General features: G+C 39.9%; 56 protein-coding genes (1 of these 56 running past the window's edge). 31 read left to right on the top strand and 25 right to left on the bottom strand.

All coding sequences use genetic code 11. From position 1 onward, the window contains the following. Nucleotides 1-146, top strand: partial view of a GAF domain-containing protein gene (locus AC00Y6_RS08890; protein ID WP_474490263.1) — the end only. 2,182 nt of this gene lie to the left of the window's left edge; only the last 146 of its 2,328 coding nucleotides appear in the window; its start codon lies off the left edge, out of view; its stop codon occupies nt 144-146. A 20-nt stretch (nt 147-166) separates the two neighbouring features. Here AC00Y6_RS08890 and AC00Y6_RS08885 read toward each other — a convergent pair whose 3' ends face one another. The 3 genes from AC00Y6_RS08885 to AC00Y6_RS08875 all read right to left on the bottom strand — a co-directional run bounded on the left by AC00Y6_RS08885 (nt 167) and on the right by AC00Y6_RS08875 (nt 3,154). Then, a complete protein-coding gene (locus tag AC00Y6_RS08885) occupies nt 167-982 on the bottom strand; it encodes a 5'-nucleotidase, lipoprotein e(P4) family (protein ID WP_474490262.1) in 816 nt (271 codons plus the stop codon). 32 nt (nt 983-1,014) lie between these two features. After that, nucleotides 1,015-2,217, bottom strand: a complete 1,203-nt coding sequence (locus AC00Y6_RS08880; protein WP_474490261.1) for a Pycsar system effector family protein — start codon at nt 2,215-2,217, stop codon at nt 1,015-1,017. A 70-nt stretch (nt 2,218-2,287) separates the two neighbouring features. After that, nucleotides 2,288-3,154, bottom strand: coding sequence for an aldose 1-epimerase family protein (locus AC00Y6_RS08875; RefSeq protein ID WP_474490260.1), 867 nt, complete (start codon nt 3,152-3,154; stop codon nt 2,288-2,290). Nucleotides 3,155-3,277: 123 nt separating this feature from the next. On the opposite strand from AC00Y6_RS08875, the gene AC00Y6_RS08870 reads away from it, so the two are divergent. Genes AC00Y6_RS08870 through AC00Y6_RS08860 form a run of 3 tightly spaced genes read left to right on the top strand, consistent with a single transcriptional unit; the run spans nt 3,278 to nt 6,774 of the window. Continuing rightward, nucleotides 3,278-4,444, top strand: a complete 1,167-nt coding sequence (locus AC00Y6_RS08870) for a sensor histidine kinase (protein WP_474490259.1) — start codon at nt 3,278-3,280, stop codon at nt 4,442-4,444. 31 nt (nt 4,445-4,475) lie between these two features. Beyond that, nucleotides 4,476-5,828, top strand: coding sequence for a DEAD/DEAH box helicase (locus AC00Y6_RS08865; RefSeq protein ID WP_474490258.1), 1,353 nt, complete (start codon nt 4,476-4,478; stop codon nt 5,826-5,828). A gap of 10 nt (nt 5,829-5,838) precedes the next feature. Then, nucleotides 5,839-6,774 carry an MBL fold metallo-hydrolase gene (locus AC00Y6_RS08860; protein ID WP_474490257.1) on the top strand — a complete coding sequence of 312 codons (936 nt, stop codon included), beginning with the start codon at nt 5,839-5,841 and terminating at the stop codon, nt 6,772-6,774. Here AC00Y6_RS08860 and AC00Y6_RS08855 read toward each other — a convergent pair. Then, complete coding sequence (locus tag AC00Y6_RS08855; RefSeq protein ID WP_474490256.1) at nt 6,764-8,074, bottom strand: ABC transporter permease; 1,311 nt, start codon at nt 8,072-8,074, stop codon at nt 6,764-6,766. The genes AC00Y6_RS08860 and AC00Y6_RS08855 overlap by 11 nt on opposite strands. Before the next feature lie 63 nt (nt 8,075-8,137). Beyond that, nucleotides 8,138-9,043, bottom strand: coding sequence for an ABC transporter ATP-binding protein (locus AC00Y6_RS08850; RefSeq protein WP_474490255.1), 906 nt, complete (start codon nt 9,041-9,043; stop codon nt 8,138-8,140). A gap of 390 nt (nt 9,044-9,433) precedes the next feature. Here AC00Y6_RS08850 and AC00Y6_RS08845 point away from each other — a divergent pair, with 390 nt between their 5' ends. Next, nucleotides 9,434-10,513 carry a diphosphomevalonate decarboxylase gene (locus AC00Y6_RS08845; RefSeq protein ID WP_474490254.1) on the top strand — a complete coding sequence of 360 codons (1,080 nt, stop codon included), beginning with the start codon at nt 9,434-9,436 and terminating at the stop codon, nt 10,511-10,513. A 143-nt stretch (nt 10,514-10,656) separates the two neighbouring features. Beyond that, nucleotides 10,657-11,034, top strand: a complete 378-nt coding sequence (gloA2, locus tag AC00Y6_RS08840; RefSeq protein WP_474490253.1) for an SMU1112c/YaeR family gloxylase I-like metalloprotein — start codon at nt 10,657-10,659, stop codon at nt 11,032-11,034. 69 nt (nt 11,035-11,103) lie between these two features. On the opposite strand, the gene AC00Y6_RS08835 is transcribed toward gloA2, so the two are convergent. Further along, nucleotides 11,104-11,490: a DUF1634 domain-containing protein gene (locus tag AC00Y6_RS08835; RefSeq protein ID WP_474490252.1), complete on the bottom strand. Its 387-nt coding sequence runs from the start codon at nt 11,488-11,490 to the stop codon at nt 11,104-11,106. After that, on the bottom strand, nt 11,490-12,320 hold the full coding sequence (locus AC00Y6_RS08830; RefSeq protein ID WP_474490251.1) for a sulfite exporter TauE/SafE family protein: 831 nt from the start codon (nt 12,318-12,320) through the stop codon (nt 11,490-11,492). The genes AC00Y6_RS08835 and AC00Y6_RS08830 overlap by 1 nt, the downstream gene beginning before the upstream one ends. 262 nt (nt 12,321-12,582) lie before the next feature. Between AC00Y6_RS08830 and AC00Y6_RS08825 the strand changes: the two genes are divergently transcribed. Then, nucleotides 12,583-13,119: a DUF1543 domain-containing protein gene (locus tag AC00Y6_RS08825; protein ID WP_474490250.1), complete on the top strand. Its 537-nt coding sequence runs from the start codon at nt 12,583-12,585 to the stop codon at nt 13,117-13,119. A gap of 39 nt (nt 13,120-13,158) precedes the next feature. Further along, entirely contained in the window at nt 13,159-14,271 is a 1,113-nt protein-coding gene (locus AC00Y6_RS08820) for a 5-(carboxyamino)imidazole ribonucleotide synthase (protein WP_474490249.1), read from the top strand. Between the two features lie 38 nt (nt 14,272-14,309). On the opposite strand, the gene AC00Y6_RS08815 is transcribed toward AC00Y6_RS08820, so the two are convergent. Beyond that, nucleotides 14,310-14,810, bottom strand: a complete 501-nt coding sequence (locus tag AC00Y6_RS08815; RefSeq protein WP_474490248.1) for a hypothetical protein — start codon at nt 14,808-14,810, stop codon at nt 14,310-14,312. A gap of 219 nt (nt 14,811-15,029) precedes the next feature. On the opposite strand from AC00Y6_RS08815, the gene purE reads away from it, so the two are divergent. Next, a complete protein-coding gene (gene purE, locus AC00Y6_RS08810) occupies nt 15,030-15,533 on the top strand; it encodes a 5-(carboxyamino)imidazole ribonucleotide mutase (protein ID WP_474490247.1) in 504 nt (167 codons plus the stop codon). A 182-nt stretch (nt 15,534-15,715) separates the two neighbouring features. Here purE and AC00Y6_RS08805 read toward each other — a convergent pair whose 3' ends face one another. The 6 genes from AC00Y6_RS08805 to dnaG form a co-directional block, all read right to left on the bottom strand. Next, entirely contained in the window at nt 15,716-16,561 is an 846-nt protein-coding gene (locus tag AC00Y6_RS08805; protein WP_474490246.1) for a prephenate dehydrogenase, read from the bottom strand. Between the two features lie 186 nt (nt 16,562-16,747). Beyond that, a complete protein-coding gene (locus tag AC00Y6_RS08800; protein WP_474490318.1) occupies nt 16,748-17,116 on the bottom strand; it encodes a hypothetical protein in 369 nt (122 codons plus the stop codon). A gap of 12 nt (nt 17,117-17,128) precedes the next feature. Continuing rightward, a complete protein-coding gene (locus AC00Y6_RS08795) occupies nt 17,129-18,325 on the bottom strand; it encodes an alanine dehydrogenase (protein ID WP_474490245.1) in 1,197 nt (398 codons plus the stop codon). Nucleotides 18,326-18,382: 57 nt separating this feature from the next. After that, nucleotides 18,383-18,790: a tRNA (adenosine(37)-N6)-threonylcarbamoyltransferase complex ATPase subunit type 1 TsaE gene (gene tsaE / locus AC00Y6_RS08790; RefSeq protein WP_474490244.1), complete on the bottom strand. Its 408-nt coding sequence runs from the start codon at nt 18,788-18,790 to the stop codon at nt 18,383-18,385. 111 nt (nt 18,791-18,901) lie between these two features. Further along, on the bottom strand, nt 18,902-19,582 hold the full coding sequence (clpP, locus tag AC00Y6_RS08785; RefSeq protein WP_474490243.1) for an ATP-dependent Clp endopeptidase proteolytic subunit ClpP: 681 nt from the start codon (nt 19,580-19,582) through the stop codon (nt 18,902-18,904). Between the two features lie 79 nt (nt 19,583-19,661). Further along, the gene (dnaG, locus tag AC00Y6_RS08780) at nt 19,662-21,584 is read right to left on the bottom strand and encodes a DNA primase (RefSeq protein ID WP_474490242.1); all 1,923 of its coding nucleotides are present in this window, start codon (nt 21,582-21,584) and stop codon (nt 19,662-19,664) included. Between the two features lie 126 nt (nt 21,585-21,710). On the opposite strand from dnaG, the gene AC00Y6_RS08775 reads away from it, so the two are divergent. The 6 genes from AC00Y6_RS08775 (at nt 21,711) to AC00Y6_RS08750 (ending at nt 26,502) form a co-directional block, all read left to right on the top strand. Beyond that, nucleotides 21,711-22,403 (top strand): hypothetical protein, encoded by a 693-nt coding sequence (locus AC00Y6_RS08775; RefSeq protein WP_474490241.1) that lies wholly within the window; start codon nt 21,711-21,713, stop codon nt 22,401-22,403. Nucleotides 22,404-22,406: 3 nt separating this feature from the next. After that, entirely contained in the window at nt 22,407-23,084 is a 678-nt protein-coding gene (locus AC00Y6_RS08770; RefSeq protein WP_474490240.1) for a hypothetical protein, read from the top strand. Nucleotides 23,085-23,086: 2 nt separating this feature from the next. Further along, complete coding sequence (locus AC00Y6_RS08765; protein ID WP_474490239.1) at nt 23,087-23,728, top strand: hypothetical protein; 642 nt, start codon at nt 23,087-23,089, stop codon at nt 23,726-23,728. An 87-nt stretch (nt 23,729-23,815) separates the two neighbouring features. Then, the gene (locus AC00Y6_RS08760) at nt 23,816-24,070 is read left to right on the top strand and encodes a hypothetical protein (RefSeq protein WP_474490238.1); all 255 of its coding nucleotides are present in this window, start codon (nt 23,816-23,818) and stop codon (nt 24,068-24,070) included. A gap of 136 nt (nt 24,071-24,206) precedes the next feature. After that, on the top strand, nt 24,207-25,592 hold the full coding sequence (locus tag AC00Y6_RS08755) for a dipeptidase (RefSeq protein WP_474490237.1): 1,386 nt from the start codon (nt 24,207-24,209) through the stop codon (nt 25,590-25,592). Nucleotides 25,593-26,073: 481 nt separating this feature from the next. After that, nucleotides 26,074-26,502 carry a cold-shock protein gene (locus AC00Y6_RS08750; protein ID WP_474490236.1) on the top strand — a complete coding sequence of 143 codons (429 nt, stop codon included), beginning with the start codon at nt 26,074-26,076 and terminating at the stop codon, nt 26,500-26,502. A 110-nt stretch (nt 26,503-26,612) separates the two neighbouring features. Here the strand turns inward: AC00Y6_RS08750 and AC00Y6_RS08745 are convergent, their stop codons facing one another. Further along, nucleotides 26,613-27,860 (bottom strand): arsenic transporter, encoded by a 1,248-nt coding sequence (locus AC00Y6_RS08745; protein WP_474490235.1) that lies wholly within the window; start codon nt 27,858-27,860, stop codon nt 26,613-26,615. Between the two features lie 204 nt (nt 27,861-28,064). On the opposite strand from AC00Y6_RS08745, the gene AC00Y6_RS08740 reads away from it, so the two are divergent. The 4 genes from AC00Y6_RS08740 to AC00Y6_RS08725 all read left to right on the top strand — a co-directional run bounded on the left by AC00Y6_RS08740 (nt 28,065) and on the right by AC00Y6_RS08725 (nt 32,939). Next, nucleotides 28,065-28,964 (top strand): helix-turn-helix domain-containing protein, encoded by a 900-nt coding sequence (locus tag AC00Y6_RS08740; RefSeq protein ID WP_474490234.1) that lies wholly within the window; start codon nt 28,065-28,067, stop codon nt 28,962-28,964. Between the two features lie 117 nt (nt 28,965-29,081). Further along, on the top strand, nt 29,082-30,083 hold the full coding sequence (locus tag AC00Y6_RS08735; protein WP_474490233.1) for an aldo/keto reductase: 1,002 nt from the start codon (nt 29,082-29,084) through the stop codon (nt 30,081-30,083). 199 nt (nt 30,084-30,282) lie between these two features. Then, nucleotides 30,283-31,479, top strand: a complete 1,197-nt coding sequence (locus AC00Y6_RS08730) for an MFS transporter (RefSeq protein ID WP_474490232.1) — start codon at nt 30,283-30,285, stop codon at nt 31,477-31,479. A 179-nt stretch (nt 31,480-31,658) separates the two neighbouring features. Next, the gene (locus tag AC00Y6_RS08725) at nt 31,659-32,939 is read left to right on the top strand and encodes an MFS transporter (RefSeq protein WP_474490231.1); all 1,281 of its coding nucleotides are present in this window, start codon (nt 31,659-31,661) and stop codon (nt 32,937-32,939) included. Between the two features lie 63 nt (nt 32,940-33,002). Here AC00Y6_RS08725 and AC00Y6_RS08720 read toward each other — a convergent pair whose 3' ends face one another. Both AC00Y6_RS08720 and AC00Y6_RS08715 read right to left on the bottom strand, forming a co-directional pair. Further along, nucleotides 33,003-33,632 (bottom strand): response regulator, encoded by a 630-nt coding sequence (locus AC00Y6_RS08720; RefSeq protein ID WP_474490230.1) that lies wholly within the window; start codon nt 33,630-33,632, stop codon nt 33,003-33,005. A 6-nt stretch (nt 33,633-33,638) separates the two neighbouring features. After that, nucleotides 33,639-35,549: a sensor histidine kinase gene (locus AC00Y6_RS08715; protein WP_474490229.1), complete on the bottom strand. Its 1,911-nt coding sequence runs from the start codon at nt 35,547-35,549 to the stop codon at nt 33,639-33,641. A 180-nt stretch (nt 35,550-35,729) separates the two neighbouring features. Here AC00Y6_RS08715 and AC00Y6_RS08710 point away from each other — a divergent pair, with 180 nt between their 5' ends. From AC00Y6_RS08710 to AC00Y6_RS08670, 9 genes are all read left to right on the top strand, one after another. Further along, the gene (locus tag AC00Y6_RS08710; protein ID WP_474490228.1) at nt 35,730-36,155 is read left to right on the top strand and encodes a lipocalin family protein; all 426 of its coding nucleotides are present in this window, start codon (nt 35,730-35,732) and stop codon (nt 36,153-36,155) included. 39 nt (nt 36,156-36,194) lie between these two features. Next, nucleotides 36,195-36,794 carry a porin family protein gene (locus AC00Y6_RS08705; RefSeq protein ID WP_476589238.1) on the top strand — a complete coding sequence of 200 codons (600 nt, stop codon included), beginning with the start codon at nt 36,195-36,197 and terminating at the stop codon, nt 36,792-36,794. A gap of 60 nt (nt 36,795-36,854) precedes the next feature. Further along, nucleotides 36,855-37,319 carry a hypothetical protein gene (locus AC00Y6_RS08700; RefSeq protein ID WP_474490226.1) on the top strand — a complete coding sequence of 155 codons (465 nt, stop codon included), beginning with the start codon at nt 36,855-36,857 and terminating at the stop codon, nt 37,317-37,319. A gap of 228 nt (nt 37,320-37,547) precedes the next feature. Next, on the top strand, nt 37,548-38,687 hold the full coding sequence (locus AC00Y6_RS08695; RefSeq protein WP_474490225.1) for an efflux RND transporter periplasmic adaptor subunit: 1,140 nt from the start codon (nt 37,548-37,550) through the stop codon (nt 38,685-38,687). Nucleotides 38,688-38,699: 12 nt separating this feature from the next. Then, a complete protein-coding gene (locus AC00Y6_RS08690) occupies nt 38,700-41,828 on the top strand; it encodes an efflux RND transporter permease subunit (RefSeq protein ID WP_474490224.1) in 3,129 nt (1,042 codons plus the stop codon). Further along, a complete protein-coding gene (locus AC00Y6_RS08685; protein ID WP_474490223.1) occupies nt 41,828-43,231 on the top strand; it encodes an efflux transporter outer membrane subunit in 1,404 nt (467 codons plus the stop codon). The genes AC00Y6_RS08690 and AC00Y6_RS08685 overlap by 1 nt, the downstream gene beginning before the upstream one ends. Before the next feature lies 1 nt (nt 43,232). Beyond that, entirely contained in the window at nt 43,233-44,336 is a 1,104-nt protein-coding gene (locus tag AC00Y6_RS08680) for a sensor histidine kinase (protein ID WP_474490222.1), read from the top strand. Nucleotides 44,337-44,345: 9 nt separating this feature from the next. Further along, nucleotides 44,346-45,101: a LytR/AlgR family response regulator transcription factor gene (locus AC00Y6_RS08675; RefSeq protein WP_474490221.1), complete on the top strand. Its 756-nt coding sequence runs from the start codon at nt 44,346-44,348 to the stop codon at nt 45,099-45,101. A gap of 29 nt (nt 45,102-45,130) precedes the next feature. Then, nucleotides 45,131-45,670: a GNAT family N-acetyltransferase gene (locus AC00Y6_RS08670; RefSeq protein WP_474490220.1), complete on the top strand. Its 540-nt coding sequence runs from the start codon at nt 45,131-45,133 to the stop codon at nt 45,668-45,670. A gap of 94 nt (nt 45,671-45,764) precedes the next feature. Here the strand turns inward: AC00Y6_RS08670 and AC00Y6_RS08665 are convergent, their stop codons facing one another. Further along, nucleotides 45,765-46,712 (bottom strand): YeiH family protein, encoded by a 948-nt coding sequence (locus AC00Y6_RS08665; protein WP_474490219.1) that lies wholly within the window; start codon nt 46,710-46,712, stop codon nt 45,765-45,767. A gap of 80 nt (nt 46,713-46,792) precedes the next feature. Beyond that, nucleotides 46,793-47,677 (bottom strand): LysR substrate-binding domain-containing protein, encoded by an 885-nt coding sequence (locus AC00Y6_RS08660; protein WP_474490218.1) that lies wholly within the window; start codon nt 47,675-47,677, stop codon nt 46,793-46,795. Between the two features lie 306 nt (nt 47,678-47,983). On the opposite strand from AC00Y6_RS08660, the gene AC00Y6_RS08655 reads away from it, so the two are divergent. Genes AC00Y6_RS08655 through AC00Y6_RS08645 form a run of 3 tightly spaced genes read left to right on the top strand, consistent with a single transcriptional unit; the run spans nt 47,984 to nt 53,062 of the window. Continuing rightward, nucleotides 47,984-50,740 (top strand): TonB-dependent receptor domain-containing protein, encoded by a 2,757-nt coding sequence (locus tag AC00Y6_RS08655; RefSeq protein ID WP_474490217.1) that lies wholly within the window; start codon nt 47,984-47,986, stop codon nt 50,738-50,740. 3 nt (nt 50,741-50,743) lie between these two features. After that, nucleotides 50,744-52,009 carry a right-handed parallel beta-helix repeat-containing protein gene (locus AC00Y6_RS08650; RefSeq protein ID WP_474490216.1) on the top strand — a complete coding sequence of 422 codons (1,266 nt, stop codon included), beginning with the start codon at nt 50,744-50,746 and terminating at the stop codon, nt 52,007-52,009. 9 nt (nt 52,010-52,018) lie between these two features. Further along, nucleotides 52,019-53,062 carry a phytase gene (locus tag AC00Y6_RS08645; protein ID WP_474490215.1) on the top strand — a complete coding sequence of 348 codons (1,044 nt, stop codon included), beginning with the start codon at nt 52,019-52,021 and terminating at the stop codon, nt 53,060-53,062. Between the two features lie 466 nt (nt 53,063-53,528). On the opposite strand, the gene AC00Y6_RS08640 is transcribed toward AC00Y6_RS08645, so the two are convergent. The 6 genes from AC00Y6_RS08640 to AC00Y6_RS08615 form a co-directional block, all read right to left on the bottom strand. Then, nucleotides 53,529-54,125 (bottom strand): hypothetical protein, encoded by a 597-nt coding sequence (locus AC00Y6_RS08640; RefSeq protein WP_474490214.1) that lies wholly within the window; start codon nt 54,123-54,125, stop codon nt 53,529-53,531. Next, nucleotides 54,122-54,265, bottom strand: a complete 144-nt coding sequence (locus tag AC00Y6_RS08635) for a hypothetical protein (protein ID WP_474490213.1) — start codon at nt 54,263-54,265, stop codon at nt 54,122-54,124. Before AC00Y6_RS08635 ends, AC00Y6_RS08640 begins: the two co-directional genes overlap by 4 nt. After that, entirely contained in the window at nt 54,262-55,263 is a 1,002-nt protein-coding gene (locus AC00Y6_RS08630; protein ID WP_474490212.1) for an IS30 family transposase, read from the bottom strand. The genes AC00Y6_RS08635 and AC00Y6_RS08630 overlap by 4 nt, the downstream gene beginning before the upstream one ends. Nucleotides 55,264-55,515: 252 nt before the next feature. Further along, a complete protein-coding gene (locus AC00Y6_RS08625) occupies nt 55,516-56,355 on the bottom strand; it encodes a class I SAM-dependent methyltransferase (RefSeq protein ID WP_474490211.1) in 840 nt (279 codons plus the stop codon). 238 nt (nt 56,356-56,593) lie between these two features. Then, on the bottom strand, nt 56,594-56,827 hold the full coding sequence (locus AC00Y6_RS08620) for a hypothetical protein (RefSeq protein WP_474490210.1): 234 nt from the start codon (nt 56,825-56,827) through the stop codon (nt 56,594-56,596). Nucleotides 56,828-56,925: 98 nt separating this feature from the next. Continuing rightward, complete coding sequence (locus AC00Y6_RS08615) at nt 56,926-57,393, bottom strand: hypothetical protein (RefSeq protein ID WP_474490209.1); 468 nt, start codon at nt 57,391-57,393, stop codon at nt 56,926-56,928. Nucleotides 57,394-57,671: the final 278 nt, after the last annotated feature.

The following is a 57,671-nucleotide window of genomic DNA, read 5'->3' as shown; positions in this document are numbered from 1 at the left end:
AAATCCTTCAGGATCAGAATATCCTCTCCGATTTAGAAGAACTGGAAGTAGAAGATTTACAGGGAATCAACGGTCTTCGGGCGCTGCGTGTTGCGGTTAATTATGATGCCGGCGAGGTTAATTATGATTTTCAAGAAACACTTTGATAAGCCTCTTTTGGGAAGAATCAATAATTTTTAAGTGCCTTTTTGATAGCCGCTTCTTTTTCTTTTGGCGATAATTTGTAATTGTATTGGTAAAATGCACCTTCCCAATCACCGTAATTGGCGTTTGGCAGAACAATGAATTTTTTTCCAAATTCATTCGCCGATTTTTGCGTGTTGGCTGTTCTTTCAGATTCGGTTTTATGGTCAAATAAACTGCTAAAATCTGCCAGATTATCGCCAATCAGCATTACAACATCATGTGAAGCTTCTAATTTTTGCCTTCTTTCCTCTTTGCTGGATGCAGAGGTTCTCAGGATGAGATGTGCATCATCGGCATAAGGTAAACCAAATTTTTGAAGATTCTTGAGGGTGCCTTTTCTTTCGCTTTCGGCGCGGTTGGATACATAGAAAACTTCAACTTTGTGGGCTGCCGCATACTTAAAAAAACTGGGCGCGCCGGCAATGGTGTCGGCTTCGGCGCGGCTGGTCCATTCCCGCCAGGATTCGGATTCGTAATCTTTGCCCAATAATGCCTGATGAACGGCGTAAGGCGAATTGTCAAGAACGGTTTCATCAATATCTGTGATGATAGCTTTGGGCCGCTGGTTGTCAGTTTTACTGAGATTTTCGCTCAATTGTCTGGTGGCAATGTTATAAGCCTGAAAACACAACGCTTTATATTCCGCAGCTTTTTGCTGAAAAAATGAAGTGAACAGTTTACCGTCTACGATAAGTGCGCTGTTCTGGTCGGCTTTATTCTGTGAATTATTTTGGGCAGTACAAGAGCATAACGATACAACTGCGATTAACGAAATATTTTTAACAGATAATGTCATTGTTTTGGATTTAATTAAAATGAAATGGGAAACTAAACGGTTACATTCCGGAAAGCAATCACAAATGCAATCACCGAAATCAGAATCCCAATGGTGAAAACCGTATAGGTAACTCTTAAAATTTTATACTTTCGGTTGAGGACAACGCCCAGATAATAGAGGTCTTTTATCATAGCATCGTATAGGTATTTCCGGTCGTTCATCATTTCCTTCATCGCCCAGACATATTCGTCAACGGGCATTTTGTAAAAGTTTCCAAAGAAAAGGAGATTGACCTTTCTTTCATCAATTTCTTTCCTTGTGAATGTTCCGCCGGACACTTTTGGGCGTGTTGACATGATCGACAGGATGATGCAAACCACACTGAACATAATCATAATAAATGTGGGAATGATGAGGTGCGAATTGCTTGGCGCATCAAGTTTGGGAACCAGCGTTGACAACGCCACCGAGATGATGATGGAATTAACCGATAGCAGGATGTTGGCCTTGCTGTCCGCAATCTGGCTCAGCTTGGTGTGGTTGCTCAACGTTACACGGAACATGGTTTCTATGCCGCGCTCGGGCGTTTCCATTTTTTCCAGCTTTTTCTTGTTGAGCAGGGCTTTATCTTTCTCTAGGTTGTCTTTTTCCTTTTTCTCCTGTTTTAGTTTTTTGATTTTATCCAGGATTTTTTCTAGGTTTTGCTCTTTTTTAGGTTGCCAGTTTTGTTTGGCAAAAGTGGTATAAAACTGGTGTTTTGCAAAGAAAGCCACGTTCAGCTCTGCCCATTGCAATTTCCCGAATTTCTGATGATGCACATCTTTGATTTCCTGTCTCAGGTTTTCGCAGGTAGCCGCATAATCGTCTGAAGCTAGATGGTAAAGGTCTGCATCTTTTATAATCTCTTCCAAATGATTTTTCGGTCTATAAAACTTGTCGGTGGCAAGAATCAGCGTTCCGATTTTTTGAATCCGTGTTTCGTCTAGCTGATGCTCGCGGAGAAACTGTTCCGCTATTTTTTTGCTTTCTTCTTCGTGGTTTTCTGCATCTGCGGTATAACCAACATCATGAAACCAACCGGCTAGAAGCAGGTTTTCTGTATCTTCGGGCGACGTGTGTTCTTCTTTTGTAAGGATTTTTATTTTTTCTACCACCTGAATGGTATGTTCTGGGCAATGGTAAGCAAACTCAGCAGAAAGCCTGTCTTTCAGCAGGTTTTTCACATATTCTTCTGTGATTTTTAAAATATCCATACAAGTTATTTAAAACAAATTTAAGAAAGTAATGCCAGCAAATGCATTATTATTTCTGTAAAAGATTGGTTTATTCAATTTCAACAGACCAATTAGCATTCCATGATGTATTGGGTTCTAATGTAATGATACCAAATTTCTCCTTCAGTTCCTGATTGTGATTTTCCAGGTCGGCAATGCCCTGCCAAGGTTCCAGGCAAACAAAATCAGCATTTTTGGCCGCCCAAATCCCAAAATAAGGGAAGTTGGAAAACGAAAAAATCACTTTTTCATTATTTTTACCATTCCTCAAAATCAATCTTTTACTTTTCATATTTGTCATGACCAATGCATCTTTGGAAAACAACTCATAAGTCAACGGCAATGATTTATTTTCAAGCCAAATCGTTTTGGTTTCATTGCTGATGAGGTTGTTGATCAGAGGATGGATTTCCAGTTGGTCATCGTCAGAAAAGTTAATTTCGTAATCGTTATATTGCATTCCTTCCTTGGTGTCGATGGCAAATCCGGGATGCGCGCCAAGGGAAAAATATAGGTTTTTATCAGCCGGGTTTTCCACAGTATAGGAGACCGTCATTTGATTGCCAATCAAAGTATATTTAATTTGCAGGCGGAAGGTGAAAGGATAGATTTTCAGAGATTCTTCGTCAGCATTGAGTTCAAAAATAACTTCATTTTCAGACGATTTCTTCACGTCAAAAGTTCGCCTTCTTGCAAAACCATGGCGCGGTAATTCGTAAGTTTTCTTTTCATAAGTATAGTGTTCATCCTTCAGCGCACCGATGATAGGGAAGAGAACAGGACTTATGCCACCCCAAAAATCCGGGTTTCCGCTCCACATGATTTCTTTGCCGCTCTCCACGTTAATAAGTGAAACCAATTCTGCGCCCAGTTCCTGGAAGTTTGCTTTTAGTTTATTGTTCTGAATGCTAATCATTATTTTAATTTTAACAGAGCACAAATATCAACATTAATCTTTGATTTTGCAGTCTATTATCTAAATGTCTATTATCTGTCATCTCTTTTTACAATAAATTCATAAATTGCCGTTTTTATAGTAATGAAAGGATTTAATTTTCTGAAACGGATTAACAATTGGGTGGTTTATATGATCCTTACCGCCATTGTTTTTGGGATTTCGGTTTCGTCTTTTCTGATGATCAATCAGTTGAGGAAGCAAGAAATTCAGAAAGTTAACCTGATTGCAACAGCGCTCAAAGCCTATACGGATGACGATATCTCGGCAGATCCCAAGATTCAGGAGTTGTATCTGGCTGTAATGCAGGATAATACCAACCTGCCAATTGTGGTGACGGATAAAAATAAAAACCCTGTTTTCCTAGCCAATATCCCACCTCACATAGAGCAAAATTCTTTAAAACTGAAAGAATTAATCCGTAAAATGGAAAGTTCTTATGAACCTTTTGTTGTAGAATTGCCGTCCGGGCAAAATCAATATATCTATTATGATAATTCGGATTTGCTCAATTATTTCCGCTATTATCCTTACATCTTGGGTTTGTTCATTGGTGCTTATTTACTGTTTTCGTTTTGGTTTCTCAGGACGCTCAAGAAAACCGACGAAGGCTTTGTATGGGCAGGCTTAGCTAAGGAAACGGCGCATCAGATCGGGACGCCGTTGTCATCAATGATTGGCTGGGTCGAGATTATGAAACTGGAAGATGAGAACAGTTTAGGCGTCAAAGAACTCGAAATGGACGTCAACCGATTGAAAACAATTTCCGAAAGATTCTCAAAAATTGGATCGGTGCCGGAACTTAATGATCTTAATATCAATGAAACCGTTCAGCAGAATTATGATTACCTGAAGAAGAGAATCTCTACGAAAGTGGATTTTACATTAAGGAAAACTTACGAACCTTTGCTTGTCCCACACAGCCGAATCCTGATGAGTTGGGTGATAGAAAACCTGGTGAAAAATGCGGTGGATGCCATGAAAGGCGAGGGAAAACTGGAACTGGCACTCTACAAAAAGAACAAAAATATCTATATAGACGTGACCGACAGCGGCAGCGGGATGACCAAACAACAAATCAGGAATGCCTTTAAACCGGGATTTTCCACAAAAAAACGGGGCTGGGGATTAGGTTTGTCGTTAACTAAAAGAGTCGTTTCCGAATATCACAAAGGCGACGTGAAAATTGCCAGTTCCGAAGTGGGAAAAGGCACGACGTTCCGTATTGTTTTGAAAGAAGATCAGCAGTAATTCAACAAAAAAATAAGTCTATCTTTGCAAAATGAATAAGACCACTTTTGCAGATTTCGATTTACCGGAGAAGATCCTGGACGTTTTAGCTGATCTCGACTTGTTTGAGCCGACACCAATTCAGGAAAAAAGCATAAAACCAATTCTTTCCGGCCGCGATGTCATGGGCATTGCACAGACCGGAACCGGTAAAACATTGGCTTATTTGCTTCCGGTTCTTAAAAACTGGAAATACAACAAATCCGGCAACCCAACGGTTTTGGTGCTTGTCCCAACCAGAGAATTGGTGGTGCAAGTGGCCGAAGTGATCGAAAAACTGACAGAAAACATTACGGCGAGAGTGATTGGCATATACGGTGGAAAAAATATCAATACGCAAAAATTATTGTTTAATGATGGATGCGATATTTTGGTGGGAACGCCGGGACGCGTGATGGATTTGGCGATTGACAATGCCATCTCCCTAAAAGAAGTTCAAAAATTAATCATCGATGAGTTTGATGAAATGCTGAATCTCGGTTTCCGTCCTCAGCTGACCCATATTTTCGAAATGATTAAGGAGAAAAGACAGAATATTCTTTTTTCTGCGACCATGACCGACGCTGTAGACGATATGCTAAACGAGTATTTTGCAGGTCCTGTGGAGATTTCGTTAGCAAGATCGGGTACGCCTTTGGAGAAAATTGCGCAGTCAGCGATCCCAGTTGAGAATTTTAACACCAAACTTAATCTGCTAATCCATCTTCTGAAAACCGAAGATAATCTGGAGAAAATCCTTATTTTTGCGAATAATAAAAAACACGCCGACCTTATTTTTGAAAAATTGGATCACGAATTCCCTGGGGAATTTGGGGTCATCCATTCCAACAAATCTCAAAATTTCCGTCTGCGGGTGATGGAAGAATTCTCAAAAGAGAAATTGCGCGGCGTGATTACGACCGATATTATGGCGAGAGGTCTTGATATTCCGGATATTTCGCACGTTTTCAATTTTGAAGTTCCGGAAGTTCCGGAGCAGTACATCCACAGGATTGGTAGAACCGGCCGTGCAGATAAAGACGGGATTGCTGTCACTTTTTATACCAAAAAAGAAGAGGGCCAATTACTCGACATCGAATTGCTGATGGATAAAGAAATCCACAAAGCAGATTTCCCGGGAGAAGTGACTCTTTCTAAAGTTAAAATTGCTTCGGAACAGGATGAGGTTAAGATGAAACACCTTACCAACGCCAAACTAAACGAAGGCGAATCGGCTTTTCACGAGAAAAAAGACAAGAACAAAAAAATCAACCTTGGTGGGCCTAGCAAGCGTAAAGCTCCTAAAAAATTCGGGGCAAACAGAGCGCAGCAAAAAGCAAAGTCAAAAGCCAAGCGAAAAAAATAACAGAAAAATTGTGAAAAAACTCCTTTTTGCTTCGTCCGTTTTGTTGAGCCTTGCAGCGGCTGCACAAACTTTTGATATAGTGCCATTGGGTGTCTACGGCGGCGAGCAGGAAGATAACCTGTCGTCTTACCTGATCTCTGAGCATAACAAAAATGAATTTTTGGCTTTGGATGCGGGCACTATTAATGCCGGCATCAGGAAAGCGATTAGCTTAAAAACTTTTGATGTTAATGAGGAGAAAGTTCTTCGGGATTATATCAAAGGTTACTTTATTTCGCATGGCCATTTGGATCATTTGTCGGGTTTGGTGATTAATTCTCCGGCTGATTCCAAAAAAACGATTTATACGATCCCTTTTGTTCAGGAAATTTTGGTCAATTATTATTTTTCAAAAGATACCTGGGTTAATTTTACCGACAAAGGTGAGAAACCGATTGGCAAATATCAGATGGTATCGCTTGATCTTGGCAAAATAACTTCTGTGGCAGGAACGGGATTGTCTGTGTTGCCTTTTGAACTGAGCCACACAAAGGATTACAAAAGTTCTGCGGTACTTGTAGGGTCGCAAAATCAATATCTTCTTTATCTTGGTGATACAGGCGCAGACCGCATAGAAAAAAGTCAAAACCTGAACACGCTGTGGCAAAGCATTGCTCCACTGGTTAAAAATAAACAGCTGAAAGCGATTATGATTGAAGTATCTTTTCCTAACGCTCAACCGGAAAATCTACTTTTTGGACATTTGACTCCCAAACTTTTGACCGAAGAACTTACTAAACTAAGTACACTAGTCGGGAAAAAATCAATGGCCGGTTTGCAAATTGTGATAACGCATCTTAAACCAAGCGGTGAAAATATCGACATTATAAAAAAAGAATTGCAACAGAATAATCCCCTGCAATTGCAATATGTATTTCCTGCACAAGGCAGTAAAATTAGTTTCTAATCCACTTCCATATTTCCTTCAAAGTGGCTTTGTTGCCATACATCAAAATCCCAACCCTGTAGATTTTTGCGGCGATATATACCATTAATAGGGTAGAGGCAATCAAAAGGAAAATCGATAACAAAATCTCCCAAAGCGGAACGCCAAATGGGATCCTTGCTATCATCGCGACTGGCGAAGTGAACGGAATAATCGATAGCCAAAACGCCATTGGCCCGTCGGGGTTATTCATAATGGTGAAACTCCCGTAAAGCCCCAGCATCAATGGAACCATTGCAAACATCGTGAATTGCTGGGTTTCGGTTTCATTATCCACGGCACTACCAATTGCAGCGTACATCGAGCTGTAAAAGATGTATCCGAATAGGAAGAAAAATACAAAAACAACGATGATACTGCCATAATTCATATCCAAAAGGATATGCGAAACTTCGGTGGCCATTTGCTGAACATCCAAGTTTTTCATCATACCTTCGCTGCCGGCAGGGATGTTTTTTTGCATCGCCGCAAATCCTGTGTTGAGGAAGATTGCCGCAGTTACGGACATTGCGATCCAAATGATAAACTGCGTCAAAGCCACCAAAGTAACGCCTAGGATTTTTCCCATCATCAGTTCAAAAGGTTTCACAGATGAGATGATGATCTCTACCACACGGTTGTTTTTCTCTTCTAGCACGCTGCGCATCACACGCACGCCATAGATGATGATGAACATAAAAACTACATACATCAGTCCCATGCTTAGTGCGGTTTTGATCCCAAACGCCAGGTCACTTTCCGGCCTGTCACTTTCCGCCACATTCTGAGAAATAATCTTGAAGTTTTTATCCAAGTTTATAATGCGGTCCTCGGGGATGCCCAATTGTTTGATTTTCTCTTTTTTCAGGATATTGCTGAGGTCAGATGAGACAGACGATTTGGTATCTACGCCAATTTTCTTGTTCGTCAGTAGTTTGGTTCCCGTTTCCAACGCATCAAAGTTCTTGTCTTTCAGTTCCGGGATAATCAAGAGCCCGTCTGTGCCTTTTAGTTCTTTCAGGTTTTTAGACAGAGCAGTTTCGGTATTCGCTGGAACAAAAGTGTAGGTGATATCTTTTGTAGATTTTAGCTGACCATTGAAAACACCGCTTTTATCGATGACATCAAAATGGTATTCGGCTTCGTTGGCTTTGAACATGACGCCAATCAATACACCAAACCCGATGATAAGCAGTGGCGCCAAAAGCGTGAGAATGATAAAAGATTTTTTCTTAACCTGCGTCAGAAACTCTCTTTTGGTAATCAGGAATATATTTTTCATTTATTGTAAAAAGTAAAATGTATTAAGTAAAAAGTCAATCATTTATTGATTATCACGTTTCAATTATGATTTGACGGCATTGATGAAAACCTCATTCATACTCGGTATTTTCTCGTTGAATGTCCGTATGGTTCCGGTTTTCAAAAGATCTTGGATTAGGATGTTCTGCGCCTCTTTATTTTTCAGTTCAAAACTGAACAAGCCATTCGCCGTTCCAACGGTTTCAATCTGGTATCTTTTGGTGAGTTCTTCCAGGTTTTCAGAATTGACATCGGATAAAACCACTTCAAAAACATTTTGTTTAAAATCTTCCCTTACATCAAACACTTTCCCGTCTAGCACCTTCTTAGAATTGTTGATCAAAGCTACAAAATCACACATTTCTTCCACACTTTCCATGCGGTGCGTAGATAGGATAATGGTAGTCCCATCGTTTTTCAGCCGGATAATTTGGTCTTTGATCAGGTTGGCATTCACAGGGTCAAAACCCGAAAAAGGCTCATCTAAAATCAAAAGTTTTGGGCGATGCAACACCGTTACCACAAACTGGATTTTTTGAGCCATCCCTTTGGATAGTTCACTCAGTTTCTTTTTCCACCATTGGTCGATATTCAGTTGTTCAAACCAAAATTTTGCTTGCGAAAGTGCTTCCTGGCGGGACATACCTTTCAATTCCCCAAAATACAAAAGCTGGTCGCCCACCGTCATATTTTTATAAAGACCGCGCTCTTCCGGCATGTAACCGATATTTTTGATATGCTCGGGATTAAGTTTTTCGCCATCAATCCAAACATCGCCTTCATCGGCCTGTGTAATTTGATTGATGATGCGTATAAACGACGTTTTTCCGGCACCATTGGGTCCCAGCAAGCCGTAGATACTCGCCGTAGGAACGTCTATCGAGAAGTCCTGAAGCGCCACTTTCTTCCCTGCGTTATATGTTTTTGTGATATGTTCTGCTTTAAGCATTGATCATTAATAATTAAAAATGAATAATTAATATTTGGGAGCAAGACGATTTTTGCCTTGTTTCACTTGCCCAACCCGCTGTCCGCTATATCTTTTTTTCACAGCTTGTGCCATTGCAAAAAAGGATGCCGCTACCATCGGGGCTAGGTTGAGGTTTTTTCTTTTCTCTCAGCCCTATTTTGAAACTTCACAAAATTAGTTTAAAAAAGACAAAAATGATAATTAATATCATATTCAAAATATGATATTAATTTCTTTGTTAGGTTTTGATGCTCTGGCCAAACTAAAAATTTGTTTTTGATAATTTCAAAACTCTTTGCTTACTTTATGTTCAAATTTCCCATTAACAACTATTTTATTTTAAATTTGCCGAAGCCAAAAGCATTCATTATGACTCAAGAATTTTTGGGAAATCCCCAATTTCAGATATCCAATCAACTCGTTTCCGCAAGCTGTCCGTCCAATATCGCATTGATAAAATATTGGGGGAAGTATGATAATCAAATCCCTGCTAATCCCAGTATTAGCTATACTTTGAACCATTGTAGAACCAATACCACAATGGAGTTTTTTGCCGGAGAAGAGTTTGCTGTTCAGACCTTTTTGGCAGGCAACGAAGAAAAAAAATTCGCGGAAAAAATTGAAAAATATTTCAAAAATATCGAACCTTATCTGCCTTGGATCTTGAAAGGGAAATACATCATTAGAACCGAAAATACATTTCCACATAGTTCCGGCATTGCAAGCTCAGCGTCCGGTTTTGGAGCAATTGCAAAATGCCTGATGAATCTGGATTTGAAATTTGAAATTGAATCCGATAATCGTGATACTTCAAATTATAAACTTCAAAATTCAAATCAAAACGCAAGCTTTTTGGCAAGATTGGGAAGTGGAAGTGCGTGCAGAAGCCTTTACGAAGGTTTGGTAGTTTGGGGAAAAACCGAAGAAGTGGAAGGAAGTTCGGATTTATTTGCTGTACCTTATGATAATGATGAGATTCATCCGATTTTTAAAAACTTTAATGATTGGGTGTTGTTGATTCACGAAGGTCAAAAATCAGTTTCTTCAACGGTTGGTCACGGCTTGATGAAGAATAATCCTTACGCGGAAAGACGTTTCCAAGAAGCGCACGAGAATTTCGCCAAACTGAAAAATATTCTTTCATCAGGCGATATGGAAGGTTTTATTAAGTTGGTAGAACACGAGGCTTTGACACTTCATGCGATGATGATGATGAGCGAGCCTGCTTTTATCCTGATGCAAACCGGAACTTTACAGGTCATCAACAAAATATGGGAATTCAGGAAAATTACAGGGTTGCCGTTATTTTTTACTTTAGATGCAGGCGCCAACGTTCATCTTCTTTTCCCGAATGATATCAATAATAAGAGAATCACGGATTTCATCAATACAGAGCTGATTCCTTTTACGCAACAAGGTGGAGTGGTAAAAGATGTGATGCGGTTTTAGAAAGATGGTTGCTGTAAATTTTGAATGAAATTTTTTTTTACAATTAACCCATAATATTTGTCATTGCGGAAGAATCTGAACCGTTTAAATTTCTCCGTTATGACAAATATTGTTTAATTATTAATAATAAGTCATTTAGTACAATGAAAATCCACCACATCGCTATCATCTGCTCCAATTACGAAGTTTCCAAAAAATTCTATACAGACGTTTTAGGTCTTAATATTGTTAGGGAAGTTTATCGTGAAGAGCGGCAATCTTATAAGTTGGATTTAGCCATTGGAAACCATTATGTGATCGAATTGTTTTCTTTCCCCAATCCACATGCCCGGCCTTCTAGACCGGAGAGTTGTGGACTTCGTCATCTCGCTTTTTCTGTTGATAATGTAGAAGAGAAAAGGGATGAGTTACTTTCAAAAGGATTGGATTGTGAAGAGATCAGAATTGATGAATGGACTAATAAAAAATTCTTTTTTACTTCAGATCCAGATGATTTGCCTCTGGAATTTTATGAAAATTGAGACTAATAGATAATAGACGGATAGATGATAGAATGGCTAATTACAATCAATTATCGATTATCATTTATACTAATGCGCATAGCCTGTCAAAAAACTCACAATCATAATGGTGAGTACGATGACAGAAACGGTCACATAGGTGTAATCTTTTTCTTTTAAATAACCAATTAAGGCAAATACAATCCTTACCAAAGGTGTCAAAATCAGCAACAAAATCCCAAGCTGGATAATGGCCATTCCTTCGCCTTTGCACAGTGTATCCCAGAAACTGCTCCATACTTTTTCCGAAGAGTTGCCGATTTCTAGCAAATTGTACTTTTTTGGCATTTTAAAGCCTTCTGTAAAAAGCTTTATAAAACCTACCAAGGATGTAATGACGGAAAGTATGACGCCTAATCTCAATAGATTGCCGACGGACCGGTTCAAGTCAATGTCTGTAAAAGGTTTTGTTCTCATTATTGGAAATTTTTTGAGATGCCGTTGTACATCATATAAATAGAAAGCAGTGTAATAACAATAGCGAAGAAAGCTTTCAACTTTTTAGTTTTGGAGACCATCAGTGTTTTGGAACCAATAAAGCTCCCCACAACAACACCAATCAATACAGGCGCAGCAATAACCGGGATAATCTGTCCTCTCTGGAAGTAAATTAGGGCACCGGCAACTGCAGTTACACCAATCATAAAATTACTGGTGGTGGTAGAAACTTTAAAAGGCAATTTCATCATATTATCCATCGCCAAAACTTTTAAAGCTCCCGAACCTATTCCCAATAATCCCGACATGGCACCAGCAAATACCATCATAAAAAAACCGGGGATACAGTTTCTTGCAGCATAGCTTTTTAGGCCATCTTTGTCTGGAAATGTGCCATAAAGTTTTAGTTTTTCTTCCAGGCTTCCTTTTATAATAGATTCCTGATGATCTGGTTTTCCCCTCAAATTGAGAATAACTGTAACAATAAGAATGCTGGCAAAGATGATCCCTATGGTATTAGGATTTAGAAAGCCAGATACCAATGCCCCAATAACAGCGCCCATTGTTGTGGCAATTTCAAGAAACATCCCAATTCTCATATTCGTAAAACCTTCTTTCACAAAGGCTACTGCCGCTCCAGATGATGTACCGATTACAGAAACCAGCGAAGCTCCAATAGCATAATGCATCGGCACGCCAAAACCTAATGTAAGCAGCGGGATAATAATGACGCCGCCGCCCAATCCTGTAAGAGATCCCATCAATCCGGCAGCGATGGCACCAAAAAATAAAATAATGATTTCTGACATGCAGCAAATATAAAAGTTTTGGGTAAGATTATACTTTGGAAAGTCCGTTTTTTTTGAAATAATCAATTCATACATAGTCTATTAACAAGGTATGAATTAGCGGTTTATGTATTGAAAATATAAAAATTGACGACCAATTTCAAGATATTTTTCGATGGCAATTTTCTTTCAGGTAACAGCTTTTTATACGGGGAAACTATTTAGTTCGTCACTGGTAAAACAATTAATTATTCATTATTTTTGCATCTCTATAATAGTGAGGATGAAGTTATTTTATGTTATTTTGGGTGCAACACCAGAAGGTCGCAATATTGAGCAACACGACGTTTTTTTCGGTATTGCCGAAGCGGTAGAAGATTTAATTCCCGAGATGAAGGCTTTCTGGAGTCATACCAAACTTCATATGGACTGTTATCAAGAGGTAATGTTTGCAGATGGTTATGAAGTCAAAATTGTTGATAAAACAGCTCATCTATCAGAGAATCAATTGTTTTTTATCAATCTGGGTGGTTATAAACCGGGATATTTTGAGGAATTTCATGAGCAGCATCTCATGGTGGGAAAATCGATGAGTAATGTCATTAAAAGAGTTAAAGAAACCGACTTTTATAAAACAATGGGTTTCGAGAACGCTGTAAGTCATATCGATGACAAACACGGTGTTGATATTGATGATATTTATAACATTAATGATCTGCTATCAAAAGAGACCAAACAAAAATATTCTATTGTTCTTGAAAAATCATTATCTGAGCATCAGGAAAACGTAATGAAAATTGGATATATGAAACTTAAATAAATTTCTTCTTCTTCTAATCTAAAAAGTAAATATCTACAAATGAAAATAGGAATTTTAGGCGGCGGACAGCTCGGCAGGATGTTCATACAGGATGCATTGAAGTATGACGATGAATATTTTGTTTTGGATCCCAATCCAGAATGTTCGTGCGCACATATTTCTCATTATACAAAGGGGGATTTTAACAACTACGATGATGTTTTGGAGTTTGGGAAAGACAAAGATGTGGTCACCATTGAAATAGAACACGTGAACGCCGATGCGCTGGAAGAACTTGAAAATAGAGGCGTAAGGGTGGTTCCCAATTCTAAAATCATCAAAATCATTCAGCAAAAAATCCTTCAGAAAAAATTCTATGAAGATAACGGAATGCCTTCTCCCGATTTTGAAATAATGGATGGCACCGATGATGAAATCAAAATCCAGTTGCCCTTTGTACAGAAATTGAACACAGGAGGTTATGATGGCAAAGGTGTGCAGGTGATTCGCTCTAATGAGGATTGGAAAAATCTTTGGACAGAGGAATCTGTATTGGAAGATCTGGTGGATATTGATAAAGAATTGTCCGTGATTGTCGCCAGGAATGGCAGCGGGGAAACCAAAACTTTTCCTGTGACAGAAATGGTGGCTGACCCTAAGCTCAATCTTCTCGATTTTAATATTTGCCCCGCCGATATTTCGGAAGAAACGCATCATCAAATTGAGAGAATTGCGAGACAGTTCATCAAAAGTGCCGATTCTGCAGGACTTTTTGCCATAGAGCTATTTCTTGATAAGGCTGGAAAAGTATGGGTTAACGAAACTGCACCAAGGCTTCATAACTCTGGGCACCAATCTCAGGAGGGCAATGCCAACTCCCAGTTTGAGCAGTTTTACAGAGTGGTTAAAAATTTACCGTTGGCAGATACGGATAATTTTGGTTTTTCGGGCATGCTGAATCTCGTTGGTGAAGAAAATTTTTCTGGAAAGGTAAAATATGAAGGTCTAGAAAAAGTTTTGAAATTGCCCAAAACGTATGTACACCTTTATGGCAAAACCGAAACAAAGCCAGGCAGAAAAATGGGGCATATCAATGTTCTGGCTGATTCCCGCGAAGAATTAATGGAAAAGTTAATCCATATCAAATCATTGGTTAAAGTAGTTTCCGAATAAAAAAAACGGTTGAATTATCAACCGTTTTTTTTAGAAAGTTATTTAGCTTTGGCCTTATCCAAAGCATTGTTGTAAGCTTTTTTAGCATCTTCAGTTGCTTTTTTTGTAGCATCTTTGGTATCCTGAGCAGCTTTGTCAACAGCTTCTTTTGTGTCTTTAGCAGCATTGCTCATATCTTGTTTTGCTTTTTCCGCAGTAGCATTTGCTTTCTCTGCAGCATGGTCAACATCTTGTTTTACATCTGTTGCCGTTTTATCAACTGCAGATTTTGTAGAAGCCCAAGCTGTCTTAGCATCTTCCAAGGCTTTTTTGGCAGTAGCTTCTGCGTCTTTATCGCCTTTTTTGATTGCCGCATCTAGGTCAGCTTGTGCTTTGTCTACTTTAGCTTTCGCTTCAACTTCTGTAAGAGGTGTAGTTTCTGTCGTTACCACTGCCACTGTATCATTGTTTTGGTCTGTAACAACGGTTTTTTCTTCTTTTTTACAAGATGTTGCGAATAATAATGTCGCTGCGGAAGCGAATACAATAAGTTTTTTCATTGTTAATGGTTTTAATGTTAGAAAAATTAATAACGTAAATATATTAAAATTTTAAATTTAATGACGCTTATCGGTTTTGCAAAAATGATTCCAATAATTAAAGATAAAGTCTAGTTTAGATTAGGATTGATATTTTAGAAACAATTAAGGTTATGGAGTCTGAAAAATTTTACATCTGACAACAAATTTTTATCTTTGGGAATCTAATTAAAAATAAAAATGATCGGAATAATCATGGGAAGCCAAAGCGATTTGCCAATTATGGAGCAGGCGGCAGATTTTTTAAAATCTTTGGAAATCCCTTATGAACTGACTGTTATCTCTGCACACAGAACGCCCGAACGTATGTTTGAATATGCCAAATCAGCGAAACAAAGAGGCTTAAAAGTAATTATTGCAGGAGCTGGTGGTGCAGCACATCTTCCAGGGATGGTGGCGAGTTGTACCACTTTGCCGGTAATTGGCGTGCCAATTTTGTCCAGCAATTCCATAGATGGCTGGGATTCCATTTTGTCTATTTTGCAGATGCCATCGGGAATTCCCGTTGCTACGGTGGCTCTTAATGGCGCAACAAATGCAGGGATTCTTGCCGCGAAAATCATTGGGACTTTTGACGAATCCGTATCTCAGAAATTAGAAATTTATCAAAACTCATTGAAGGATAAAGTTCTTGGTACAATTGGTGATATCAAAAAAAATCATCCTAATCAGTTTGATTTATAATTTTTGGGTAGCGGGTCTGCATTTTAATTCGCTTTGTAGCTCGCAGATTTTTTAAGAGTCTGTTCAATCAATTTTGAGCTCCCGTACTAATTAACTCTTTTGTAAAAAAAATGATTTTGTCATTGGTTTCAAAACATTTAAATCAAATTATAATGAAATGACAAAATCATTTTAAATATTAATTACTTATCCAAAATTCCCCTGATTTTATTGGCATTCCGGATTAGTTCTTCCAAATAATCAAAGTTTTCTTTTTCCAAAGCAGATTTAAATTTTCTTAATTGCGAAATATGTTCATTCAAAACATCCAGCACATTCTCTTTGTTTTGGCGGAAAATAGGAACCCACATTTCCGGATGAGATTTAGCCAAGCGAACCGTGCTGGAGAAACCCGAACTGGCCAACTGGAAAATACGATCCTCCTCGCGCTCTTTTTCCAGAACCGTGTTGGCAAGTGCGTAGGATGTGATGTGTGAAATATGCGAGATGTAAGCGGTGTGCACGTCATGGTCATCTGCATCCATATAAATAGGGTGCATCTCAAGGCTCTGGATCAGTTGTTCAACAGTTTCCAAAGCATCTTTGTCTGATTCTTCGCTATTGCAAATTACCGCGGCTTTTCCTGTAAAACTTTCATTGGTTGCTGCTGCAGGACCCGAGTTTTCGGTTCCCCACATAGGGTGGAAAGCTACAAAACGTTTCCTTTTTGGATGATTTTTTATTGCTTCCGTAATACCAGATTTGGTTGAGCCAACATCCATTACCACTTGGTTTTCATTAACCAGGTCCAGGACTTTGGGTAATATTTTCCTTGCCGCATCCACAGGAATTGCAATGATAATCAAATCAGATTTAGGAATCGCTATTGCTAGATCTGCCTTTTCATCAATAATCTGCCTTTCTAGTGCTTTTTGCAGGTTATTCTCGTTTTGATCAATTCCATAGACAAAATTTGTAAACTGATGTTGTTTCAATTTCAGAGCGATGGATCCGCCAATCAAGCCAGTTCCTATAATACTAATTTTCATAATTTATATAATCAAAAATATATCAAAGTTTTAAAAACAAAAAACCCCGCCGCAAGGACGAGGTTGTTCTATATATGCATACGAATCCTAATCCTTACAAAGGTTTTGAATTGCGTAATAATAATATGTTCTGTTTACTATTTTCACAAGACGAATTTAGAAATTAAAATTGGTAAATCAAAGACTTTAGTTAAGTTTCTTTAGATTAAAAAATTGAGCATTATCTTTACATTTGGAGTAAAAAATTTCAAATTTTGGATGGTCTTTCGGATAGAGTAGGAGATACTCCGGGCACGGCTGTTTCTGTGCGTTGCTTCGGTCAAAATCGATTTTTCCGTTGGTAACAATGTCGTCCTTCAGTGATTTTTCAGAGATTTTATTCACTTCCAATTCCTTTTTGAAATTATCAGTAAAAATAAAATCCTTGGTCAATGTTTCTGCAATTACCCTGTCATTTGGGAAGTAAGAGCAGCTTGTCCCTTTTTGGTTTAGTATAAAAAATACGATCAACAATCCCGGAACCAGCCCGATAAAATAGAATTTAAGTTTTTTCAGCATGATTTGATTTTAAAAAATCAGAAGGTTGATATCGTGGTAAGGTAGATCGAACTTGTTGCAAATCAACTGCTTGGTATGTCTTCCTTTGTACATATAAAGTGATTGTTTGATCTCGCTCTTATGGATTAGCATGTTTTCAAAACCGCCTTCTTCATCATAGCCTAAAAGGTAGCTTAGGAAAAAGTTGCTGATGGCTTTGGTAGTTGTCCTTGGCATTCTAGACGTTAGGTTAGGTAATCCGCAATGCAGCACACCATGTTTCAGGATATAAGGTTTTTCTGTACAGGTAAGTTCCGAGGTTTCAATCACTTTGCCATTATCAATGGTAATATCGATGATCACACTTCCTTTTTTCATTTTCATCACCATATCTTCGGTCACAATAGGCGGCAGGTTAAGTCTTGGTAAGGCACCTATTACCACATCGGCGCGGCGAAGGGCTTTGGTTAGTTCTTTTGGGTCTATGATAGACGTTGGCACGCGGCTGTCTACCAAGGTATGAAGCCTTCTCAGTTTGGATAAAGAGTTGTCAAAAATCTTTACGCTTGCCCCTAGTCCAATAGCGGCTTTGGTCGCAAATTCGCCCACAATTCCCGCACCTAAGATTACTACTTCTGTTGGACGAACACCTGTAATACCACCCAAAAGAAGGCCGTTGGACATAGCCAGGAGTTCTGAAGCATACATTACGGAAACGCAGCCAGCAATCTCACCAATTAATCTTACCAAAGAAAGTTGTTTGTACTCATCCAAGATGAATTCAAACGCAATAGCATTGACTTTTTTGGCAGCCAGCTGGGTGAAATATTCTTTGTCGCGCAGGTTAATTTGCAAGGCAGAAATGAGATAAGTGAGCGGTCTCAGATATTCGATTTCTTCTAATGTTGGCGGATTGATTTTCAAAACCAAGTCCTGAGAAAAAGCAACTTTGGGATCGTTGGTGATCTCGGCTCCCGCTTCGGAGTATAAAAGATCGGAATAATGAGAACCTTCTCCGGCACCACTTTCTACAATCACACGGTGCCCGTTGTTGACAAGGATTTGCACAGCATCCGGGATCAGGCATGTTCTTTTCTCGCTAAGACATGTCTCTTTTGGCACGCCAATGCTGAAGGTTTTACCTTTTTTTACAACTTCTAGTTTTTCTTCCTTGGGAATCAGTTCTTCTTCAGAAAAAGGTGTAAATATGGTCGATGTGCTGCTCATATAATGATGATGTTAAAAACAATTAAGGAACAAAGATAAAATTTTTTACAGTACCAGTTATTCAAAAGTGATTTCCCTTCCGGATTCTGTTGTATTAATGGACATCTGATGAAAACCATCAGTTTCCAGCTCATCCATATAAATTTCCGGCCATTCTATAATAGAAAGATAAGCATTGTCAAGATATTCTTCGATTCCAAAATCAAAAGCTTCGTCTTTATTTTTCAGGCGGTAAAGGTCAAAATGGTACACTTTACCTTTGGGCGTATCATATTCGTTAACAATAGAGTAGGTGGGCGATGAGATCTCATCATTGCTGCCCAGTTCTTTGAGAAGGAATTGCGTAAAAGTCGTTTTCCCTGCACCCAGGTTACCTTTAAGAAGCAGGATGTTATGCTGTAATTGCGGGACAATTTCTTTGACAACATCGTTCCATTGTGCAAGGTTTGTGATATTAAATTCCATCTCAATTTTTTTGCAAAAATAGGATAGTTTTTAACAAGATATAAAATAATCTGTACTTTCTGTAAAAACAAAAATCCGTTTTTGAATGACCAAAAACGGATTTTAATTGATTTATTTTGATTTTCTTTCCAGAACTTCATCTACCATGCCAAAATCTTTGGCTTCGGACGATGTCATCCAGTAATCTCTGTCAGAGGCTTTTTCTACCCACTCATAGGTTTGCCCGGAGTGGTGGGAAATAATGTCGTATAGTTCTTTTTTCAATTTCAGCATTTCTCTCAGGTTGATCTCCATATCAGAAGCTACACCTTGTGCGCCGCCGCTTGGCTGGTGGATCATCACTCTGGAATGCTTCAATGCAGAACGTTTTCCTTTTTCGCCTGCTACCAACAGCACAGCACCCATAGATGCGGCCATACCAGTACAAATGGTGGCAACATCAGGCTTGATAATCTGCATGGTGTCATAGATGCCCAATCCCGCATAAACGCTTCCGCCAGGCGAGTTGATGTAAATTTGAATATCTTTGGACGGATCAGAGCTTTCCAAAAACAAAAGCTGCGCTGTCACAATGTTGGCCACCTGGTCATCGATGCCAGTTCCTAGGAATATAATCCGGTCCATCATAAGTCGGGAGAAAACGTCCATCTGTGCTACGTTCATCCTTCTTTCCTCCATAATGTATGGCGTAAGATTGGTCGGGTTAAACATTCCCATATATTGATCTGTCGCCAGACCGCTATTTCCCATGTGTTTTACCGAGAAATCTCTAAATTCTTTGTTGATGTCCATATTAAGGTTTATTGTTTAAAAAATTAATTTCGGAATAGTCTTGGCAAAAAATATTCCTTTGCTAAAATAAGTCATTCTGTCATAATATGCGGAATAACTCATGGTCTAATTTGTTTTTAAGTTGTGTCAAAAGGATAATTTTCTGATAAATCTCGCTGTTATCATTGTCATTGTCCAGATTGCTCTTGAGGTCATTGATAAGTTTAAGGATATATTCACGCTTGTGGCGCAGTACAATATCGGATACTAATTTTGGAACTACCTCTTCCTCTTTGCTGAAGTAGATGTTGTACTTGCTCCAGTTGCTGGTCTGGTAATTGTCAATCAGTGCGTTGGCGAGCTTTCCTGTTACTTCCTCATCCATAAAGTTAAAGAAAAATCCGCCAGACCGCAGCTCGTTATGAAGAATGCCGTCTTTTATCTCCGAAATAATTTTTTTATTGATGTCCAGTTGGATTTCGCAATCGTCCTCTGCCAGATGATTCAGGATTTCTTCTATTACCGTAATTTTATACTCCTGTCCGTCAGCATCTTTTCTGTCCAGGACAAAGTCGCCGTACTTCAGCATCAGCTCTACCAGTTTTTCTTCCTGCACCCAGAGCGGATTTACCGAAAAAACAGCTTCGCGGACCACTTCCAGTTTGGGTTGGCTGGTTTTTTCTGTAGCCAGAGGTTTGGCATCTTTTGCGGTGATATTGGTCTGGATTTGCAGCTCATTAAACAAACTCTGCTCGCTTAAACCAAATTTGTTGGAGACTTCTTTAAGGTACACTTCGCGTTTCAGTGCGTTTTGCACAAATGCTACAGATTTTACAATATCCCGGATGGCATCTGCCTTTTTGATAGGATCTGTATCAGCTTCTTTCAGAAGGATTTCTGCCTTGAAATCAATAAAATCCTTAGCTTCTTTATCTATAAAGTTTTCAACAAATTCCTGCGGATGTTTCCTTGCGAAAGAATCTGGGTCGTCACCGTCCGGGAAAAGGAGAACACGGATATTCATCCCTTCGGACAGCAGCATGTCTATGCTTCGGAAACTGGCTTTGATACCGGCATTATCGCCATCGAAAAGGATGGTAACATTTTCTGTCAAACGTTTGATAAGTTTGATCTGCTCGGTGGTGAGTGATGTGCCGGAGCTTGCCACCACATTCTCTATCCCCGACTGATGCAGGGAAACCACATCCATATAACCTTCTACCAGCAGGCAAAGGTTTTTTCTGGAAATTGCCTGTTTGCCTTGGTTGAGGCCATACAGGACATTGGATTTGTGATAGATTTCCGTTTCAGGGGAATTGAGATATTTGGCTGTTTTGACATTATTTTTAAGGATCCTGGCGCCAAATCCCAAAACCCGCCCGGAGAAACTGTGAATCGGGAAAATTACCCTGTCACGGAAACGATCTATGCCGGAAGGTGTATTTTCTGGAAAGATTGATAAACCTGATTTTTCTAGGATCTCTTTACTGTAAGCCTTTTCCAGTGCAAACTCGGTGAAGGCATTTTTCTTTTCAGGAGAATATCCAAGCTGGAATTTTTTGATGATGTCATCCCGCAGTTCGCGCTCCTTAAAATATGAAAAACCGATCATTTTTCCTTCTTCGGATTCCCAAAGTTGTTCCTGGAAGTAGTCATTGGCCACTTCGTGGATTTTATAGAGGAGATCGCGTTCGGTTTGTGATTGTTTTTCTTCTTCAGAATATTCGCGGATATTTTCCTCGATTTCGATGCCGTACTTTTTTGCAGCATGGCGAAGGGCTTCGGGATAGGTAAAGTTTTCAATCTCCATCAAAAAAGAAATCGCCGTTCCGCCTTTTCCGGTGGAGAAATCTTTCCAAATCTGCTTGCTTGGGGAAACTACGAAACTCGGTGTTTTTTCCTCGTGGAAAGGGCTGAGTCCTTTGAAATTGGATCCAGCTCTTTTCAGTTGGACATACTCACCAATAATCTCTTCTACCCGGATGGTGGAAAATATCTTATCTATCGTTTCTTTGGTAATCACGATGTAAAATTAACAATAACTTTTTTAACAATACTTGTCAAGACTTATTAATGTTAATATTCATATAATTATAGTTATTACGGTTTTCAAATAAATGGCAGTATATTTGCAAGCTATTTTTCCCAAATGATGAATAATATAAACATGAGGTTGTTACTGGCCTCATTGGCGTTTTTTTCATTTCACGAAATCAACGCTCAGGTAGGAATTAACACACAGACACCTACCAGAAAACTGGATGTTAACGGTAATGCCAGGATTGAGGCACTTACAAACAAATCGGATAACGCTTCTTATGACAGGATCCTGGTAACGGATAATGACGGGAATGTAGATTATACGACCAAAGAAAGTCTTCTGCCATCCAGCAACCCTAATAACTCCGATAAGGAAAGCTACAGCCAGATCTACAACAGGCCAAACTCCTATGGTGACCCTGCTAAAACTTTGAAATGCGGAAAATTTTATTTCTCATTTTCTAATGTTTATGATTCTCATATTGGTTTCAGGCTGATAGATAATCCGGGAACAACAATCAACATCTATATGACTATGGAGCAGAATTGGGATGGTAGCGGATATCAGCTTTATCAGGGGAAAAGCAGTTCCGATGCTGCAACGGTTCCTTTTGTTTTTAACAGTTCTAACTGGAATGTGATTCAGGAATTTGCAAATTCCCGTGTTGCTGATTATGAGCAAAACGTTATGCACTTTCAATACCCCGGAGATAACGATTTTTATAGATTAATCATTTACAAAGTTTTACAAAAAACGGGTACTGATAATTATGATTTTGCAGCTGTTTGCGAAAAATTTTAGACTATGAAAAAGCTACTATACATTAATATATTAATCTCAGGATTATTTTATGCCCAAAATGTGGGTATTGGAACAGATTCACCAACCAGAAAACTGGATGTCAACGGTGATTTAAGGATTAGAAGTGCTGCTTCTGTAACAGGTGATAAAAATTATAACAGGATTATAACCGCTAACAAAGATACCGGTGATATAGACTACATTACAGTTTCTTCTATCCCACAAGATGAAAAAAATAATGTGGAAGTAAAGAGAATTATCTATCTTGCCACGGCACCTGTGACTGCTAATGAATGCAATTGTGGGGATATGACTTTTCGTTTGAATAATAACGGCACGCCGGAGTTTAAACTCAATTCCACCACTATTTTTTTGACCAATAGTAATATCACCACCTTTGATTTGGGATATGGGATCAAACGCTGGACAAATGCTACCTATAATTATAGTAACAGGTCTGTCAACTTTACTACTGATAATTATTCTACTTATCATACACTGGATAATGTAGCAATACCAACCGTTTTTACTGCGGCCGGTAATACGGTAAGGATTTATACCATTGTACCCCCAAACCAGAATAATCTTTATAAGGTAACTGTTTCCCGAACCAATAATAATAACACCAGTACATTTGCTTACGGCGTTGTTTGCGAAAGATTTTATATGCAAAGTTTATAATGATGAAAAATTTTATATTGTTGGCGATTTTATCTTCGCTTTTTTCTAATGCTCAAGTCGGGATTAATACTACGACACCTACAAGGATGCTGGATCATAATGGAGATCTAAGAGTCCGTACCCTTACTGATAAGACTTCTGATACCAGTTACAATAACGTTATCGTAGCAGATGGTAATGGTAATCTGGACAAATGGGACAAAGATGATATGAAGGCAAAAGTTCAGGAAGTTATTTTGGAAAATAAAAAACTGACTTATGTTTCCAATTCCCCAGATATCAACAACACAATGGATTGTGGCAGGTTCAGTTTTAGGTATGATACTACGGTTCATCCACAGATAAAACTGGTGTCCGGCAATTCGCTGAGTGTCTATTACACCGTTATCCATAAGGTCAATTCCTCAGGATCAACATTTTCTTCTCCCAATACACTGGCTTCTGGAAAATCTGTGACTATTGGCAAAGGTAACAATGTGGATACCAATGGATGGCAAACGCTTGATAGTACCTTTGAGAACAATGTTTTGGACGAAATTTATATAACCTATCCGGGTGATAATAATCTCTACAGGCTTACTTTTCTGGCAAGGAATAGCAGCGCAACCCAATTTTACTATACCATGATTTGTGAAAAATTCTAGTATCTAGGCTTATTAAAAGATATTTGTTAAAAATTATTTTGCAGAAAATCCAAAGTTCACTACTTTTGACACATCAAAAAAATTAAAATGAAAAAGACCGTTATATTATTAGCTTCTGTGGTTTTGTTGGTTTCTTGTGAACTGCCTCAGGGTGGAAATAAGAGAGTGTTGAAACAAACAGATGATGTAGTAGCATATAATGATCCTGGTGCACCAAAAGGGACATACAAACCTGCTTCCGATTCTGCAAAAACAGTCCAGCCAGTATCTGTGGATTCTACAAAAGTTTCTGCTGATTCTAAAAAGCCGGTGTCTGCTGTAGCAACACCAGCTGAGCATTAATCAAGAATTTTATCATATTTTTATCATAAAAAGTGTCTTGCAATTGCAGGGCATTTTCTATTTTTACCGATCAACTTTTTCTCAAAATTAGCAGAAAAGTTTAACATCATTTATCAACCATCATTTATTATTAAAAATGAGTACTACACAAAGTTACATTCAAGAGAACAAGCAACGTTTTCTTGATGAATTATTTGATATTCTTAGAATTGCGTCCATCAGTGCAGATCCCGCTTACAAACAAGAAGTGCTAAACTGTGCCGATGCGGTAGCCAAACACCTGAAAGCTGCTGGAGCAGACAATGTGGAAATTTGCAAAACCAAAGGCAACCCTATTGTTTTTGGCGAAAAATTGATTGACCAAGACCTACCAACAGTCTTGGTTTACGGCCATTATGACGTGCAGCCGGCAGATCCGTTGGAGTTGTGGACAAGTGATCCGTTCGAGCCTGTTATCAAAAAAACTGAACTTCACCCAGATGGGGCTATTTTCGCAAGAGGTTCTGCCGATGACAAAGGACAGTTTTTTATGCACGTGAAGGCTTTTGAAGCGATGATGAAAACCAATTCCCTGCCTTGTAATGTCAAATTTATCATCGAAGGAGAGGAAGAAGTTGGTTCTGCAAGCCTTGCGGATTTTCTGGAAGAAAACAAAGAAAAGCTGAGTTGCGATGTAATCCTGATTTCAGACACGCATATCTATTCTAATGAACAGCCGACAGTAACTACAGGTTTGCGTGGCTTGAGCTATGTTGAGGTAGAAGTGGAAGGGCCAAACCGAGATCTGCATTCCGGCTTATACGGTGGTGCTGTTCCAAACCCAATTAATGTTTTGTCAAAAATGATTGGCGAACTGATTGATGACAAAGGCCATATCACTATTGACGGTTTTTACAAGAATGTTTTGGTAGTTTCAGATGAAGACCGAAAAGAGATGAACAAACTGAAAGATGATCCCGAAGCTTACAAAAAGTCAATCGGACTCAATGATATTCAGGGAGAGGAAGGTTATACAACCTTGGAGAGAGCATCCATTCGCCCAACGCTAGATGTCAATGGTATCTGGGGTGGTTATACAGGAGAAGGTGCAAAAACAGTAATAGCTTCTAAAGCATTTGCAAAAATTTCGATGCGTTTGGTACCCAATCAGACTCCGGAAGAGATCACGGAAAAATTCACAAAATATTTTGAAAAAATCGCCCCAAAAAGTGTCAAAGTAAAAGTAACGCCTCATCACGGCGGTATGCCTTACGTTTTGGAAAGCAATACCAAAGAATTTTTGGCAGCTAAAAAAGCGATGGAAAAAGCTTTTGGTAAAGAAGTTTTACCTTACCGAAGTGGCGGAAGTATCCCTATTACGTCTTTGTTTGAAAAAGTGCTTGATGCAAAATCTGTATTGATGGGCTTTGGTTTGGATACCGATGCTATCCATTCCCCAAACGAGCATTACGGATTGTATAACTATTATAAAGGAATAGAAAGTATCCCTTATTTTTTTGAGTTCTACGCTCAAGAAAATTAATAAAATCAAAATTTAGCCCTTTCCAAGTATTGAACTCCGAAAGGGCTTTTTTTTAGTCCTTTTAATTTTGTTTAAACAATCTTTCAAGAGGCGTTCTGTCAAAGAGTGGCTTTTTCTTTTTAACGGGAATAGTTATAATATAACCATGTCAAATATTTATCGTATCTTTGCAAAGTAATTAAAGAGCGAACCTTTGGCTTAGTTTGTTCCACAGCTTAGAATATTCACTTTTCTTTTATTCTTTTTCTTTTCAGTTGCCTCTTTTGCTCATTATTAAGCGGAGATGGTGAACAAAAATCTATAAGCGTAATTATCTGGCGATTTTTTTAAGTTCCAAAGGATTTTAGGAGTTTGTTTTGGTACTCATTTTTGTGATAATGATGCAGAGACTAATTACCGTAAGCGAGTCGATTTTTTACGTCGACATTTATTTAATTTACCGAACTTAAGATTATTAATTAAAATATCATACTCATTATTTATGGCAGATTCTTTCTCAAAAAAGGAAAACTTCAAGAAAAAACTTCAAAAACAAAAAGAAAAAGCGCAACGCCGGGAGGAGCGTAAAAGCAGTAATAACAAAGGAAAGGATCTAGAGGATCTCTATTCCTATGTTGATGAATTTGGCAGAATTACAAACACGCCACCGGAAAAAAGGGAAGAGGTTAATGTGGAAGATATCCGATTGGGAGCAGCACCTATAGAGCCAGAAGAAACTGTTAAAACAGGCTTTGTAACATTTGTAAGTGAGAAAGGTTATGGCTTTATAACAGAGAACGATAGCAAGGAAAATGTTTTTTACCATGCTAACAATTGCCCAGAAGTTCTCAAAAAAGGCAATAAAGTTTCTTTTGAGAAAGAAAAATCAGTAAAAGGTTTTTCTGCAATCAATATTCAGGTTATTAAGTAGTTCTTATTTAATAAAAAAGATAAAAGATTCTCAATGAGAATCTTTTTTTTGTTTTTAATTTTAAGGAAAATGCTAAAAAGTAGCGAAAGTGAAGTAGGAATGTATAGATATTACAGTACCCACAACACCGCAATACTCAGCAGCAGCGCGGGCAACATGACAATCCATCCTATTTTTAGGAATTGCCATGCTGAGATTTCGATGCCTTCTTTTCGTAAGATTACAATCCATAAAATTGTAGCCAGTGAGCCGGTGATGGAGAGGTTGGGCCCCAAATCGATGCCGATGAGCATGGCGCGTTTGATGATCTCGGGAACGCCGGCTTGCACTACATCGGATACAGCAAGTGCAGCAGGAAGGTTGTTCATTACATTGCTCAAAAGCCCGATGCCTACGCCACTCAACCAGGTTGTTTGTGTTTCAGATTGAGCTAAACCCTGTTCCAGTGCATGGTGCATAAACTGAAGAAGGCCGGTTTTCATCAGCCCTTCCACAATAATAAAAAGTCCTGCAATCATTGGCAATACGCCCCAAGAAATGTGTTGGAGTAATTTGAGTTCGGTTGTTCCTTTTTTCAGGATAATAATGAGCAGAAGTGCAATGCTGCTCATTGCAGTGGGCAAACCTAAGTCATACCCCAGCGCAGAACATACCAGCAATACTACCGCTGCAAAACCAATTCCGATAAAGGAGATTTTCGCATCGGTCGATAATGGAGGGATGGCAATATTTCGCTCAATGGGCAAATTAATATTTCGACGCTGATTGAAGTAGAGGCAAATAAAGGTAACCACTACCGCCACTACCGATGGCAAAGTAAACTGCCGTAGCCAGGATTCCAATGGAGGCAAATCTTTTCCATACACCACAATATTGGCAGGGTTGGAGATGGGTAAAACAAACGAGGCCGCATTGGCTACAAAAGCACAAATAAACAGAAACGGCAATGGATTTTTAATTTTAGCAGCCCTTACCGCAACAATCACCGCCGGCGTCAGGACCACAATGGTGGCATCATTTGATAAAAAAATAGTCGTCAGCACTCCAACGAGATAGATGCCGATAAACAGCCGGAATCCCGATCCGTTAGAATACGAAACAGCGATGGCAGCAAGCCAGTCGAAAAGTTTTTCGCGTCTTGCAATCTCCGAAATCAACATCATGCCGCCAATAAACAAATAGGCGTCCATCCCTTTCATCACGCCGGCAACTGCATCCGTCGGTGTCACCAATTGGAGGAGCAGCAACAGAAAACTGCCGCCTAAAGTCCAGTAAAACTCAGCCAATTTAAAAGGCCGTATGATGATCAGTGCGATGGAGGTGAGCGCAATAATCCAGATAAGGAGATTCTCCAGCATGGTAAAAAACGTAAAATTGATTTGTTTCCGGATTTTTTGATGATCATCCGAGCGTGCAAAATTATCAATTTTAATAGCTTGTCGACGAATTTTTTTTTCGATATGATGAGGCTAAAGATATGATCTTCTCCTATTCTACAATAGAGTAGTGGTTAAATAAGATAAAAATGGGATGGTATTGTTTGAATTTTATAGCTTTGCATCATGAATGCATCAGAAAATATTCAGCAGTTTTATCAAAGAATCGCTCATCAAACCGAGGAGGAAGTTACCGCGCTGAAGCCGCATATCAACATCTTTAATCGTGCTTCCTGCAAAGGTGCGGCACCTTATTCAAGGCGGGATTATTATAAAGTTACGCTGGTAAGGGGAAAGGGGCTGCTGGAATATGCCGACAAAGCTTTTGAGGTAGATCGGCCGGCTGTCTTGTTTTCAACACCGAAAGTACCGTACCGCTGGGTTCCGGCAGCAGGCGAGCAATTGGGGTGGTTTTGCATTTTTAATGAACCCTTTGCAAATGAGCAAAACGAATTGGTTACCAAACTGCCGATGTTTCAAGTTGGGACGGATAAATTGTTTTATCCGGATCGCGAAACAGAAAATGAAATTGCATTCTTCTTCGAAAAAATGATGACCGAAAATGCCGCCAATTACCAACACAAGCAGGATGTGCTCCGTAATTATCTCCATCTTATTATTCATCAGGTGCTCAAGATGCAGCCGGCGCATCATCTCCAGTACCATCACAATGCTTCAGAAAGAATCACCGCGTTGTTTCTGGAACTGCTGGAGCGTCAGTTTCCCATTGATGCCAATTTCAATGTCTTGGAACTTAGGTCGGCCAAGGATTTTGCAGCACAGCTTTCGGTGCATACCAATCATCTGAATCGTGCAGTGAAAGAAGTGACGGGCGAAACTACCAGTCATCATATCAGCAAAAGAATCATCTCCGAAGCCAATGATATGTTGCGGCATACCAACTGGCAAATTGCCGAGATTGCCTTTGCATTGGGCTTTGAGGAACCGGCTTATTTCAATACTTTTTATAAGAAAAATACAGGTTTTACCCCTAAGGAAATCCGAAATGTAAAAGTGGTGCTATAATTTTGATTGTTTGAAATTTATAATTTTTGGTTTGAATTTTTCAATTATAAACCAACACACCTCTTTAATTTTGTGGTATTCAATCACGTACAAATTAAACATTTAAAATTGACTAAAATGAACTACAGAACATTAGGAAAAACAGACGAAAAACTATCAGAAATAGGATTGGGCTGCATGGGAATGAGCTTTGCTTATGGAGCAACCGATGAAAAAGAAAATATCAGCGTACTGCACAAAGCACTGGATTTGGGCATTAATTTTTGGGACACTGCAGATATGTATGCCAACGGCGAAAACGAGAAATTAATCTCTAAAGTGCTGGTGCCCAATCGGGATCGGGTTTTTATTGCAACAAAATTTGGTTTTCGGTATAGAGATGGCATCGCTGCACCGAGTGGAGCCAACGGAACCTACTTTGACGGCTCGCCAAAATGGATGAAAGAAGCTGTGGAAAATAGTTTGAAAAGACTGAAAATTGAGGTTATCGATTTGTATTATGCCCACCGTGTTGATCCTAACATTCCTGTGGAAGAAACGGTAGGTGCCATGGCAGAATTGGTGAAAGAAGGCAAAATCCGTTACCTCGGTTTGTCCGAAGCATCACCGGAATCGCTACGAAAAGCCCATGCAATTCATCCCATTGCTGCTTTGCAATCTGAGTATTCGTTGGTGACCAGAGATGTGGAAAAAGAAATCCTTGCTACCGTGCGAGAATTAGGAATTACATTGGTGCCGTATTCTCCGCTGGCCAGAGGATTGTTTCAGAATATCAACCATGCAGATGAATTAACCCATGATGATTTCCGTTCGACTTTGCCTCGCTATCAGAAAGAATACCGCGAAAATAACCAAAATCTTGCAAAAGCACTTAACGAAATGGCGGCTGAGAAAAATATTACCGGCAGCCAACTCGCATTGGCGTGGGTACTGGCGCAAGGTGAAGATATCATTCCGATTCCGGGAACCAAACGTATCCAATATTTGGAACAAAATGTTGCCGCCACAGAAGTGGAATTAACCGAGGCCGAACTTAAACAAATCGATGAGATTTTAAATCAATATCCAAATGTTGGTCCGCGGTATTCCGAAGGTGCGATGAAGCTGGTGAATAATTAATTTTATTTTTATGAATTAAGTACAACGATGAAGTTGAAAAGAGCCAAATAGGATTTTGGATAAAGAGTATTACCAATTTTGTCCACGTAAAAAAAATATCATTTCGCAGATGATTCAATCATTATTTCTGCGGAATGATATTATTTTATTTATTTTCATTTCAAGAATAGTAAACACATTATATATTAAAAAAGACTGAATGTTTCAAAAAAGAATAGCTGCTAAAAATAAATTTATTGCCACCATCCTTGCCTTTGCCGTCATCCCGATTTCAGGACTGGCAACGGATATTTACCTCCCTTCGATGCCAGAGATGGCCACTCATTTGGGCTTGTCGGAAACCAGGATACAGTTAACGCTATCTCTGTTTTTGATCAGTTATGGTATTTCTCAGTTTTTTGTGGGTGCCATTGCCGATGCGTTTGGGCGATACTGGCTTTCGCTGGTCTCCTTATTTTTATTTGTGATTTCCTTTTACTGGACGGCGCATACCGGCAATATTTATGTAATTTATTTTAACAGGATCATTCAGGGCGTTCTGGCGGGTTGTGCCGTGGTTTCGAAAAGAGCATTTTTTGTGGATGTTTACGAGGGCGACGAACGCAAGCATTACTTAAGCATCATGACCATCGTTTGGTCGCTGGCACCCATTATTGCGCCCTTTATCGGTGGTTACTTGCAGGCACATTTTGGTTGGGAATCCAATTTTTTGGTGCTCGCCATCTACGCTGCAGCACTGCTGATTCTGGAACTGGTGTTTTCTGGTGAAACGCTGAAAGAAAGAAAAAAATTCCAAAGCGAAACGTTGATTCACGAATTTAAGGTAATGCTGGCCACCAAAGACTTTTTCTACGGCATGTTGATGTGCGGAATCAGTTACGCCATGGTCATGTTTTACAATTTGTCGGGGCCCTTTATTATAGAACATCAGATGAAGTTTTCGGCGGTGGTTACAGGTTATGCATCGTTGATCATGGGATTGGCGTGGATGTGTGGTGGTTTTTTGGGTCGGGCTATGATTAAGACCGCATTTTTACCCAAAATCAGGAATGCCAATTTTATTCAACTGCTGCTGATTGCGCTGATGTTCGGCACATCGTATTGGATTTCCGATCTGTACACCTTGGTTGTTTTTGCTTTTCTTATTCATTTAACGGCCGGTTTTATTTTCAATAACTATTTCTCGTACTGCCTTGGGCGTTTTCCAAAATCGGCAGGCATCGCGGGGGGACTTACAGGAGGCGTTGCGTTTGTGCTCACTTCGGCGCTCAGTTATGCGGTGGTGGCGGTTTTACATCCGTTTTCCCAGTCGGTTTTAAGTATTGGATATTTCATTATGGCAATGTTGGGATTGATGGTTTTGATGCTGGTGAAGTTTAAAAAAGCCCATTCCTGAATCCTTTTTAAGAAGAAAATCCATCAATGTGGAATTAATACGGAATAAGATAAGATTGAGGCCGTTTTTCCGCTCACGCATACGTCATTTCAATGCCCTTTTTTGTCATTTCGGTCATGAAGAAAATCGGGTAAACGTCTGAAAACCCTATTTTTGCCCTCCAAAATGATTGAAAAATAATGTACAACAAAGCCTATTTTTTTAGCGAATTCAAACCGCAACCGGAAGAAAACCAACGCTGGAAACTGCGCTATTGGATGATCTTTTTAGGACAAGCACTTTCCTTAATCGGATCTTCGCTTACCCAATTTGTGCTGATGTGGTGGATTACCGATACCACAGGAAGTTTGCAAAAACTCACCATGGCAGGAATGGCGGCTCTCATTCCGCAGGCTATTTTAAGTCCGATTGGAGGCGTGATTGCCGACCGCTACAACCGCCGTTTTGTGATGATGACTGCCGATATCATCAGCGCTTTGTGCATGATTATCCTTATTTATCTTTTTTCAACGGGGCAAATTCAGCTGTGGCATATTTACGTAATGTTGGGCATTCGGGGCGCCATGCAGGCTTTTCAGGAACCAGCCGCAGAAGCCAGCGTTGCCATGTTGGTTCCAAAATCTTTTATTCCGAGAGCGGCAGGACTCAACCAGATTGTGCATGGGATTACCTTAATGGCAAGCGCGCCGCTGGGAGCACTCGCCATCAGCATAATGCCGCTGAATAAGACGTTGATGATCGATGTGGTGACTGCAATGATAGGGATTGTTCCGTTAATTATTTTCACTATTCCACAGAAATTATTACCCAGCGAGAAAAACGCACTCGCAAATATGGTAACCGACGTGAAACAAGGACTTTCCGTAATCATCAACCACAAAGGGCTTAATCGTCTGTTCTTGCTGTTGACCGCAGTGGTATTGATCATTATGCCGACGTTTACATTTGTACCATTACTGATCAAAGAACATTTTGCTGGCGGCGTAAAAGAGGTGGGTATTATGGAAGGATTGGCAGGTGCCGGGATGATTGCGGGCGGAATTTTGGTGACCTTAATCGCTCCAAAACGGCAAGTCGTTTGGATTCTCAGTGGTTTGGGAATCTCGTGTTTGAGTTTGGGATTAACGGCCTTGGTGCCTTCCAATGCTTTCTATTTCGGCGTTTTTTGGTGGCTGATCAGCTCTCTTTCTTTTAGTTTTGCGAATGCGCCGATGACCGCACTTTTGCAAACCATTATTCCGAATGAACTGCAGGGTAGGGTTTTATCTTTGTTGAATATGATGATGGGCGTTGCCGCACCAGTTGGGTTATTGCTGGCGAATCCGTTGGGTGAACTTCTTGGGATCCGCTGGTTGTTTGTGGTGATTGGTTTTGTTGGGTGTGCCGTCAGTTTTTTCGGTTTCCTCTCTCCGCCCTTGCGAAAATTGGGTGCTGCAGATGAGAAAATAGATCCGGAATGACGACTGATTGAAAAACCGATTCAACTTGTTGAAAGGATTTCGAATTTAGATTTTCTCTCAAAATTAAATAATCCCCAGTTCTTTGGCTTTCTGCAGCAAATTGACGGTTTTATTCACCGAAAATTTGGACATTAGATTTTTACGATGGGTGTCCACCGTTTGTTGGGTAACGAATAATTTTTCAGCGATTTGAACCGACGAAAGTCCTTCCACCAACAGCAGCAAAACTTCTTTTTCCCGCTTGGTAACCGGTGGTATTTCCTCCATCACATCGCGCGCCAGCGATGCCAATACGCTTTGCGCTTCGGTGCCGAAGTAAATCCCGCCATCATATACTTTTTCGATCGCGGCCTCAATCTCATTAACGGAGGCACTTTTCACCAAGTAGCCGGACGCACTGTTGGCGAGCATCCGCATGATGAAACTCCGTTCGTTATTATTGCTGAATCCAATCACTTTGGTGTCGGGAAAGTGTTTTTTTACCGTTCCACAAAGTTCGATGCCGCTGGTGTCAGGCAAATTGATGTCCAACAGCACGATATCTATGGGATTTTCTTCGAGAATCGCCATGAGTTCTGTACCCGAACCGCAGGTTGCCACGACCGTCAGGTTATTCCGCTGGTTTAAAAATGCTTCCAGACCTTGGGTGATCACGGGATGATCGTCGCAAATTACTAATCTTATCATATTCATTTTAAATTAGACGTTGGCTTCAATACTCACCACCGTTCCCTTGCTGGGAGTCGATTGTATATCCAGCTTGCCATTCAGTGCAAAAACTCTTTTCTCGATATTGTTTAGGCCGAGGTTTCGTGCCACAAGCGGAACCGAAAATCCTTTGCCGTTGTCTTCGATATCAATCATCAGCAATTGGTTTTCGATGGTGCACTGCACCAGAATTTTTGTCGCTCCCGAATGTTTTACCGCGTTGCTTACCGTCTCCTGAATCAGGTGAAAAATATTAACCTGCTGCTTCAAATCCGTGCATTGGTCCAGATTTTTGGTGTAACAGGAAATGTTGCATTCCGCGGTGTTCAGCAGTTGGCAAAAGTCTTTGATGGCATCTTCAAGGCCAAATTTTTTCAGCGTTTCGGGGGTAAGATTGCGGGCGGTATTTCGCAGTTCTGCTAGGCAGATTTCCAGTTGCCGCGACATTTGTTTCAGCTCCGGGCTGTGGTTGTGTTGCGCCAGATTTTCCAAGGCGATTTTTATTCCAGTGATTCTGCCACCAATCCCATCATGCAAATCTTTGGCGATGCGGTCGCGCTCTTGTGCTTCACCTTCGTACAGGGCTTTTTCAATTTCATTTTTGCGCTGAAGTTCTACCGCTGCCAATGCGCTTTCGTTTTTCTGCTTCCGTTGTTTTAAAGCGTACAAAAAGAAAATCACGCTTACAGCAAACAACACCGCGCTGATGCCGATGATAATGCTTTTCTGCCGGTTTTTATAATCCAGATGGGCCAGTGATTTTTGTTGATCTTTCGATTTGTACTGAGATTCAAGATTCAAAATTTCTAGTTTCTCATTGTCCTGTTGTACCGAATCGTTCAGTGCGATATATTGCTCTTTGTATTGCAATGCCGACTCAAAATTCCCCATCAGTTTTTCCACTTCGGAAAGTTGTTTCAGAAACATCAACCGGTTTTTCTTGTTACCCGAATATTTTTTTTCTGCCAGTAACTCAAGCAAAATATTTCGTGCTTCTGGATATTTTTTTTCTTCTTTCAGGAGGCGGAAAAGTTCAAAATTCAGCGTAATGTAATCATAATCCAAATTCATTTCTTTAGAAAAAGCAATCCCTTTCCTGATATTTTGATAGGCCTGTTTTTTATCGCCAATGGCGTTGTAATATTTGCTTTTTTGGATGAACGCAATCGAGTTGTACTGCGATTCGGGAATGTCTTTCAGGTAAAAGTCGGCTTTATTGAGGGCCTGTTTCAGGGGTTCCAGTTGCTGCAATTCGAGATAGGTATTGGCGAGATTGAGATAAGCCCAAGAAGCAGCTTCGTTGTTGTTTTTTTCATTCTGAAGAATTTCAATCGCCTGTTGATAGTAGGCAATGGATTTTTGAAATTCTTTCATATTATAAAATACCAGTCCCATATCCACATAGTAGCCGGAAAGCAGCAATTTGTTCTCTGATTTTTGGGCAAATGGAATGCACTTTTTCAGCGTAATCTCCATAAATTCCTGGCTGCTGCCTTTCAACTGTTCCAGGGTGGCAAAGTTGTGCCATAATTTTGCTCGAAATTCATACGCTTCCTTGGTCTCAAAATGTTGAAGGATCGCGTCGGATTTCCGGTAAAGTTCCTGCGCTTTTTCGATGTTTTGGTCAAAATAAATTCCGCCTTTGTAAAAAAGGGAAAGTCCTTTAAGGTATTCATCCTGCTTGATAAAACGTTGTGCTTCGTCCAGATGCCGAAATGCTTTCGCCGTATCCCGATACGACCAATAATCCGACAATTCCATTTGCAAAAGCGCTTTCTGTTTTTCGGATTTAGCCGCGGCAAACTGCTCTTCCAACGCTTTCGCTTTAGAATCTTTTGGGGAAACCTGAGCCAAAGCGTTGTAAAAAACAAAAACCAGAAAAACGAGGACCACTCTCTTCACGACAACATTTTAATGATGTTATAAAATTAGGATAAAAAGTGAAAACGTTGCCGATAGATTGCGGATTTTACAAAAAATCCCTAAAAATAGGGAGAATAATTTCCATATTTTATTGGATTGTTTGCTGTTGATGATCCTTCTACTTTTGTTGGTGAAGTTGAAACCCTTAAAAATCGAATTATGAAAACAACACCAAAGACCCCATTTTTGACTTTGATCTTACTTTCGTTTTTGTTTCTTTTTTCATGCAGAAGCAGTACCGACGAGCCCGAAAATACAGATCCTTTAATTGGAAACTGGAAGTTGAAGGTAGTCACCGCCAATGGCCAATCGCAGGACGTAAGCAATGTTGATTGCTGGAAGGATACAACGTTAAATGTGGACAAAAGCACGGCGAAATTCCATCTTAGTTTTTCAAGTGGAAATGGCGGTGGTTGTCAGGTTTCGGATGAGCAATATCAGTGGTCAAACACCGGCGGAACCTATTATTACACCGAAAATGGGCAGCAGAAAAATCTCCCCGTGAAGTTGCTGGATAATAATCAAACGCTGCAATTAACATTGGCCGCAAATGATGGGACTGTCATTTTTTCATTCCGTAAATAATTGCTTATGAAAAAACTAATCTCAATCACTATGATGCTGATGGTTTCCTTTTGTTTTGCACAGAAAAAACAAGCTCAGAAACCTGCGCATAAAGCAAAATCCAAGTTGGAATTCGGTTTCAAAGCCGGTGGTAATTATTCGAGAATAACGGGTGATGATGAAACCAGATATTTTTCAAGTAAAATAGGATATCATGCAGGTCTGTTGGTTAAATATGACATGCACAATAACTTGAGTATGCAGGCAGAGTTGCTTTGGAACGTCCTAGGGACAAATTCGAAAGAAAAGCAAGATGAAAATATAAAAGGAAAGATTAAGATGGACTACATTTCACTTCCTATACTGGTGCAGTATGAATTGATACCGCGTTTATATCTAGAAACAGGTCCCGAATTCAGCTACAACATTTCTTCAAAATTCATCTTTGAAGACGGCCGTGTAACCGATTGGCAAGAATACACCAAAAGCATGAACTTCGCTTGGGGACTCGGAGCCGGTTATTATATCACCTCCAATATAACTGTCAATCTGCGCATGAATTTAGGGATAGCGACCCCATTTTCTAGTACTGAAAATCGTTATGCAAAATCTTTTCGACATCAGAATCTACAGTTCGGCCTTCTTTACCTTATTCGATAAACTCATTTGTGATATTCATTTCCGTAATAGACGTAAGATTTAACATTAAAAATAAATAGTATGAAAAAATTATTTTCAGCGGTAGCGCTAGTTACTGCAATGGTTTTGGGAAATTCGGTAAACGCACAATCGTATAAAACCGGTTTGGGTCTGATGATTGACGTCGGCGAGGGCGGAACTTACGTAGGTCCGCACATTAAGCACTTTTTTGGAAAGCACGGCGCCGGAGAATTTGATGTCCTTTTTGGAAGTGGCAGCACTGCGGTACAGGCGCTTGTTCAGTACAATGATCCTATTCCGGGTGCAAAGGGATTGAGCTGGTATATCGGGGGCGGTCCAGGTTTAATTTTCGCTAACAAAGGGGGAGGCAATACATTTTATCTCTCTCCGGCTGTGGGTTTGGATTTTAAAATTACAGGTGTTCCGCTATCCTTTTCCGCAGATTGGAGGCCAAAATTTTTCCTCTCCGAAAATGGAGGATCAACCATCGGAAGATTTGGCTTAGGATTCAAATTCACCCTTTAAAAAACACATTTCATATCATAGCAGGCGTCTCCCAAGGAGGCGTTTTTTGTTTAATAATAGGTGAAGCAAGTAAAATTGCTTCTGTCAGACATTAGATCATCGCTAAAAATTCAAACATTCATGTTCGCATTTCACTTCCCATTTTTGTCACTTCGGTTCTTTTTCTATTAATTAAAAAGGTTTAGCGTTCTACTTTTGCCGATGAAAATAGTAAAAAAGTATAAACTCATGAAGCGTTTTATCCATTCGAAAATAATAACAGCGGGTTTGGTTCTGGCATCCGCCTATGCCTTGCAAAGCTGTGGAAATAAAGATCAAAACCAACAACAGCAAAACGAACCAGTTGCTGCCGAAATCATTACCCTGCAACCCACGACTGCGGTGATGGATCAAACTTTTCCCGCAAAATTGGAGGGGAAAGACAATGTACAGCTCCGCCCGCAAATCAGTGGTTATATAGATCACATTTATGTGGACGAAGGGGCGTTTGTAAGAGCCGGACAACCTTTGTTCCGCGTTAACGCGAGTGTGTATCGCGAGCAAAAAAATACAGCGTTGGCGTCTTTGTCTATGGCAAAATCACAGTTGGCTTCGGCACAACTGGAACTGGACAAATACAAAGTGCTGACGGACAATAAAGTCGTGGCAGACTTCCAGTATCGCAAAGCAAAAACCAATTACGAAAATGCCAAAGCCGCCGTAAAACAACAGCAAACGCTGGTAGCATCTGCAGATGTTAATTTGGGTTTTGCCATCGTGAAAGCGCCTGTCAGCGGTTATATTGGCCGCATTCCCAATCGTTTAGGAGCGTTGGTGGGGCCGACGGATGCACAGCCCTTAACCACTTTGTCTCAGGTCAATGAGATTTACGCTTACTTTTCCCTTCCCGAAAATGAAATTTTAAAAATCAATGCTTCCCGACCGGGAACCACGTTGATCGAAAAACTGAAAAGTTTCCAAGATATCACCTTGCTTTTGGCAGATGGTACGCCTTACCAACATCTCGGAAAAATCGATATGATGGATGGGCAATTCGATGCTACCACAGGATCGGTGGCGTTGCGTGCTTCTTTCGTGAATCCAGAAGGATTGCTCCGAACAGGAAATACCGGAAGAATTGTTTTGAAAACCAACGAAAGCAATGTCTTTAAAATTCCGTTGTTGGCCACCTACGAAGTGCAGGATCAATTGTTTGTTGGTGTACTCAACGCACAAAACAAAATGGATCGTGTTGCTTTGAAGGGCTACGTAAAATCCGGCGATTTCTATATCGTAAAATCCGGTTTAAAATCGGGTGACCGAATTATTGCGAATGAACTTGCGAGTATTCCCGAAAACAGTGTAATCAAACCGAAATCCGTTCAATAAAATTCACTAAAGATGCTTAAAACAATTATAAAAAGACCCGTACTCGCTACGGTGATCTCCATTATTTTGGTGATGTTGGGGATTTTGGGAATGCTTCGAATTCCAATGACGCAGTTTCCGGAAATTGCACCACCAACCGTTTTCGTATCGGGAACTTATCCCGGTGCTAATGCCGAAAGTGTGATCCGATCTGTGGTAACACCTTTGGAACAGGCCATCAACGGGGTCGAAAATATGCAGTATATGACTTCCAGTGCGTCCAACGACGGAAGTTTTTCCATTAACATTGTTTTCAAACAGGGTGTTGATCCGGATCAGGCGGCGGTAAATGTTCAGAACCGAGTGGCACAGGTGAATGCGCAGCTTCCGCAGGAAGTGATTCGGTTGGGACTGACGACCACCAAACAGCAGACGAGTTACCTGATGATTGTAAATATCAACAGCGAAAAGCCCGACAAATACGATGAAGCATTTCTGCAAAACTATGCGAATATCAACCTCATTCCCGAACTAAAAAGGATTCCCGGCGTGGGAAATGTGAGCTTATTCGGTTCCAAAGAATATTCGGTTCGGGTGTGGATCAATCCTACGAAATTATCGTCTTACGGTTTGGTGCCTTCCGATGTTGAAAATGCAATTCAGCAATATAGTTTTGAGGCCTCACCCGGAAGTTTGGGGCAAGAAACCGACGCTTCGCTACAATACGTCTTGCGGTACAAGGGTAAACTCAACAAGCCCGAACAGTTTGAAAAAATCATCCTCCGCTCCAAAAAAGACGGTTCTATTTTGCGGCTGGGCGATGTGGCGCGGCTGGAATTTGGTTTGTCAAATTATTCCAGTGACACTTATACCGATGGCAAACCATCAGTAGTATTTGCGGTGCTTCAGGCCAGTGGTTCTAACGCGAACGATATTGCCATAGAAGTGGACAAATCGCTGAAAGGCTTCCAGAAAAGTGTGCCCGACGGGATTAAATTTGAGGTAATTCAAAACGTGAAAAATCGTTTGGATGCTTCGATTTCACAAATGCAGTCGACCTTACTTGAGGCATTCGTCCTCGTATTTATTGTGGTTTTATTGTTTTTGCAGGATTTTCGATCGACCATTATCCCGGCGATTGCCGTACCGGTTTCTATTGTCGGAACCTTCTTTTTCATTTATCTAATCGGTTTTTCCATCAATGTACTCACGCTATTTGCACTCGTCCTCGCCATTGGTATTGTGGTGGATGATGCCATTGTGGTGGTGGAAGCCGTGCACGCAAAAATGGAACATACCGGCGAAAATGCACGTACTGCCACGGTTTCTGCAATGAGCGAAATCAGTGGGGCAATTGTTTCGATTACATTGGTGATGTCGGCGGTGTTTCTTCCGGTTGGTTTTATGGAAGGTCCGGCAGGGATTTTCTACAAACAGTTTTCCTACACCTTGGCCATTGCGATTTTGATTTCGGCGATTAACGCATTGACGTTAAGCCCGGCTTTATGTGCATTGTTACTCAAAAATCACCATCACGGTGAAGGCAAAAGAAAAGCATTTACCCAGCGGTTTGCCGATGCGTTTAATACCAGTTTCGAAAGACTTACCACTAAATATGTAGGCGCTGTACGCTTTTTGGGAAAGAAAAAGCTGATTGCAATGGGCGCTTTACTGCTAATTTCTGTAGGTGCTTTTGTGTTGATGAACAATGCGCAAAAAGGTTTTGTGCCGGAAGAAGACGATAATAACCTCACTTTTGTGGTGAATTTGCAGGCCGGTGCCAATCTTCAATTCATTACCAAAGAAATGGAAAAGGCCACAAAAATTGCAGAATCACTACCGGAAATTAAGAGCATCAGTACTATTTCGGGCTTCAGTCTTTTCAGTTCGGGCGTGTCGCCCAATGCGGCGATTGGTTTCATTACGCTGAAAAACCCAAAAGATCGGGGCAAAGTGTCCAACATCAATGATGTGATGCACAAGATCGAAAACGCAATGAAAGGCAAAATCCGTGGCGAATTCCTGATTTTCCGTAATCCTGCGGTAGAAGGTTTTGGGAATGCCGGCGGTGTTGAATTTGTGTTGCAAGACCGAACTTCGGGCGATATCAACAAGTTCGAAAATGTCAGCCGGAAAATGATCAGCTCGCTCAGCAAACACCCCGAAATTGGGATGGCTTTTACCACATTCCGAAGCGATTATCCGCAGTACGAAGTGGAACTCAACGAAGACAAAGCACAGCAATTGGGCTTAACACCTAAAGAAGTAATGGATGCGCTACAATTGTATTTAACAGGCTCGCAAACCACTGATTTTATTCGTTTTGGTCGTTTGTACCGCGTGAATGTGCGTTCCGAAGCTGAGTTCAGAAAAAATGAAGCATCGTTGGATAATATTATGATTCGAAATAACCTCAATCAAATGGTGCCGATTTCAACGTTGGTGACGCTCAAAAAAGTGTTTGGTCCGCAGGGAATCAGCCGTTACAATCTGTACAACAGCATCAGCGTGAATGTCAATGCCGGCCCAGGTGCCAGTACCGGGAAAGTGATGAGCGTGATTGATGAGGTGCTGCAAAAAGAATTGCCGAAAGGATACAGCTACGAGTACAACGGATTGGCTTTGCAGGAGCGAAAATCTGGTTCGCAGATGGTTTTCATTTTCGCGCTGAGTATTTTGTTTGTGTACTTCCTTTTGTCTGCTCAGTACGAAAGTTATCTTTTGCCACTAGCGGTGATCTTGTCTTTGCCGACAGGGATTCTGGGCGTTTTTATCGCGACCGGGTTTGCTGGATTGGACAACAATATTTATGTCCAGATTGCCTTGGTAATGCTCATTGGTTTGCTCGCCAAGAATGCCATTTTGATTGTGGAATTTGCCGTGCAGCAGCGCAAGGCGGGACTCTCCATTTTTGACGCAGCGATTGCCGGAGCGCGGATGCGTTTGCGACCGATTTTGATGACTTCCTTTGCCTTCGTGGCAGGTTTGGTTCCGTTGATGTTTGCGTCGGGCGGTACCGCGATTGGAAATAAATCCATCAGTATCAGTGCGGCAGGCGGAATGTTGAGCGGTGTGTTACTCGGATTGCTGATTATTCCGGTATTGTATATGATTTTCCAGAGTTTACAGGAAAAAATTTCAGCGAATAAAAATTTAGATTGATGAAAAAAAGATTCATAAAAAACAGCGTTGCGGTCGGTTTATTAGTGGTTTTGCTGCAATCTTGCGCAGTGACCAAAGACTACTCGCGGCCAGAGCTGAAGTTGCCCGAAAATTTTGACAGCCTTTCGGTGAATGCAGCGACAAAAATCAACGAAGTTCCGGCTTATCAGCAGTATTTCAATGATTCTTTGCTGAAAGAAATGCTGGATCAGGTCTTGGCAAAAAACACCGATTTGCAGATGGCTGCCGAACAGCTTTTGGCATCAGAAGCGCGGCTGAAAAGTGTAAAATTAAATTACCTCCCCGATATCAATTTGCAGGTAAGTGCCGGTGTACAGCGTCTTTCGCAAAACAGTATGATGGGTGCGATGTCGAGTGGACAAATTTTTCAAGAGTACAATCTCGCTCCTTCAATTTCGTGGGATGTAGATTTCTGGGGAAAACTGAAAAGACAGCGCGAAGAAGCGGCGTCCGGCTATTTTGGTTTGGCGGAAAATCGCCGTGCATTGCGGGTTCAGTTGATTGCCCAAACGGCGCAGGCGTATTATAATTTGTTGTCGCTGGATGAGCAATTGCGCATTACCCAATCGGTAGAAAAAAGTATGCAGGAAACCCTCCAAATGCTGAAAACACAATATTCGGTGGGCGATGTAACGGCTTTGGCGATCAAGCAATCCGAAGCGCAATTGGCGGAAACCCGGGCGTTAATTCCCGACATTAGAGCGAGCATCAAAGCACAGGAAAATGCCTTGCAAACTTTAGCCGGAAATTATCCCGATGCTGTAAAACGTGCGCAATCTTTGCAGGATAAAGCTTTTGCTACCGAATTGGAAAGTGGTGTTCCGGCAGATTTATTGGCGAATCGCCCCGACATCAAGCAAAAAGAATTTGAATTGCAGGCGGCCAATGCGAGAGTAGGGATTGCGAAAGCAGATTTTTATCCGTCGCTGAAAATTACGGGACAGGGCGGTCTCAATGCCGTGAAAGCCAGCAACTGGTTTTCCATTCCGGCATCTTTGTTTGGCAATGCTGCGGCAGGTTTAACGCAACCTATTTTCAATAAAAGAAATATAAAATCCAATTACGAACAGGCGGTACACCTTCGCGAAGCTGCCGTTCACGATTTTAGAAAATCAGTATTAATGGGCGTGGAAGAAGTGAGCACTTCGCTCAGCAACATCACACACATCAAAGAACAGATGACGGAAGTGAACAACCGAAAAACGGCAATGAATAAAGCGATTTCGGATGCACAGATTTTGTATAAATATGGTGAAGCCAATTATTTGGAAGTTTTAACCGTGCAGCAAAGTTACCTGCAGTCTGAACTGGCGTATGCGCTGGTCATTCAGAAAGAAATAAATGCGTACATTGCTTTGTATAAAGCGCTCGGAGGAAATTAAAATGGCAACCAATAAAAGCATTCCGGTAAAACAGCAGTGGAAAGGACTTTTCCACTGGAGCGGTGTGCTGGTTTCGCTCGCGCTGGCTAATTTGATTCAGTATTTGCTCAATCCAAAAAGCAGCTGGTGGGATTTTTACATCAAAGCCAAATTAACGGAAGTCCTGGCCACCATTGCCGGCGGCATCGTAATGTATGCGATTTTGTTCTGGATTATTGCCCTGTTGTCTGCCTGGGCAAACCGCAAATGGCTGTTCCGAAACAACGTGTTGGCGCACTTTATCCTGACGACGGTTGTGGTGATTATCTGTATGTTTTTGTTGCTTTCTCTTGAAAATCTGGTGTACGAATGGATCTGGCCAGAACCGTCGGAAAATAGCAAAGAAATAGAGCAGGGTGTCCGCAATTATCTGGTGGTAAATCTGGTCGTAGCGGCGTTTGTGAATAGTTTTTACAACTCATTTTACTTTTTTGAACAATGGAAAGCCAAAGTCATCGAAAGCAATAAACTGGAAATTCACGCCTTGCAACTAAAAGAGAATGCTTTGCAGTCTGAGCTGGAAGTTTTAAAACTACAATTGGATCCTCATTTTTTGTTTAATAATTTCAGTATTTTGACGCAGTTGATTGAAACCAATCAAAAATCGGCGCAAGAATTTTTATCGAATCTTTCCCGTGTGTACCGTTATATTTTAACCAACGGAAAACGCGATGTAGTACCTTTGGAAGAGGAACTGAAATTTGTGGAAATGTATTTTCATTTGATTAAAATCAGGCACGGCGAAAGCATTCAGCTCACGATGAAAATTGATGACAATGACAGAACCAAAGGCATTCCGCCGGTAACCTTGCAGTTGCTGATGGAAAATGCCATCAAGCATAATATTTCGACACTGAAGCAGCCCTTATGTCTGACGATTGAAAGTGCGGGGAATGGCAGTATTGTGGTGAAAAATAATGTGCAGCTCATTAAGATCGATTATAAATCGACCGGAATGGGCTTAAAAAATATCCGCGAAAGGTACCAGCTTTTGCAGGGTACAGCCCCCGAAATTAATAGTAACGAACACATCTTTGAGGTGCGATTACCTTTGTTAAATCTTTAAAATGCAGCGATGAAATACGTGATTATTGAAGACGAACATTACAACGCCGAACTGCTGAAAGGATTGGTGGAAAAGTTGGATGACACTGCCGAATTGCTCGATATTCTGCCGACCATTCAGGAAAGTGTGGAATGGCTGACGGCCAATCCCAAACCGGATTTGATTTTTATGGATATCCGTTTGGCTGATGGCTTGTCGTTCGAAATTTTTAAACAAACAGAGGTGCAGTCGCCTGTAATTTTTACCACGGCTTATGACGAATATGCCTTGCAGGCGTTCAAAGTTTATGGGGCGGCTTATCTCCTCAAACCTATTGAAAAAGAGGAACTGGCAGAAGCACTGGAAAAAGTGAAACGGATTCAGTCACAGTTTTCAGGTGATGATATCGGTGCGATTGTGGAGATGCTGCAAACGCAAAAAAAGAATTATAAAAGTCGATTTCTGCTGCATTACCGTGAAACGTACAAGATGATTCCGGTGGAAGAGATTGATTACATTTTCCTGGAGAATAAAATTGTTCATTTCCGCTTGCTGGACGGCAGCATTTTGGGAGTGCCGTACACGCTGGAAGAACTTGAAGAACAGCTTGATCCGTACTATTTTTTCCGGGTCAATAGGCAATATATTTTGAATATTCACAGCATTGATAGCATTCACAAGCATTTCAATGAAAAGGCAAAAATCATCCTTAAACACGATCGCGAAGCTGAAGTCATCGTCAGCCGGATCAAAATGCCGCAGTTTAAACTGTGGCTGGATCGATAAAAAATTAAAGACTAAAATCTAATTATATAATGGAATATTTCAGAACCGAAAGATTGATGGTGCGCAGCTTTAAGGAAGGCGATGCCGAGGCCTTATTCGATTATTTCGAAAAACCTCGAGTTAATTGCTTTTTGGATGAAAGACTCATTTCATTAGAAGAAGCCAAAGCTGAAGTAGTAAAGAGAAGCACAGACGAATCGCAATATGCGGTTTGCCTGCCCGATGATACGCTGATCGGGAATCTTTTTGCATATCCCGAACACGGTGGCGATACTTTTGGTGTGGGCTGGAACATCAACCCAAAATATGAAGGCAAAGGATTGGCTTTTGAAGCCGCAAAAGGATTGTTGGACTATCTTTTCACCCAAAAAAAAGCCCGCCGCATTTACGGTTATGTGGAAGAAGACAACGTCCGCTCGCAAAACCTCTGCAAACGCCTCGGAATGCGCCCCGAAGGTACTTTTGTGGAATATGTTTCGTTCATTAAAAATGAAGACGGCACCCCGAAATACGAGAATACAATGCAGTTCGCAATTTTGAAAAGGGAGTGGGAGCGCACCATTAATTAGCTGCTTTTAACTTATTTTCAGCAAGGAGGATTCGTCATTTCTATACTTTTTTTAAGATTCTCATGATTTTATCATAGTTCTGGCTTTGTAATAATTAGACAAAGGAGAGGACAGACCACAGGCCAATAACGGAAATAATAGCCCATAGAATGACGCCCTGAAGAATGGGTTTGAAGCCTACAGTACCAAGAATTTTCCGGGAGAGCCCTGATCCGATAAGAAACAAAGTGATGGTTAAGCCTGTTTTTGAAGCTGAAATGATGGCTGTATTGATGAGATCGGGAAATGGGAAATAACTGTGGAGTACGATGGCAACCACAAAAAAACCTATGAAATAAGGGATTTTTACTTTCGTGTCTTTAGATTTAAATATCCAGGAGCTCGCAAATGCAATAGGGATAATCCAGAGGGCACGGGTAAGTTTTACGGTGGTGGCAATCTGCAGAGCTTCGGAACCAAAACGGCTTGCTGCGCCCACTACCGAACTGGTATCCTGAATGGCAATGGCACTCCAGATACCAAATTGAGATTGGCTAAGGTTGAGCTGATGTCCAATAAAAGGAAAAAGAAAAAGCGCCACCGAATTCAATATAAAAATAGTCCCCAGCGCTACACTGATTTGTTTTTCTTTCGCTTTGATGACCGGTGCAATGGCAGCAATTGCGCTTCCGCCACAAATAGCCGTTCCAGCGGATATCAGGTAAGAAATTTTCTGATTTATTTTTAGAATTTTACCCAATATAAATCCCGCTGTTAGGGTAATTGCTATTGAACCAATAGTAAAGGCGAAACCCTGTCTGCCGGCATTCATGGCTGTCTGAATTGTCATCCCAAAACCCAATCCCACTACAGAAAACTTTAAAAGCATACTTGTTACTTTGTGATTGAGCTGTTGATAAGGATTGCCAAAAGTTTGCGCTACAAAGAGACCTATAAGTAAAGCTACCGGAGGGTTTACCCAAGGTGTAATACAAATGATTAATAAGACGATGAAAATTGTTTTTCTGAACCATTCCTGATGGTATATACCTGTGCGTATCATTATAATATGATTTGACCACAAATTTCCCAACTTATCATGAAATTTAGAAATAACAATTAGTAATCTGTCATAACCTAAAGTTATGATGAGGTAATGTGATCAAGAAAAAGTCTTTGTAGCTTATTCTGGTCTCCTTGGTTGATCACGCTGTAGAAATATCTTTCAAAAGTGAGCCCCTTGATATCGATAATTTTGAGGTCGTTATCGCGTAATTCCTTAAAGATAGAGTGGATGCTTAAAAAAGCGTAGTCATCAGAATTCAAAAGATAAGACTTAATGCTCTCGGTACTTTCGAACTCCATATCTTTTTTCAGATCGCAAAGTGCAATGCCTTTTTCCTTTAGCCTGCTTGCGATAATGTCCAGCGAGCCCGAACCTGCCTCACGCAGGATAAGTGGCAGGGTTTTGAGTTCCTCTGGTTTTACGGTGGGTTTTAGTGCATTTTTATTTTTAGATCGGGTACAAAGCACGATTTCATCTTTTACAATCTTGCTGTATTTCAAGTTCTGATGATTGGGCTGGCCTTCTACCATACCTAGATCAATTTTATTTTCAGACAGCATATTTTCTATATGTTCTGTGTTGCCGGACACTAGGCTGATACTGATCTCAGGAAATTTTTCACGGAAAGAGGCCATGTACTTGGGGATGAAATACTGGGCAACAGTGGTGCTGGCGCCCAGCCGCAAAGTTCCTTTTATGGTAACGGACAATGCTGCCATATCAAAATCCAGAGCGCGGTACGCTTCCATTAATTTTTCGGCATGTGCATAGAGGATACTTCCGGCCTGGGTAAGTTTTATTTTGCTCCCGTCTCGCAGAAACAATTTGATTTCATAATGCTGCTCCAGCTCATGGATGTGCTTGCTTACGGCGGGCTGGGAGATAAACAGTTCCTCCGCGGCTTTAGTAAAATTCAACCTTTTCGCGGTAATATAAAACACTTTTAATCTAAAATCGAACATACAATTAATGTTATCGAAAGCTAAGGTACGAACTGCTTTTGTGAAATAGTTATTCTATAGACGATAATAGGATGTTAAAGTAGATAATGGAAATACCAAAGTAATCTTCTTGCACTCATAATGGCTGATTTGCAGTTTTAAAAATGGCTTTACATTGTTAATCTCTTTGCGCATCAGTGATTGGGTATGGTGGCTTCTCACGATGAGCTGAACGATTAATTTCAATGCTATTTAATACATAATTCATACTCTATTAATTTGGAATGGGTCATTATAGGGTAGTTTTGCCCCTGATAATTAATGAGAATGAAATCAGCTCTACAAAAAACCTTGTTTCTTACCTTTTGCACCGCCGGCAGCCTAGCTATGGCACAGGAATTTAAAGGAAAGGTATTTAATTCCGAAACTGGGGAAGTTATAACTGGCGCCCAGATAGAAATTTTTCCCGGCAGGCAAAAAATGTTTTCCGGCCTGGACGGGGAATTTAAATTTAAGAATATCCCAGCGGGAAAGTATTCTTACACTATCACCTACAGCCCTTTTAAAAGCATTACTAGCAGTATTGTAATTGCGAATGAAAAGAACGAAGTAGAAGTGTTTATGGGGTCTTCAAAGGTTAAGGAGATCGAAGCCATTAACCTGAAGGCTAATAAGAAGGGTGATACAGAAAACTTTGCCCGTAAAGCCGAGCAAAAACTTCCCCAGGTAGCCAATATCGTATCGGGAGCCGCCATTTCAAAATCTCCGGATATTAGTGTAGCCAATGTTATCCAGCGGGTATCTGGCGTATCCGTAGAGAGAAGCAGCAATGGCGAGGGACAGTATGCGATTGTGAGAGGGATGGATAAGCGGTATAATTACACTCTTGTTAATAACGTGAAGATTCCTAGCCCCGACGGGAAAAACAGATATGTTCCCCTGGATATTTTTCCGGCAGAGTTGCTGGACAGGCTGGAGATTTACAAATCCCTGCTTCCCAATATGGAAGGTGACGCAGTAGGTGGCGTGGTAAATATGGTGATGAAGGATGCGCCTTTACATCAGGAGATCAATGTTAACCTGGCACTTGGTTATAGCCAGATGTTGCTGGATAAAAAATTTAAAACCTACAATACAGATCAAGTAAATTTTAGAACGCCTTACGAGTTGCATGGCAAATCTTACAGGGCTACCAGTTCTGATTTTCCCAAATCTGCCTACAACATAGAAAATTTGACGGCAATGCCTAATTTTAGTGGTGGTGTCTCCTACGGAAAGCGATTTTTGAATCAAAAATTAGGTGTTATTGGAGCCGTTAGCTTTCAGAATAACAATCGCTTGACCGATAGCAAACTTTTTAATTTTGGACTTGTGGATGTGATGAAATATGCCGTGATCAGTTCTCTTAATGACAGAGATTATTATGAGAACCAACAAAGATTAGGGATTCATACCAAGCTGGATTATAAATTCAATAAAAATAATAGCATCTCCCTTTACAATTTGTTTACACAGCTCCGCGAGATACAATTGAGGGAAACGGTCAATACCAATTTTTCCAATTCGGCTTATGATCCTGCATTGGGTAATGCGTCGATAAGCTATCAAAACAGAACCAGACTGCAGCAGCAACGGATATGGAATTCTACACTACGTGGAGAGCACAAATTGATTCCGGAACTGTTGAAAATGGATTGGTCTGCCGTGATATCCTCTGCCAGCAACGAACTTCCGGATACGTCCCTGTTTGGAACCCTTGGTGTCCGCCAAAACTTTGTGGAACAACACACCGCACCTTCCAATGCGTCCAGAAGTTGGCAGAGAAATACCGATAATGATTATGCCGGATACCTTAATTTCGGACTCAAAGTCAATAAGGCGACGGAACTGAAGATAGGAGGACTTTACAGGGATAAAAAAAGAAGCAACTTCTATAATAATTACACCCTTAGACCTGTGAATCCAACAGCGCAGTGGGGGACTGATTATAATGGATATTCAGACATCAATTATGAGGTGCAAAACCCACAGGGTGCCGTATCCAATGGAATGGTATATGACGCTACGGAGAAGATTGGCGCCGCGTATGCGATGTTGGAGACCAAAATCCAAAATCTATCTGTTGTGGGAGGGTTAAGAATGGAGAATACCAACCAGGGTTACAAACTGTATTTTCCGCAAGGCGAATCCCGGCCGGAAATGAACCAAAAGTATAACGACTATCTGCCAAGCCTTAGTTTAAAATATACGATTAATAATTTTCAAAACTTCAGGGCAACTTATTTTCGCTCGATCAATCGGCCTGGCTTTTACGAGATTGTTCCTTCAGGTATAACTTATGAAGATTATCAAGAGCGTGGAAATCCGGATCTTAAAAGAGCTACTGCAGATAATATAGATTTTAGGTACGAGTTATTTCCTAATTCTTCGGATCAGTACATGATTGGTGCTTTTTACAAAAATATCAAGGATCCTATAGAATATACCTTGCAGCGCGACGCCACCAGGCCGCAGGATACTTTCTACACACCGGGTAACTTTGGTACCGCTCATAATATAGGATTGGAGCTGGATGTGATCAAATTCTTTAACAAAGTAGGAATTAAGGCTAATTATACATTCACCAACAGTAATATAGAGACATCCAAGAGCCAGCAAATAAGGACTGCGGCTGGAGATTTGGAAACCATTCAGGTGATGCAGAAAAGACCTTTGTACGGGCAAAGTCAGCATGTTGCCAATCTTTCTCTTTTGTATAAAGATGTTAACAAGGGCTGGGATGCGCAGCTGGCAGGATCATATACAGGGCAACGTATTAATATCGTATCCCAATACCTGGATAACGATGTTTGGCAAAAAGGTTTTGTACAGTTGGATTTCTCCCTGGAGAAAAAGTTGAAAAGCGGGCTGATTTTATTCCTTAAAGCCAATAACCTTTTAAACACGCCTCTGGAACTGTTTATTAAAGGAAGTAATCCTGCTAATCAAAATATACCTTATCAAAATATGGAGGCTAACGAAACACTTATTCGTAAAGATTATTATAGACAAACCTATTTGCTGGGTGTAAAATTCAAAATATAAATAATGAAATCAAATTATTATAAAATATGGGGTGCAGCGTTGGTTCTCACTTTAAGCCACTCTTGTGAAAACGCCAATGCCCTTGTAGACACTAGTATTCAGGAATCTACCGGAACCGGAGTGCATGGTGAGGTTTACGGAATATGGGCAAGAAATTCTACCATCTACGTTAGTGGGGATATCATTGTCCCTGCGGGGAAATCGCTGGTGATAGAAGAAGGGGTGACCGTGGTGATGGATCCCGTTAATAAACCCGAAGTGATTGTCAGCGGTAATTTGTACAGCGTGGGTACGGCGGCCAATCCTGTTCGTATTACAGGCCCTGTGGAAACCCGCAAGCCGGATTCCTGGGGGCAGGTGTGGGGTGGTATTCTTGCTTCTAAAACCTGTGAAGAACTGCTTTTGGACAACACGATTCTGGAGTTGGGGGGTGCTACCACTACCGAAGCTTCTACATCTGTAAAACTGGGGCTTTACAAAGCCAAAGCTGGAGAAAACCTGCCAGCCATTTGGTTTTCCAATACAAAAGGGAAATTGGTAGTAACCAATTCTGTAGTACGTAATTTTATGGATGATGCCACCTATCTAGAAGGAGGGCAGATGATTATTGCTCGTAATAAGTTTTACAGCACAGGCAGTAAGGGAGGCGAGGGTGTTAACATCAAATCAGGTGTATTGGCAGATGTCAGCTATAACCTGTTTTTCTCCAATAATACCAATGCACTGAAGCTATCCAATGCAGGAGGGCGTTCGCCACAAGCTCATGTGGTGGCCTACAACAATACCATTATCAACACGGGATGGCGCCGGCACGATATCAAGGGTGGATCTATCTGGCTAGAAAGTTCTGTAAATGCCGAGATTTACAACACACTGTTTGCTAATACACGCTTTGGGATCAAACAGGATATCAAAAATAAACCAGATGCCCGTTCCATATCTTCTAATAATCTGTATTATGGCAATGATGACACTGCGGTAAAAGGCTTTACACCAAACAATGGCGATATCCTCAGCGGTAAAAATGATGTCATCAGCACGACAGCAAAGGCTAATAATCCCAAATTTGTCAATTACCCTTTGGATAATGGCTATACATCTTTTATCTTTGATAACAACTGGAATTTTCATTTGGCTGCAGGTTCACCGGCGCTAGGTAAGGGTACCACAGCTATTCTACGCAATTTTCCTAAGGGAATTATGATTAATAGTACTTTATATGAATCTCCCGAGCCATCATCTTTTATCGGGACATTTGGTCAGCCTTAAAATTGAGATATGAAGACTTTATTTTACATTATACCGTTATTATCGGTTTTGTCATGCAGTGTCAACAGAAAAGCAATAGTTTCACATGACGTTATTCAGCCTGCTATTGTTACAGAACCTGTCAATTTCGATTCTGACGATCCTGCTATCTGGGTAAATCCTCAGGATCCGTCGAAGAGCCTTGTTATAGGAACCGATAAAGATATCAACGGTGGCCTTTTTGTGTTTGGACTTGATGGTAAAATCAAAAAAGAATTATCTGTAACGGGACTCAAGAGACCCAACAATGTTGATATTGCCTATGGCCTTACGCTGGATGGTAAAAAGACAGATATCGCGGTAACTACAGAACGCTTTACACACCAACTTAGAGTCTTTTCGCTGCCGGACATGAAACCAATAGACAATGGAGGAATACCTATGTTTGAAGGCCAGGAGTTAAAAGGGGAGCGAGACCTAATGGGGATCGCACTTTACACCGCCCCCGACCATAAAATTTATGCGGTGGTGGGCAGAAAAACTGGGCCACAGGATGGGTCTTACCTTTGGCAGTATCTGCTATCAGACTCAGGAAAGGGCTACGTAGAAGCAAAGTTGGTTAGAAAATTTGGTAATTACAGTGGTAAAAAAGAAATAGAATCTATTGCGGTGGATAATGAGAATGGCTATATATACTATTCTGATGAGCAGTTTGGTGTTAGAAAGTATTATGCAGATCCTTCCAAAGGTAAACAGGAACTCAATGTTTTTGCAACCACGGAGTTTGCAGAAGACCACGAAGGCATATCAATTTATAAAACAGGTTCCAAAAGCGGCTACATCCTAGTATCGGATCAGGGTGCCAATCAGTTCCATATTTTCAGCAGGCAAGGCAACAACAGGCTGCTGAAGGTGGTAAAAGTTTTGGCCGGCAAAAGCGATGGTTCAGACATTGTGAGTATGCCACTCAACAGCACCTTTAAGCATGGACTTTTTGTAGTAATGAGTGATGATAAAACGTTTCATTACTACCGATGGGAAGATATTGCAGGTAAAGATTTACGAATCAATTAGTTTCTGATGTAAGTGACGTTGTATATTTCTGCTGATCATTGCAGAAAGACTTGATAATTTGGACCTGTCATGCCATGTTTTGATGTATAAATAAACGATGGTATATCACAGCTAAGATATCTTCTTCTGCCTTGGAGTATTGTTTTTATTTGTATTTTTTTTAAAAAAATCATACATACTAGGCTTTTGCGGTGATAAAATCAGCTACAAGCTTTCAATTTTATTTCTTCTCACAATAGTGCATATGTGCGTTCAATGCAATTAAGTATAATTCGGTTTGTAAATCGTTATACGAGCGTCTTAAAGGGGAAGGCAAGAGTGGAAAAGTAGCAATCATAGCAGTTTGTAATAAGCTGCTCAAACAATCGTTCGGAATCTTGAAATCTGGCAAACCGTATTGTGAAAATTTTTCGCTAATTTCTGCATAGAAAATTTGGTGGTTACCATAGTTCTATGTTAGCAGAAGTTATTTTTTAACTGTTTTTTTTTCATAATCATTAACTGATTTCCAATATACATCATAAAATTCTTTTTTGTTATTTAAATTCTGAATACCATTAGAAAAATAATTTACAATTTTTTCTTTTAATAAATTATTTTCTTTTAAACAATCATTATTTTCATCATCATAGATTAAAACAGATGCATAAATTTCATTCCAGTTTTCATCACCATTTGCATAAACGTTAAATAGTTTGTTTTCGTTCTCAAAAAGTTTCACGTTTTTCCATAACAAAATAGGATGATTTTCATTATTTGGTCTTATCTCTTTTGTCCATTTTCCAAATTTATCGTACATTACTTTTTTTGTATACATTGCTGATAGTACAGCATTAAATTTTAATTCATTTAAAGTAACTGTATCGTTTTTTTGAATGACAGGGATTTTTAAAATACTATAGTTCAAGAATCCATTTTTGTAAATATATGGAGTGTTGGGGTTTGCTGTTTTCTGTGGAATTCCAACACCTTTTTCTTTATTATTTCTATCTGATTTTTGAGACCAACAGCTTAATGAAATTAAGAGTGTTATTAAAAGTAATATTTTTTTAGGTCGTCTCAAATTTCTAGTGCAACTTTTTTGTTTTGTAAAAGTATTATTTTTTTGGATGATTTTAATAAAATATGGATAACTTTTTTAGCCTTTTGTGGGCAAAAAGTTACCCACATTTTATTTCCACCGACAACAACAGCGTTTTTCATTGTAATTGATTTAAAATTAGACTATTAAATACATCTTTTGGGGTTTGATAATCCAAAACTTTTCTTGGTCTTTCATTAAGCTGTTCTTGAACCTCTTTTATGCGCTTTTTAGGGATGGTATTAAAGTCAGTTCCTTTTGGAAAATAATCTCTAACCAAACCATTCGAGTTTTCATTGGTAGGGCGTTCCCATGGAGAATAGGGATGTGTAAAATACACCTGAACCTTTGTTTTCTTAGTAAACAGTTTATGTTCTGACATCTCTGTACCATTATCGTAAGTAAGTGTTTTTCTCATCGTCTTAGGAAGCTTTAAAAACTCTTTCTCAAAGGCTTTTCTAACCGTTTCTGCTAGTTTATTCTTCAAAGGAACAAGTATAATTGTTCTTGTTGTTCTTTCTACCAATGTTCCAAGACAAGATTTGTGGTCTTTACCGATAATTAAATCTCCTTCCCAATGTCCAGGAACCTCCCTGCCCAAAACCTCTTCTGGACGCTCATCTATCGAAACTCTATCCTTTATTTTAGGCTCCAATACAGCTCTGGTCTTGAAGTTTCCTCTACTCTTGCGTTCTTGTCTAAGCTGGGAAATAAGCTCCTTTTTCAATCCGTTTTTCGAATGAAGATAGATGTATAAGTAAATGGTTTCGTGAGATACGTTCATACTTTTATTGTTTGGGTAAAGTCGTTTCAAAGTAACTGATATTTGGTCGGGTGACCAACGCAATCCTAACTTTTCATGTACAAAATCTCGAAGTTCTTTATGCGTATTGATTTTATCCTTCCACCATTTTCTATCTGACGATCGAATTAAAGCATGACGATTGGCTACATCTGCGTAATAATCATTGTGTGCATACCTGTTTCTCTTCAGTTCTCGGGTAATGGTAGACTTACTTCTCGCTAGTTTTTCGGCAATTTTTGAAGGTGAATATTTAAGTTCCCTAAACTCCTGAATTTTTACCCTTTCAATTAAGGATAATCTCTTGTATTTTTTCATGCTAACAAACGTATAAAATTGTGTTAATTTTTTTAACATTTGTTGCACTAGATTTCTGAACCGGCGGTATAATGTCAGCTAACGGGCCGCGTATTGGCGATGGGCGGGATTTTTAGCACTAACGCTCATCCGAAGAACGAAAGTTGAATTTAGTACTTCCGTTGATACGAAGCCATTCAACCCGCCTATTGCCAATACGATGTTAGCGGTTCGTTGTTTTCTGTCGTCCATTCGATTTTAGTGTTTATGTTTTTATGTTTTCGCAACCAAGAAAAATTCTCCACTTGCGGGAACAAGGTTGTCGGTTCGGTCTTTAAAATATTTTTCTGTCATATCTTTTGTTGAAACGGTTTGGATTTCTTTCAAGCCTATTTCGTCTGCAAGTTTTGTGATTTCTTCAACACTGAAAAAACTTACAAATGGCGTTCCCGAAGCTGCCGCACCTTTAATTGCAATTTCTTGCATTGGCTTGTCTTCTTCGTCAAGTTGCTCTAATGGTAAATAAAATGCGATTGCAATAGTCGAACCCGATGCAAGCGAAGTCATTTCTTTTAATGTGTCCGTAATGGCTTCTTTTGTCAAATAAAGTGTTACGCCTGTGCAGGAAACAACAGCTTTTTTGTTAGTGTCAAAACCTTTGTTTAAAAGTTCAGTCCACCAAGATGAAGTTTCAAAATCCACGGGAACGAAATGTAAATTGTTGGAAATTTTGTAGCCGTTTTCAATTAATTTTTCTTCTTTCCAAGCCAACGTGTCGGGTTGGTCAATTTCATAAATGTCAACTTGCGAATTGATTTCTGTATTTCGTTGAGCAAAACTGTCAAGTCCTGCACCAAGTAAAACGTATTGTTTTATTCCGTTGGTAATTTCTGTTTTTGCAACATCTTCAACAAATCGGGCACGAGCAACGATAGAAGCACGAAGTCGTTTGGTGTATTTCATATCAGGACGTTCTTGCCATTCTGTTTCTGGTTTGATTAAGTCATACCCGATTTTGTCGTCAATAACGTAAGGTTTTTCGTCTGTCAAAACGTGTAACGCTCTCCACAAAGCTGTTCGTAATGCTGTATTGTCTGGTTGTTTTGTTGTCATAATTTTGTTCTATGCACGATGTCTGTTACAATGACCGCTAACGGAAAAAGTATTGGCGAAGTGCGGGCTTAAGTTGAACGAATGTTCAAGTTCAGACCAAGCGGAGCCGATGCTTTTTCAGATTGTCTAAATTAAAGAAAAAAACAATATGAAAAGCAGCGGCGGCTAAATGTTTCCACTTTTTCTACTTTATATTTATCCCCGCATTTTGCCAATACTATGTTATCTGCAGTATTTTTTAGATTTCTTTGAACTTCTTTAAAGTACCATAAGGATTGTCGAAAGTTTTCTTCTTGAAATCTTTATAATGCTTTAGTCTGCATTTTAGGGAGCACGAAAAATGTTGGAATCCATATTTTTCAACCCAAACGAAAGAATCGTTATATCTTACTAGTTCAAAAATATAATTGTACTTTTCTTTTTTTACTTTGGCTAAATAATTTTTACCATTATAGCTAATTTGTAATTTCATAATTGTGATATTTTAAATTATATTACAATTATACGACAGGAATTGTAGTTTAGATTGTTTGCTAAAATAGTACTGTTAAGCTATTGATTTATTGGCACTTACCATTCTCTCAAGTTTTCAGTTATATCTTCTTCAGCTCTATTGTAACCTTTTTTGGAACTTTCCAAAATTATAATTTCAACGATTTGTTCACGTTCTGAAGTTTCTATTAATTCAAAATTGCATTTTTCATTAAGTTTGTTTAGTTTTTCGACTGTTTCTTTTACAATTTTCATTCCTTCATCTTTTGATTTTGAATTATTTATTTCTGAAACATAATTATTAAGAATTTCAACACATTTTTCAACATCAATTTTTGTGTAAGAAGGATTTGCTGTTTCCATATATTCTAGCATTGAATTTTTCAAATTTGAAATTGGATTTTCATCAGCTTTCATTTTTGTATAATTTTTAGGCTCAATATTTTGAGTTTTATTTGCAGAAGATTTAGTTTTTTTGTTTTGTCCTTCACAAGAGTTTGCGAGAAAAATCAAAGCGAGAAAAAAGAAAGGAATTTTTAGTTTCATTTTCTAAATGTTCTTTGGATCACCGTTTTTGTAATATTGCAGATAACGGAAAAAGTATTGGCGAAGTGCGGGCTAAATTGAATGAAAAGTTCAATTTCGACCAAGCTGAGCCGATGCTTTTTCTTGGAACTAAATTACAAAAAAATGTGGAAAGTAAAAGCAGCGGCGACGAAATATTACAAATCTTTCAACTTGCATTTAACCCCCGCATTTTGCCAATACCATGTTGAACTAAACCTTCGGTAGCTTTCTCAGCGCCATATTTAGTTACTTTGTAA

It is taken from the genome of Epilithonimonas sp., from assembly GCF_056329745.1.
This window is presented reverse-complemented; position numbering and strand designations above follow the sequence as displayed.

Bases quoted from the DNA above. Each gene is read 5' to 3' on its own strand.
- AC00Y6_RS08760 (WP_474490238.1), top strand. From the start codon at position 23,816: ATGAAAAAGACCGTTATATTATTAGCTTCTGTGGTTTTGTTGGTTTCT.
- AC00Y6_RS08700 (WP_474490226.1), top strand. From the start codon at position 36,855: ATGAAAAAATTATTTTCAGCGGTAGCGCTAGTTACTGCAATGGTTTTG.
- AC00Y6_RS08620 (WP_474490210.1), bottom strand. From the start codon at position 56,827: ATGAAATTACAAATTAGCTATAATGGTAAAAATTATTTAGCCAAAGTA.
- AC00Y6_RS08695 (WP_474490225.1), top strand. From the start codon at position 37,548: ATGAAGCGTTTTATCCATTCGAAAATAATAACAGCGGGTTTGGTTCTG.
- AC00Y6_RS08850 (WP_474490255.1), bottom strand. From the start codon at position 9,043: ATGCTTAAAGCAGAACATATCACAAAAACATATAACGCAGGGAAGAAA.
- AC00Y6_RS08650 (WP_474490216.1), top strand. From the start codon at position 50,744: ATGAAATCAAATTATTATAAAATATGGGGTGCAGCGTTGGTTCTCACT.
- AC00Y6_RS08705 (WP_476589238.1), top strand. From the start codon at position 36,195: ATGGTTTCCTTTTGTTTTGCACAGAAAAAACAAGCTCAGAAACCTGCG.
- AC00Y6_RS08730 (WP_474490232.1), top strand. From the start codon at position 30,283: ATGTTTCAAAAAAGAATAGCTGCTAAAAATAAATTTATTGCCACCATC.
- AC00Y6_RS08815 (WP_474490248.1), bottom strand. From the start codon at position 14,810: ATGAAAAAACTTATTGTATTCGCTTCCGCAGCGACATTATTATTCGCA.
- AC00Y6_RS08630 (WP_474490212.1), bottom strand. From the start codon at position 55,263: ATGAAAAAATACAAGAGATTATCCTTAATTGAAAGGGTAAAAATTCAG.
- tsaE (WP_474490244.1), bottom strand. From the start codon at position 18,790: ATGGAATTTAATATCACAAACCTTGCACAATGGAACGATGTTGTCAAA.
- AC00Y6_RS08615 (WP_474490209.1), bottom strand. From the start codon at position 57,393: ATGAAACTAAAAATTCCTTTCTTTTTTCTCGCTTTGATTTTTCTCGCA.
- AC00Y6_RS08680 (WP_474490222.1), top strand. From the start codon at position 43,233: ATGGCAACCAATAAAAGCATTCCGGTAAAACAGCAGTGGAAAGGACTT.
- AC00Y6_RS08795 (WP_474490245.1), bottom strand. From the start codon at position 18,325: ATGAGCAGCACATCGACCATATTTACACCTTTTTCTGAAGAAGAACTG.
- AC00Y6_RS08690 (WP_474490224.1), top strand. From the start codon at position 38,700: ATGCTTAAAACAATTATAAAAAGACCCGTACTCGCTACGGTGATCTCC.
- AC00Y6_RS08875 (WP_474490260.1), bottom strand. From the start codon at position 3,154: ATGATTAGCATTCAGAACAATAAACTAAAAGCAAACTTCCAGGAACTG.
- AC00Y6_RS08675 (WP_474490221.1), top strand. From the start codon at position 44,346: ATGAAATACGTGATTATTGAAGACGAACATTACAACGCCGAACTGCTG.
- AC00Y6_RS08625 (WP_474490211.1), bottom strand. From the start codon at position 56,355: ATGACAACAAAACAACCAGACAATACAGCATTACGAACAGCTTTGTGG.
- AC00Y6_RS08735 (WP_474490233.1), top strand. From the start codon at position 29,082: ATGAACTACAGAACATTAGGAAAAACAGACGAAAAACTATCAGAAATA.
- AC00Y6_RS08660 (WP_474490218.1), bottom strand. From the start codon at position 47,677: ATGTTCGATTTTAGATTAAAAGTGTTTTATATTACCGCGAAAAGGTTG.
- AC00Y6_RS08685 (WP_474490223.1), top strand. From the start codon at position 41,828: ATGAAAAAAAGATTCATAAAAAACAGCGTTGCGGTCGGTTTATTAGTG.
- AC00Y6_RS08845 (WP_474490254.1), top strand. From the start codon at position 9,434: ATGACTCAAGAATTTTTGGGAAATCCCCAATTTCAGATATCCAATCAA.
- AC00Y6_RS08745 (WP_474490235.1), bottom strand. From the start codon at position 27,860: ATGCTGGAGAATCTCCTTATCTGGATTATTGCGCTCACCTCCATCGCA.
- AC00Y6_RS08870 (WP_474490259.1), top strand. From the start codon at position 3,278: ATGAAAGGATTTAATTTTCTGAAACGGATTAACAATTGGGTGGTTTAT.
- gloA2 (WP_474490253.1), top strand. From the start codon at position 10,657: ATGAAAATCCACCACATCGCTATCATCTGCTCCAATTACGAAGTTTCC.
- AC00Y6_RS08765 (WP_474490239.1), top strand. From the start codon at position 23,087: ATGAAAAATTTTATATTGTTGGCGATTTTATCTTCGCTTTTTTCTAAT.
- AC00Y6_RS08825 (WP_474490250.1), top strand. From the start codon at position 12,583: ATGAAGTTATTTTATGTTATTTTGGGTGCAACACCAGAAGGTCGCAAT.
- AC00Y6_RS08820 (WP_474490249.1), top strand. From the start codon at position 13,159: ATGAAAATAGGAATTTTAGGCGGCGGACAGCTCGGCAGGATGTTCATA.
- AC00Y6_RS08670 (WP_474490220.1), top strand. From the start codon at position 45,131: ATGGAATATTTCAGAACCGAAAGATTGATGGTGCGCAGCTTTAAGGAA.
- AC00Y6_RS08855 (WP_474490256.1), bottom strand. From the start codon at position 8,074: ATGAAAAATATATTCCTGATTACCAAAAGAGAGTTTCTGACGCAGGTT.
- AC00Y6_RS08885 (WP_474490262.1), bottom strand. From the start codon at position 982: ATGACATTATCTGTTAAAAATATTTCGTTAATCGCAGTTGTATCGTTA.
- AC00Y6_RS08835 (WP_474490252.1), bottom strand. From the start codon at position 11,490: ATGAGAACAAAACCTTTTACAGACATTGACTTGAACCGGTCCGTCGGC.
- AC00Y6_RS08880 (WP_474490261.1), bottom strand. From the start codon at position 2,217: ATGGATATTTTAAAAATCACAGAAGAATATGTGAAAAACCTGCTGAAA.
- AC00Y6_RS08645 (WP_474490215.1), top strand. From the start codon at position 52,019: ATGAAGACTTTATTTTACATTATACCGTTATTATCGGTTTTGTCATGC.
- AC00Y6_RS08740 (WP_474490234.1), top strand. From the start codon at position 28,065: ATGAATGCATCAGAAAATATTCAGCAGTTTTATCAAAGAATCGCTCAT.
- AC00Y6_RS08830 (WP_474490251.1), bottom strand. From the start codon at position 12,320: ATGTCAGAAATCATTATTTTATTTTTTGGTGCCATCGCTGCCGGATTG.
- AC00Y6_RS08725 (WP_474490231.1), top strand. From the start codon at position 31,659: ATGTACAACAAAGCCTATTTTTTTAGCGAATTCAAACCGCAACCGGAA.
- AC00Y6_RS08720 (WP_474490230.1), bottom strand. From the start codon at position 33,632: ATGAATATGATAAGATTAGTAATTTGCGACGATCATCCCGTGATCACC.
- AC00Y6_RS08655 (WP_474490217.1), top strand. From the start codon at position 47,984: ATGAAATCAGCTCTACAAAAAACCTTGTTTCTTACCTTTTGCACCGCC.
- AC00Y6_RS08865 (WP_474490258.1), top strand. From the start codon at position 4,476: ATGAATAAGACCACTTTTGCAGATTTCGATTTACCGGAGAAGATCCTG.
- AC00Y6_RS08750 (WP_474490236.1), top strand. From the start codon at position 26,074: ATGGCAGATTCTTTCTCAAAAAAGGAAAACTTCAAGAAAAAACTTCAA.
- clpP (WP_474490243.1), bottom strand. From the start codon at position 19,582: ATGGACATCAACAAAGAATTTAGAGATTTCTCGGTAAAACACATGGGA.
- purE (WP_474490247.1), top strand. From the start codon at position 15,030: ATGATCGGAATAATCATGGGAAGCCAAAGCGATTTGCCAATTATGGAG.
- AC00Y6_RS08805 (WP_474490246.1), bottom strand. From the start codon at position 16,561: ATGAAAATTAGTATTATAGGAACTGGCTTGATTGGCGGATCCATCGCT.
- AC00Y6_RS08635 (WP_474490213.1), bottom strand. From the start codon at position 54,265: ATGAAAAACGCTGTTGTTGTCGGTGGAAATAAAATGTGGGTAACTTTT.
- AC00Y6_RS08755 (WP_474490237.1), top strand. From the start codon at position 24,207: ATGAGTACTACACAAAGTTACATTCAAGAGAACAAGCAACGTTTTCTT.
- AC00Y6_RS08665 (WP_474490219.1), bottom strand. From the start codon at position 46,712: ATGATACGCACAGGTATATACCATCAGGAATGGTTCAGAAAAACAATT.
- AC00Y6_RS08770 (WP_474490240.1), top strand. From the start codon at position 22,407: ATGAAAAAGCTACTATACATTAATATATTAATCTCAGGATTATTTTAT.
- AC00Y6_RS08775 (WP_474490241.1), top strand. From the start codon at position 21,711: ATGATGAATAATATAAACATGAGGTTGTTACTGGCCTCATTGGCGTTT.
- AC00Y6_RS08710 (WP_474490228.1), top strand. From the start codon at position 35,730: ATGAAAACAACACCAAAGACCCCATTTTTGACTTTGATCTTACTTTCG.